The sequence below is a fragment of the Anaerobacillus alkalilacustris genome, from assembly GCF_001866005.1.
In the GTDB taxonomy this organism is placed as follows: domain Bacteria; phylum Bacillota; class Bacilli; order Bacillales; family Anaerobacillaceae; genus Anaerobacillus; species Anaerobacillus alkalilacustris.
Genome location: NZ_MLQR01000049.1, coordinates 1 through 57671, shown reverse-complemented (window position 1 = coordinate 57671; position 57671 = coordinate 1). Strand labels below are relative to the sequence as shown.

At 35.0% G+C, this 57671-nt stretch carries 63 protein-coding genes and 2 riboswitches (1 of these 65 running past the window's edge); of the genes, 52 read left to right on the top strand and 11 right to left on the bottom strand.

What is annotated here, in order from left to right:
* The 3 genes from BKP37_RS17565 to trpB form a co-directional block, all read left to right on the top strand.
* Positions 1-694, top strand: the 3' portion of a protein-coding gene (locus BKP37_RS17565; protein ID WP_071310931.1) for a PRD domain-containing protein. The gene continues 137 nt to the left of window position 1, outside the view; the window shows 694 of its 831 coding nt (coding positions 138-831); its start codon lies beyond the left edge, outside the window; it ends in the stop codon at positions 692-694.
* A gap of 453 nt (positions 695-1147) precedes the next feature.
* Positions 1148-2773: a citramalate synthase gene (gene cimA / locus BKP37_RS17560; protein ID WP_071310930.1), complete on the top strand. Its 1626-nt coding sequence runs from the start codon at positions 1148-1150 to the stop codon at positions 2771-2773.
* Positions 2774-2845: 72 nt separating this feature from the next.
* A complete protein-coding gene (trpB, locus tag BKP37_RS17555) occupies positions 2846-4030 on the top strand; it encodes a tryptophan synthase subunit beta (RefSeq protein WP_071310929.1) in 1185 nt (394 codons plus the stop codon).
* Between the two features lie 333 nt (positions 4031-4363).
* On the opposite strand, the gene BKP37_RS17550 is transcribed toward trpB, so the two are convergent.
* Together BKP37_RS17550 and BKP37_RS17545 are read right to left on the bottom strand one after the other, a co-directional pair.
* Positions 4364-5326, bottom strand: a complete 963-nt coding sequence (locus BKP37_RS17550; RefSeq protein ID WP_071310928.1) for a TIGR03943 family putative permease subunit — start codon at positions 5324-5326, stop codon at positions 4364-4366.
* A 28-nt stretch (positions 5327-5354) separates the two neighbouring features.
* A complete protein-coding gene (locus tag BKP37_RS17545) occupies positions 5355-6377 on the bottom strand; it encodes a permease (RefSeq protein WP_071310927.1) in 1023 nt (340 codons plus the stop codon).
* Positions 6378-6601: 224 nt separating this feature from the next.
* Between BKP37_RS17545 and BKP37_RS17540 the strand changes: the two genes are divergently transcribed.
* On the top strand, positions 6602-7603 hold the full coding sequence (locus BKP37_RS17540) for a CobW family GTP-binding protein (RefSeq protein ID WP_071310926.1): 1002 nt from the start codon (positions 6602-6604) through the stop codon (positions 7601-7603).
* A 48-nt stretch (positions 7604-7651) separates the two neighbouring features.
* Here the strand turns inward: BKP37_RS17540 and uppP are convergent, their stop codons facing one another.
* The gene (gene uppP / locus BKP37_RS17535; protein ID WP_071310925.1) at positions 7652-8482 is read right to left on the bottom strand and encodes an undecaprenyl-diphosphatase UppP; all 831 of its coding nucleotides are present in this window, start codon (positions 8480-8482) and stop codon (positions 7652-7654) included.
* Between the two features lie 181 nt (positions 8483-8663).
* On the opposite strand from uppP, the gene BKP37_RS17530 reads away from it, so the two are divergent.
* Genes BKP37_RS17530 through BKP37_RS17520 form a run of 3 tightly spaced genes read left to right on the top strand, consistent with a single transcriptional unit; the run spans position 8664 to position 10143 of the window.
* Complete coding sequence (locus BKP37_RS17530) at positions 8664-9083, top strand: fluoride efflux transporter FluC (RefSeq protein ID WP_071310924.1); 420 nt, start codon at positions 8664-8666, stop codon at positions 9081-9083.
* On the top strand, positions 9080-9469 hold the full coding sequence (gene crcB, locus BKP37_RS17525) for a fluoride efflux transporter CrcB (protein ID WP_071310923.1): 390 nt from the start codon (positions 9080-9082) through the stop codon (positions 9467-9469). The genes BKP37_RS17530 and crcB overlap by 4 nt, the downstream gene beginning before the upstream one ends.
* Positions 9470-9513: 44 nt before the next feature.
* Positions 9514-10143: a TlpA disulfide reductase family protein gene (locus BKP37_RS17520; RefSeq protein ID WP_071310922.1), complete on the top strand. Its 630-nt coding sequence runs from the start codon at positions 9514-9516 to the stop codon at positions 10141-10143.
* 408 nt (positions 10144-10551) lie between these two features.
* Here BKP37_RS17520 and BKP37_RS17515 read toward each other — a convergent pair whose 3' ends face one another.
* On the bottom strand, positions 10552-11466 hold the full coding sequence (locus BKP37_RS17515) for an aldo/keto reductase (protein ID WP_071310921.1): 915 nt from the start codon (positions 11464-11466) through the stop codon (positions 10552-10554).
* A gap of 149 nt (positions 11467-11615) precedes the next feature.
* On the opposite strand from BKP37_RS17515, the gene BKP37_RS17510 reads away from it, so the two are divergent.
* Positions 11616-12680, top strand: a complete 1065-nt coding sequence (locus BKP37_RS17510; RefSeq protein ID WP_071310920.1) for a DUF3866 family protein — start codon at positions 11616-11618, stop codon at positions 12678-12680.
* 3 nt (positions 12681-12683) lie between these two features.
* Here BKP37_RS17510 and mciZ read toward each other — a convergent pair whose 3' ends face one another.
* On the bottom strand, positions 12684-12818 hold the full coding sequence (gene mciZ, locus BKP37_RS17505; protein WP_071310919.1) for a Z-ring formation inhibitor MciZ: 135 nt from the start codon (positions 12816-12818) through the stop codon (positions 12684-12686).
* 162 nt (positions 12819-12980) lie between these two features.
* On the opposite strand from mciZ, the gene BKP37_RS17500 reads away from it, so the two are divergent.
* From BKP37_RS17500 to BKP37_RS17360, 29 genes are all read left to right on the top strand, one after another.
* Complete coding sequence (locus tag BKP37_RS17500) at positions 12981-13520, top strand: NUDIX hydrolase (protein ID WP_071310918.1); 540 nt, start codon at positions 12981-12983, stop codon at positions 13518-13520.
* A 5-nt stretch (positions 13521-13525) separates the two neighbouring features.
* The gene (locus BKP37_RS17495) at positions 13526-14713 is read left to right on the top strand and encodes an endonuclease Q family protein (RefSeq protein ID WP_071310917.1); all 1188 of its coding nucleotides are present in this window, start codon (positions 13526-13528) and stop codon (positions 14711-14713) included.
* Between the two features lie 131 nt (positions 14714-14844).
* The gene (gene spoIIM, locus BKP37_RS17490) at positions 14845-15489 is read left to right on the top strand and encodes a stage II sporulation protein M (protein ID WP_071310916.1); all 645 of its coding nucleotides are present in this window, start codon (positions 14845-14847) and stop codon (positions 15487-15489) included.
* A 125-nt stretch (positions 15490-15614) separates the two neighbouring features.
* Positions 15615-16064, top strand: coding sequence for a ferric iron uptake transcriptional regulator (fur, locus tag BKP37_RS17485; RefSeq protein ID WP_071310915.1), 450 nt, complete (start codon positions 15615-15617; stop codon positions 16062-16064).
* A 330-nt stretch (positions 16065-16394) separates the two neighbouring features.
* The gene (locus BKP37_RS17480) at positions 16395-16628 is read left to right on the top strand and encodes a YqzK family protein (RefSeq protein ID WP_071310914.1); all 234 of its coding nucleotides are present in this window, start codon (positions 16395-16397) and stop codon (positions 16626-16628) included.
* A gap of 24 nt (positions 16629-16652) precedes the next feature.
* The gene (gene xerD / locus BKP37_RS17475) at positions 16653-17543 is read left to right on the top strand and encodes a site-specific tyrosine recombinase XerD (protein ID WP_071310913.1); all 891 of its coding nucleotides are present in this window, start codon (positions 16653-16655) and stop codon (positions 17541-17543) included.
* 205 nt (positions 17544-17748) lie between these two features.
* The gene (gene deoB, locus BKP37_RS17470) at positions 17749-18954 is read left to right on the top strand and encodes a phosphopentomutase (protein WP_071310912.1); all 1206 of its coding nucleotides are present in this window, start codon (positions 17749-17751) and stop codon (positions 18952-18954) included.
* Positions 18947-19750 (top strand): purine-nucleoside phosphorylase, encoded by an 804-nt coding sequence (locus tag BKP37_RS17465; RefSeq protein ID WP_425425004.1) that lies wholly within the window; start codon positions 18947-18949, stop codon positions 19748-19750. Before deoB ends, BKP37_RS17465 begins: the two co-directional genes overlap by 8 nt.
* 18 nt (positions 19751-19768) lie before the next feature.
* Complete coding sequence (locus BKP37_RS17460) at positions 19769-20590, top strand: purine-nucleoside phosphorylase (protein WP_071310910.1); 822 nt, start codon at positions 19769-19771, stop codon at positions 20588-20590.
* Between the two features lie 252 nt (positions 20591-20842).
* Entirely contained in the window at positions 20843-21151 is a 309-nt protein-coding gene (locus tag BKP37_RS17455) for a hypothetical protein (RefSeq protein WP_071310909.1), read from the top strand.
* A gap of 110 nt (positions 21152-21261) precedes the next feature.
* The gene (locus tag BKP37_RS17450; protein ID WP_071310908.1) at positions 21262-22563 is read left to right on the top strand and encodes a pyrimidine-nucleoside phosphorylase; all 1302 of its coding nucleotides are present in this window, start codon (positions 21262-21264) and stop codon (positions 22561-22563) included.
* 503 nt (positions 22564-23066) lie between these two features.
* The gene (locus tag BKP37_RS17445) at positions 23067-24230 is read left to right on the top strand and encodes a D-alanyl-D-alanine carboxypeptidase family protein (protein WP_071310907.1); all 1164 of its coding nucleotides are present in this window, start codon (positions 23067-23069) and stop codon (positions 24228-24230) included.
* 251 nt (positions 24231-24481) lie between these two features.
* Complete coding sequence (gene spoIIAA, locus BKP37_RS17440) at positions 24482-24832, top strand: anti-sigma F factor antagonist (protein ID WP_071310906.1); 351 nt, start codon at positions 24482-24484, stop codon at positions 24830-24832.
* Positions 24833-25273, top strand: coding sequence for an anti-sigma F factor (spoIIAB, locus tag BKP37_RS17435; RefSeq protein WP_071310905.1), 441 nt, complete (start codon positions 24833-24835; stop codon positions 25271-25273). It begins immediately after the preceding gene.
* Positions 25274-25285: 12 nt separating this feature from the next.
* Positions 25286-26044, top strand: coding sequence for an RNA polymerase sporulation sigma factor SigF (gene sigF, locus BKP37_RS17430; protein WP_071310904.1), 759 nt, complete (start codon positions 25286-25288; stop codon positions 26042-26044).
* Between the two features lie 115 nt (positions 26045-26159).
* On the top strand, positions 26160-26783 hold the full coding sequence (locus BKP37_RS17425) for a stage V sporulation protein AA (protein WP_071310903.1): 624 nt from the start codon (positions 26160-26162) through the stop codon (positions 26781-26783).
* On the top strand, positions 26773-27195 hold the full coding sequence (locus BKP37_RS17420; RefSeq protein ID WP_071310902.1) for a stage V sporulation protein AB: 423 nt from the start codon (positions 26773-26775) through the stop codon (positions 27193-27195). The genes BKP37_RS17425 and BKP37_RS17420 overlap by 11 nt, the downstream gene beginning before the upstream one ends.
* Positions 27196-27310: 115 nt before the next feature.
* Positions 27311-27778 (top strand): stage V sporulation protein AC, encoded by a 468-nt coding sequence (spoVAC, locus tag BKP37_RS17415; protein ID WP_071310901.1) that lies wholly within the window; start codon positions 27311-27313, stop codon positions 27776-27778.
* A gap of 13 nt (positions 27779-27791) precedes the next feature.
* A complete protein-coding gene (spoVAD, locus tag BKP37_RS17410; RefSeq protein WP_211271464.1) occupies positions 27792-28793 on the top strand; it encodes a stage V sporulation protein AD in 1002 nt (333 codons plus the stop codon).
* 55 nt (positions 28794-28848) lie between these two features.
* The gene (gene spoVAE / locus BKP37_RS17405) at positions 28849-29199 is read left to right on the top strand and encodes a stage V sporulation protein AE (RefSeq protein WP_071310899.1); all 351 of its coding nucleotides are present in this window, start codon (positions 28849-28851) and stop codon (positions 29197-29199) included.
* 4 nt (positions 29200-29203) lie between these two features.
* Complete coding sequence (gene spoVAEA / locus BKP37_RS17400; protein ID WP_071310898.1) at positions 29204-29773, top strand: stage V sporulation protein SpoVABEA; 570 nt, start codon at positions 29204-29206, stop codon at positions 29771-29773.
* A 55-nt stretch (positions 29774-29828) separates the two neighbouring features.
* Positions 29829-31265: a spore germination protein gene (locus BKP37_RS17395; protein WP_425425005.1), complete on the top strand. Its 1437-nt coding sequence runs from the start codon at positions 29829-29831 to the stop codon at positions 31263-31265.
* A 484-nt stretch (positions 31266-31749) separates the two neighbouring features.
* A riboswitch (Lysine riboswitch) is annotated at positions 31750-31925 on the top strand.
* Between the two features lie 154 nt (positions 31926-32079).
* Positions 32080-33399: a diaminopimelate decarboxylase gene (gene lysA / locus BKP37_RS17390; RefSeq protein ID WP_071310897.1), complete on the top strand. Its 1320-nt coding sequence runs from the start codon at positions 32080-32082 to the stop codon at positions 33397-33399.
* A 227-nt stretch (positions 33400-33626) separates the two neighbouring features.
* Entirely contained in the window at positions 33627-34061 is a 435-nt protein-coding gene (locus BKP37_RS17385; RefSeq protein ID WP_071310896.1) for a peptidylprolyl isomerase, read from the top strand.
* A gap of 235 nt (positions 34062-34296) precedes the next feature.
* Positions 34297-34442: riboswitch (FMN riboswitch) on the top strand.
* 136 nt (positions 34443-34578) lie between these two features.
* Positions 34579-35667: a bifunctional diaminohydroxyphosphoribosylaminopyrimidine deaminase/5-amino-6-(5-phosphoribosylamino)uracil reductase RibD gene (gene ribD / locus BKP37_RS17380; protein WP_071310895.1), complete on the top strand. Its 1089-nt coding sequence runs from the start codon at positions 34579-34581 to the stop codon at positions 35665-35667.
* Between the two features lie 2 nt (positions 35668-35669).
* Positions 35670-36323, top strand: a complete 654-nt coding sequence (gene ribE / locus BKP37_RS17375) for a riboflavin synthase (protein WP_071310894.1) — start codon at positions 35670-35672, stop codon at positions 36321-36323.
* Positions 36324-36363: 40 nt separating this feature from the next.
* Entirely contained in the window at positions 36364-37557 is a 1194-nt protein-coding gene (locus BKP37_RS17370; RefSeq protein WP_071310893.1) for a bifunctional 3,4-dihydroxy-2-butanone-4-phosphate synthase/GTP cyclohydrolase II, read from the top strand.
* A 196-nt stretch (positions 37558-37753) separates the two neighbouring features.
* A complete protein-coding gene (ribH, locus tag BKP37_RS17365; RefSeq protein WP_071310892.1) occupies positions 37754-38221 on the top strand; it encodes a 6,7-dimethyl-8-ribityllumazine synthase in 468 nt (155 codons plus the stop codon).
* Between the two features lie 312 nt (positions 38222-38533).
* Entirely contained in the window at positions 38534-38893 is a 360-nt protein-coding gene (locus BKP37_RS17360; protein ID WP_071310891.1) for a GNAT family N-acetyltransferase, read from the top strand.
* Position 38894: 1 nt separating this feature from the next.
* Here the strand turns inward: BKP37_RS17360 and BKP37_RS17355 are convergent, their stop codons facing one another.
* On the bottom strand, positions 38895-39404 hold the full coding sequence (locus tag BKP37_RS17355) for a DUF309 domain-containing protein (RefSeq protein ID WP_084034857.1): 510 nt from the start codon (positions 39402-39404) through the stop codon (positions 38895-38897).
* Positions 39405-39653: 249 nt separating this feature from the next.
* Between BKP37_RS17355 and BKP37_RS17350 the strand changes: the two genes are divergently transcribed.
* From BKP37_RS17350 to BKP37_RS17335, 4 genes are all read left to right on the top strand, one after another.
* Positions 39654-40418, top strand: coding sequence for a segregation/condensation protein A (locus BKP37_RS17350; protein WP_071310889.1), 765 nt, complete (start codon positions 39654-39656; stop codon positions 40416-40418).
* The gene (scpB, locus tag BKP37_RS17345; protein WP_071310888.1) at positions 40411-41004 is read left to right on the top strand and encodes an SMC-Scp complex subunit ScpB; all 594 of its coding nucleotides are present in this window, start codon (positions 40411-40413) and stop codon (positions 41002-41004) included. Before BKP37_RS17350 ends, scpB begins: the two co-directional genes overlap by 8 nt.
* A 203-nt stretch (positions 41005-41207) precedes the next feature.
* The gene (locus BKP37_RS17340) at positions 41208-41699 is read left to right on the top strand and encodes a DUF3907 family protein (RefSeq protein ID WP_071310887.1); all 492 of its coding nucleotides are present in this window, start codon (positions 41208-41210) and stop codon (positions 41697-41699) included.
* Between the two features lie 313 nt (positions 41700-42012).
* Positions 42013-42912, top strand: a complete 900-nt coding sequence (locus tag BKP37_RS17335) for a superoxide dismutase (RefSeq protein WP_071310886.1) — start codon at positions 42013-42015, stop codon at positions 42910-42912.
* A 73-nt stretch (positions 42913-42985) separates the two neighbouring features.
* Here the strand turns inward: BKP37_RS17335 and BKP37_RS17330 are convergent, their stop codons facing one another.
* Entirely contained in the window at positions 42986-44554 is a 1569-nt protein-coding gene (locus BKP37_RS17330; protein WP_071310885.1) for an alkaline phosphatase family protein, read from the bottom strand.
* 757 nt (positions 44555-45311) lie between these two features.
* Between BKP37_RS17330 and ltrA the strand changes: the two genes are divergently transcribed.
* Entirely contained in the window at positions 45312-46637 is a 1326-nt protein-coding gene (ltrA, locus tag BKP37_RS17320) for a group II intron reverse transcriptase/maturase (RefSeq protein ID WP_084034855.1), read from the top strand.
* A 176-nt stretch (positions 46638-46813) separates the two neighbouring features.
* On the opposite strand, the gene BKP37_RS17315 is transcribed toward ltrA, so the two are convergent.
* The 4 genes from BKP37_RS17315 to BKP37_RS17300 form a co-directional block, all read right to left on the bottom strand.
* Entirely contained in the window at positions 46814-47857 is a 1044-nt protein-coding gene (locus BKP37_RS17315) for a tyrosine-type recombinase/integrase (RefSeq protein ID WP_071310883.1), read from the bottom strand.
* Positions 47851-48657 carry a tyrosine-type recombinase/integrase gene (locus BKP37_RS17310; protein ID WP_169823180.1) on the bottom strand — a complete coding sequence of 269 codons (807 nt, stop codon included), beginning with the start codon at positions 48655-48657 and terminating at the stop codon, positions 47851-47853. Before BKP37_RS17310 ends, BKP37_RS17315 begins: the two co-directional genes overlap by 7 nt.
* A 152-nt stretch (positions 48658-48809) precedes the next feature.
* The gene (locus BKP37_RS17305) at positions 48810-50036 is read right to left on the bottom strand and encodes a site-specific integrase (protein ID WP_071310881.1); all 1227 of its coding nucleotides are present in this window, start codon (positions 50034-50036) and stop codon (positions 48810-48812) included.
* Positions 50037-50276: 240 nt separating this feature from the next.
* Positions 50277-50798 (bottom strand): hypothetical protein, encoded by a 522-nt coding sequence (locus BKP37_RS17300; protein ID WP_071310880.1) that lies wholly within the window; start codon positions 50796-50798, stop codon positions 50277-50279.
* Between the two features lie 284 nt (positions 50799-51082).
* Between BKP37_RS17300 and BKP37_RS20810 the strand changes: the two genes are divergently transcribed.
* From BKP37_RS20810 to BKP37_RS17250, 10 genes are all read left to right on the top strand, one after another.
* Positions 51083-51214: a hypothetical protein gene (locus BKP37_RS20810; RefSeq protein ID WP_281243092.1), complete on the top strand. Its 132-nt coding sequence runs from the start codon at positions 51083-51085 to the stop codon at positions 51212-51214.
* A gap of 295 nt (positions 51215-51509) precedes the next feature.
* Complete coding sequence (locus BKP37_RS17290) at positions 51510-51947, top strand: YhcN/YlaJ family sporulation lipoprotein (protein ID WP_071310879.1); 438 nt, start codon at positions 51510-51512, stop codon at positions 51945-51947.
* Between the two features lie 25 nt (positions 51948-51972).
* Positions 51973-52452 carry a stage V sporulation protein AC gene (spoVAC, locus tag BKP37_RS17285; RefSeq protein ID WP_071310878.1) on the top strand — a complete coding sequence of 160 codons (480 nt, stop codon included), beginning with the start codon at positions 51973-51975 and terminating at the stop codon, positions 52450-52452.
* On the top strand, positions 52452-53468 hold the full coding sequence (gene spoVAD, locus BKP37_RS17280) for a stage V sporulation protein AD (RefSeq protein WP_071310877.1): 1017 nt from the start codon (positions 52452-52454) through the stop codon (positions 53466-53468). The genes spoVAC (BKP37_RS17285) and spoVAD (BKP37_RS17280) overlap by 1 nt, the downstream gene beginning before the upstream one ends.
* Positions 53465-53815 (top strand): stage V sporulation protein AE, encoded by a 351-nt coding sequence (gene spoVAE / locus BKP37_RS17275; protein WP_071310876.1) that lies wholly within the window; start codon positions 53465-53467, stop codon positions 53813-53815. The genes spoVAD (BKP37_RS17280) and spoVAE (BKP37_RS17275) overlap by 4 nt, the downstream gene beginning before the upstream one ends.
* Before the next feature lie 12 nt (positions 53816-53827).
* Positions 53828-54034, top strand: a complete 207-nt coding sequence (locus tag BKP37_RS17270) for a DUF1657 domain-containing protein (RefSeq protein ID WP_071310875.1) — start codon at positions 53828-53830, stop codon at positions 54032-54034.
* A 38-nt stretch (positions 54035-54072) separates the two neighbouring features.
* Positions 54073-54933 (top strand): DUF421 domain-containing protein, encoded by an 861-nt coding sequence (locus tag BKP37_RS17265; protein WP_342707805.1) that lies wholly within the window; start codon positions 54073-54075, stop codon positions 54931-54933.
* Positions 54934-55073: 140 nt separating this feature from the next.
* Positions 55074-56237, top strand: a complete 1164-nt coding sequence (locus tag BKP37_RS17260) for a D-alanyl-D-alanine carboxypeptidase family protein (RefSeq protein ID WP_071310874.1) — start codon at positions 55074-55076, stop codon at positions 56235-56237.
* The gene (locus BKP37_RS17255; RefSeq protein ID WP_071310873.1) at positions 56230-56826 is read left to right on the top strand and encodes a nucleoside recognition domain-containing protein; all 597 of its coding nucleotides are present in this window, start codon (positions 56230-56232) and stop codon (positions 56824-56826) included. The genes BKP37_RS17260 and BKP37_RS17255 overlap by 8 nt, the downstream gene beginning before the upstream one ends.
* Entirely contained in the window at positions 56826-57362 is a 537-nt protein-coding gene (locus BKP37_RS17250) for a spore maturation protein (protein ID WP_071310872.1), read from the top strand. The genes BKP37_RS17255 and BKP37_RS17250 overlap by 1 nt, the downstream gene beginning before the upstream one ends.
* Positions 57363-57671: the final 309 nt, after the last annotated feature.

Below are 57671 nucleotides of genomic sequence, written 5' to 3'. Positions count from 1 at the left end.
GTTTGTAATGGAAGATAATGATGATTATGAAAAATTTCAAGAAATATTAAGTACACTTCCAATAGAACATATTAAAATTGCTGAAGAAATTATTAGTTATGCAGAGGGGGCTTTAATGACCCCTTTAAATGATCACGTTCATGTTGCTTTAACAGATCATCTTTCTTTTGCGTTTGAAAGGCTCAAACAAGGATATGAAATTAATAATAAATTACTTCAAGAAATAAAAATATTATATCCAGAAGAGTATGAAGTTGGACTTTGGGCACAAAAAAGAATAAAGGAACGTTTAAGTATTGAAATACCTAACGATGAAGTTGGTTATATTGCGCTACACATACATACAGCTAAAATGAATCGTAAAAGTCTTAAACCTTCTTTAGATGTATCTAGCTTTGTTAATGACGTTATTGGCTTAATTGAAAAGGAATTTAATACTTCGATTCATGCTAAATCATTATCCTACCAACGCCTGTTAACCCATTTACGTTTTGCTTTTCAAAGGATTCAGCAAAAAGAGCCATTTCATGATATGGATGAAGAGATGCTTGAAGTGATTAAGAAAAAACATAAAAAAGCTTTTGATACAGCTGAAAAAATAGGCAATTTAATCAAGGAAGTATATCAGTTTGATTTACCGATATCTGAACAAGCGTACATTGCATTGCACATACAGCGACTTTCAGAAAAATAATGATCAGGAGAGGGCAAACCCTCTTCTTTTTCTATATATTCATTATTTTTGCGTCTGAGACACTATAACTACTGTTACGTTAAAACATATGTGACTAGATATAGCTTTTTGTGGCTCTTTCTAAATAATTATTAATTCACTCATTTACATCGGAGACTTTAATATATTTTTATGAATAGTTATATTCTTTCTTATAATAACTAAAGTTTTCTATATTTTTTATTTTTTCAGAAAATATATAGAATTAATAAATAAGCTATGATATACTTTTATGCATTATTAGGAAGAAATCTAACAATGAAAATCATTAAAGTTACGGAAATATGACTTTTAAAATTTAAGATAAACTAAAACTTCAACAAAATAAAGTGAGTAATAATTATTGTTATTAAGGAAAGTAGTTGTTTTTTGGCAAAGTCTTATTTTTAATTATTTTGAATTGGAGGAATTAGCTTGAGAGAACAAGTTTTTCTCTATGATACGACTTTACGTGATGGAACACAGGGTGAGGGCATAAGCTTATCTGTAGATGACAAATTAAAGATTGTAGAAAAGTTGGATGAAATTGGAGTTCATTATATAGAAGGCGGTTGGCCGGGAAGTAACCCAAAAGATATGGAATTTTTTCAAAAAGTCCAAGACCTTCAACTTAGTCATTCTAAAATAACAGCTTTTGGAAGCACACGAAGGATTGGTGTTAAAGCAAACGAAGATGAAAACCTTCAGAAGTTAATTGAAAGTGGTGTTAAAGTAGTTGCGATTTTTGGTAAAACGTGGGATTTCCAAGTGATTGAGGCTCTAAAAACAACATTAGAAGAAAACCTTGATATGATTAGAGACTCTGTAGCTTATTTAAAAGACAATGGTCTTGAAGTTATTTTTGATGCTGAGCACTTTTTTGACGGCTATAAACAAAATAAAGAGTACGCTCTAAAAGCTATTAAGGTAGCTGAAGAAGCAGGAGCTGACTGTATAGCACTTTGTGATACAAACGGTGGAACTCTTCCCCATGAAATATATGAAATTGTTAAAACTGTATGTGATAAAATAAATATACAGATAGGGATTCATTGTCATAATGATGGTGAAGTAGCCGTTGCAAATTCTCTATCTGCAGTTCAAGCGGGTGCTAGACATATTCAAGGAACGATCAATGGTTATGGAGAACGATGCGGGAATGCAAATTTAATTTCTGTTATCCCAAATTTACAGGTAAAACTTAATTACCAGTGTGTAAAGAAAGAAAACTTAAGTAATTTAACTTCTATATCAAAATTTGTTCATGAAGTTGCTAACCAGGCTGCACCAAGTAATCAGCCATTTGTTGGAAAAAGTGCTTTTGCACATAAAGGTGGAATGCATGTTAGCGCTGTTTTAAAGCATCCTGAAACGTATGAACATATTAAGCCTGAACTAATAGGGAATAGTAGGCGTGTTCTCATTTCTGAACTTTCAGGGCAAAGTAACTTAATGTTTAAAGCTAAAGAGTGGAACTATTCAATTGATAAAAAAGATCCAAACTCTAAATTGCTTCTTGAGAAAATTAAAGAAAAAGAACATGAAGGCTATCAATACGAAGCGGCTGAGGCTTCATTTGAACTTTTAGTGAAAAAGAGTTTTAGTGAATGGAAAGAATACTTTTTATTAGATTATTATAAGATCTTTGTTGAAAAAAATGGAGAAGATATCTTTTCTACAGAAGCTGTAGTCAAGCTTTGTGTGCATGATGAAATGGTATTAACAGCTGCAGAGGGGAACGGCCCTGTCAATGCGCTTGATCATGCTCTTCGTAAGGGGCTAGAACAATTTTATCCAATTATTAAAAATATGTATTTATCTGACTATAAAGTTCGAGTTCTTGATGAAACAGAAGCAACAGCCTCAAAGGTTCGTGTTTTAATTGAATCTTCTGATGGAACAGAGAAATGGAGTACTATAGGTGTATCTGGAAATATAATAAAAGCTAGTTGGTTAGCTTTAGTAGACAGTGTTCAATATTATCTAATGAAAAATGATAATTTAATAAAGGTAGTATCCAATAAGAAAGAAGAACAATTTATTGGGTTAAACAATCATTAATATAATCAACAATGAATTTTTCAAAATTGATTGATAATATGAAATTAGTTATTTATGAAGGGATGAGAAGAGATGAGTAAAGTTGAGACGGTAAAAGTTGAGAAGAGTGAAAAGGGATATTTTGGTGAATTTGGTGGAAGCTTTGTTCCACCACAACTTCAGCCAGTACTAGATCGTTTAGAAGAAGCCTTTGAAACATACAAAGATGAACCAGAATTTAATAAAGAATATCTCTATTATTTGAAAGAATATGTTGGTAGAGAAAATCCGCTAACTTTTGCTCAGCGTTTAACTCAAAAGTTAGGTGGAGCAAAGATTTATTTAAAACGTGAGGATTTAAATCATACTGGTGCTCATAAGATAAATAATGTCATTGGGCAGATTCTTCTTGCCAAGAGGATGGGAGCACATCGCATTATTGCCGAAACTGGAGCGGGGCAACATGGTGTAGCAACAGCAACTGCATGTGCAATGCTTGGTATGGAATGTATCATTTATATGGGGGCAGAAGACACGAGAAGGCAAGCTCTAAACGTCTTTCGTATGGAACTTTTAGGAGCAAAAGTCATTGCAGTTCGTAAAGGTCAAGGTCGACTAAAAGATGCCGTTGATGAGGCATTAAATGATTTGATTGAAAATTATGAGAATACGTTTTATTTATTAGGTTCGGCTGTTGGCCCACATCCTTACCCATCTATTGTTCGACATTTCCAAGCTATAATTAGTAAAGAGTCAAAACGTCAAATTTTAGAAAAAGAAGGTAGACTACCAGATATGGTTGTAGCATGTGCTGGTGGTGGTAGCAATGCCATTGGTGCATTCAGTGAATATATTCCGGAAAAATCAGTTCGGTTAGTTGGTGTAGAACCTAAGGAAGCAGCGAGTTTAACGAAGGGTACACCTGGTGTTTTACACGGTTTCAAATGTTTAGTTCTGCAAGATGAAAAAGGTAATCCATTACCTACACATTCTATTTCTGCAGGCCTTGATTACCCAGGTATTGGTCCTGAACATAGTCACTTAAAAGTAAGTGGTCGTGCCGAATATTATGCGGTATCAAAAGAGGAAGTGCTAGAAGCGTTTCAGGAGTTAGCGCGTACTGAGGGAATTATCCCAGCTTTAGAAAGTGCTCACGCTATTGCATATGTAATTAAGACTGCCCCAAAGCTTAAGGAAGACCAAATTATTATCGTTAATATTTCAGGTCGTGGTGATAAAGACGTAAATGAAGTTGCGTTACTGTTACAAGACCAATAGAGTAGTAAGAAAAGTGCAAGCGCCTTGGTCACGAGCAGCTGCTCCTGTGCCACTCCGTTTGCTCGTCGCAAAGCAGCTTCGAAGTAATCTCAGCAGTAGCTTCACTGGGGCGGCCTTTGGCTTCCGAAAAGGTCTGAAGTGATCGAGCCGATGGCGCCTGGAGCTAGACAGTTTCTAAGTTAGAAATTTATAAATTCTGATTAAATAAAAAAGGATGACTGTGGTCATCCTTTTTTATTACGCAAGAGAAGTATAAAAATTTGAGTTTATAATACGCCAGCTCTGGATTCAGCGGATCAGCCACCTTGTGTAATTACATTTATCAATAGGTTTTCATCGGAAACTTGGGTAAACATAAGGTGAATCTGGTTCATCTATGATAGTTATTTCCCTTAACATAATGACAGGTAGTTCATATCCATGATACTTAGTTTTATTAATAGTTCCTCTTACTCTTACCCATGTATCATTTGGATAAAGGTAAGCTTCTTCGGTTTCGACTAACGTACCATACACCCCAGCATCAGCAGTACAACATGTCATAGAAAATCTAGCTACTACAAGTTGATTATCTTCAAAATCTTGTTCTCTGAACACAAACCCCATAATTTCCAATTCTTTTCCAACGAAGCTCTCTAAATGCAAATCAAGTAAAGTCATAACATCTAAATAATTTTTATCAGTAACTTTTATGACTGTCTCACCATGTAAATCAGTTAATATGTTATCATAGTACTCATTGAACCATTCTTCGTCGTAAAAATCCTCAATTTGGTAATGCTCAATTTCATCAATTGTTTCATAACCTTCTATACTTGCTAGATAACCTTCAGGATCATTTAGAAATTGGTCAGTTCTAGGTGTACTAGATTGACCGTCTTCAATGTTTGTTGTTGGATTGGCTAAGTTAATACCTGATCCATAAATAATGCCCCGATTTGCTGCGACAGAGCTGTTTAATGCTTGGTCAGGAATCGTAAACCCCATTAAAAGTGGTAAAATAAAAATAGAATAAACAAGTAATCTTACCCAACGAGGTCCGGATATTTGATGGTCTAAACCACAATCACAATCAATTTCTTCTTCTGATTTTCCTCTATTTGTACTTCTAAAAATTTGAATAATTCCTAAAAGGAAAAACACAACAAGAGAAAAATAAATAAAAGGCATCATTTTAGGTGCAATATAGTACTTCATATTGTCAGTGATAATGTATCCTAAAATTAATAGGGCAAAACCGAAGAGGATAATTCCTCGAATATACGCATGAAACCCCAAATCACCTTTGTCATTCATTGGCTTTTAGCCCCTCTCTATAAGAAGATTATAAAATAAAAAAGTGTAATAATAATACTGATCCGAAAACAAATACAGTTACAGTAGTTATAAATGCCAAAACAAATTTAGTTTTGAAGAATGCTAGAAGCATAATCGTATTTTTTAAATCTAGCATAGGTCCATAAACTAGGAAGGCAATAATGGAACTAGTCGTAAAGTTATTGGAAAAGGATGCTGCAACGAAGGCATCTGCTTCAGAGCATAAAGATAATACGTATGCAAAAGCCATCATAACAAATGTTGACGAATATTCATTTGAACCTAGTGCTTGTAAAATACTTCTATCTAAAAATGTTTGAAATAGAGCTGCGATAAAGGCTCCAGCAATTAAATATTTTCCCATCATAAAAAATTCATCGGCAGCGTGATACATTGTTTGTTTAATGCGATTAGGTTTTTTCGTTGGTGTATTAACATTTGAAACTTGTTTACCTAGTAATTCTTCTTTACTCCATTTTAATTGGTCATTATTTTTTCTGAATAAAAAGTAAATAACTGCTCCAATAATGATAGCGAGAATGAAAGCTAATCCCATCCTGGAATATAATACACTTGGATTATTTCTAAATGCATAATAAGTCGAAGCAAATACTACAGGATTTAGGATAGGAGCCCCTACTAGGAATACGACACCAACATGTAGTGGCATTCCTTTTTTTATTAACCTTCTTACAACAGGAACAATTGCACACTCGCATATTGGAAAAATTGCACCGAGAACAGCTGCCGGAAAAAGTGCAGCTATTGCATTTTTAGGTAGATATTTTTGGATAGTATCCTCAGAGACATATATTTGAATTAATGCAGAAACAAATACCCCTAACAAAATAAACGGAAAAGCTTCAATTATAATACTAATAAAAATAGTATTTACATTTACTAGACTATCTGGCAAGGTAGTCGTATCTTTAATTCTCTCAATGTTAAAAAATAGAAGTAAAAACACTAGTAATAAAGCTACACCGAGTAAATCTTTTACTAGGGATGTCATAGACTCTTTAACGTTCATAATGATGTACTCCTTAGTTAATAAATTATGTAAGTGAGCTATATCAATAAAACTCAAACATTTTACATTCGTTTTAATAGTTTACCATAAAACAATAAGTATATGACAAACCTTTTTATTCCTATACTTAAATAGAAGATGGCAGTTAAATAGTAATCATTCCTATTTGAGTTTTTTGACTTCTTATGCTAAGTTAAAGTTAACTTTTATTTACGGAGGAGACTATGAAAAAAAGAGTTCCTACTTATATTATCACAGGGTTTCTTGGTAGTGGTAAAACAACAGTTTTACAGCATTTACTTAATTATTGTAGAGAAAATAAATTAAAACCTGCTATTGTTATTAATGAAATAGGGGAAACAAATGTTGAAGAACATTTGTTTAAGGATGATCACGTATTAGAAATGCTTAACGGTTGTATTTGTTGTTCGATACAAAGTGACTTTACTAAAGAATTACACACTTTTATTACTAGTTTGAGTGATAATGCTGTACCTGATATTATTTTAATAGAGGGGACAGGTATAGCTAATCCTATAGAAATAGTAGATGCCCTTACAGAACCTTTGTTAATGGATAAGATTGATTTGTTTTCGGTAATTAATGTAATAGATGGAAGTAAGTATTTGGAGTACCAAAGTATTTTTTCTAGCACGAGGGAAGTGCGTAATATATTAAAATCACAAATTTCTATAAGTTCATTTATTCTTCTAAATAAAATGGATTTAATAAATCATAAGTATACTGATAAGATTAGAAGAAAAGTAGAAGATCTTAAAAAAGGGAACACACCAGTTATAGAAACTAGCTATGGAGAAGTGAATATACAAGAAATGTTGGAAAAACGGGTTCGAATTCATCGATCCCATGAAAAAATTAATCTTTTAAGTTCAAGCAAATGCGGTTGTAATCATAATCACACTTGTGATCAACATGCAAAAGTTCACCATAACCATTCTTTTCAAGCTGTTAAAATTGATATAAACCGCCCGATTGATCGGATCGATTTTGAAAAGTGGCTAAAAAAACTACCGAAAACAATGGTTCGAGGAAAAGGTATTGTAAATTTAACAGAAACTGCGGGGCTATTTCAGTTCCAATATTCATCTAATCAGTTGAATATGATGAGAGTAAAAGAAAATTTAAATACAGAACCTTGTTTGATATTAATTGGAGTAGATCTTGATAGCAAGGCTATTGAAAAATCCTTTTATGAAAAATTTTAAAAAGAGAGGCTGACGCAAAAGTTAGCCTCTCTTTCTTTAGGTTAAATATTAAATATCGATAATTGTTGTAACATCAAGGAAAAAGTAGACAAAAATTGCTGCAGCAAAACAGTAGATAGCAAAATAAATTAGTTTACTTCTTTTTAAGAAATCAATCAGCCAAATAATTCCTAACCAAGAAAAGATAAAAGTGGTAATAAATGAGATGATAAGAGCCGGAGTACCGATAGCGGAGAATACCTCTTTACTAACATCACCCACTGCTAGAACTGTAGAACCTAAAATGACAGGGATAACAAGTAGAAATGAATAACGTACAGCAGTATCACGTTCTAGACCTACTAATAGGGCAGTGATTAATGTGGCACCTGAACGAGAAATTCCGGGTAATACAGCTAAAGTTTGTCCTAATCCTACGACAATGGCATCAAAAAAGTTCATGTCTTTCTCAGTACGTGCGCCGTACTGATGAACTCTTTCAATAAAAATTAAACCTAATCCAGTAACGATTAAAGCACTTGCTATAAAAGGTGGAGTTTTCATTGAGTCTCCTACAAAGTCTTTTAGAAGCATACCTAAAACCCCAGTGATTACTGTTGCTATAAGAATATAAATTCCAAAGAGAAAATGAACTCGATTTTTCTTTGATCTTGTCTTAAAATAGCTAAAGAAGCCGATGATAACCTCGATTAAATCCTTTCTGAAGTAAATCATAACTGCCAAAACCGATGCGATGTGTAAATAAATTTCAAATGTCAAACCAGGAAATGGTGTTCCTAAAATGAGTTGAGTAATAACAATATGAGCTGTACTAGATATCGGTAAAAATTCTGTTAAGCCTTGTACAATTCCAAAAATGATAGCTTCAATGATAGACATAAGTGTCTCCTTCCAATTAATTAGTAACAAAATAACTGTTACTAATTCTAGCAAATGTAATAGATTTTATAAAGAGAAAATTAAATAGTAAAGTATAAAGATAATATTATTACATATCATTGAAACTTATTAAAACGTTCATTATACTTTCGTATATAAGAACTTAGAAATGAGTGGTGTCATGAAAAAAATACATATACTTACCTTTCTTGCTATTGGATGTGGGGGAGCAATAGGGACCTTATTTCGCTATACGATCAACATTCAAACTTTATCATTACTTTTTCCATTAGGCACATTATTAGAGAATTTAGTTGGTAGCTTGTTATTAGGATTTTTAACTGGATGGATTGTAAATATGAAATTAAATGAAATTATAAAAACAGGTTTGGGTGTAGGATTTTGTGGTGGATTTACAACAATGTCTACTTTAGCTGCTGACGTATATAGCTTATTTATTCGTCCTTCACCATTTTTAGTGACCTTATATATTGGTACTTCAATTTTTGGTGGCATAGCACTTGCATTTTTAGGATTTATTCTTGGAAAACATATAAGTCTGTATTATAGAAACACTAAAAAAGAAGGTGAGATGGAATGAACTCATTATTAGTAATGCTAGGTGGTGCTGTTGGAGCTATGCTCCGTTATGCGCTAGGGTTAATTTTAATGAAAAGGTTTCCTCATCCACCTATACCGATTGCAATGTTATTTGTAAACATTATTGGTTCAGTTGGCCTTGGATTATTTTTAGGAGTTCTTTTTTCAAAAGGTGTTAACCTTGATATTTATGAAGAACCGCTGTTTTTATTAGTAGGCCTCGGGTTTTTTGGTGCTTTTACTACTTTTTCTACATTTAGTGTGGAAAGTATGCAATTGTTAAAAGATGGAAAAACAAAAAAAGCATGTATTTATGTATTATTTTCGATATCGTTTTCTATAGCGTTTTTTGCTATTGGATTTTGGTTTACTTCAAGTTTTCTTTAACTTTTGGGAGGAATTGATTAGACTATTATAAAGGAGGGACGTTCGTGTCAAAAAATCGTATTGTTAGTTTTACTATAGCTTTAGTTGCTTTTGCATTTATTGTATATGTATTTGTTGAAAATATATCAGACGATGGGTTTCAGTTCACAAGTGGTGGGAGAGAGAAAGTTAATGATATAAATCAAATGAAGACGTCATCTATCCCGAATGGCGAAATTGGTTTGCAACAAGGAATGTATGCACCGGATTTCACATTACCTTTATGGGGAACAGATGAAGAAAAGTCATTATCATCATTTAAAGGGCAAATCGTTGTCCTAAACCTATGGGCTTCTTGGTGTCCGCCTTGTCGAGATGAGATGCCTGACTTGATTAAGTTGTCTAAAGAGTATAAAGATCAAGGTGTTCAAGTGTTAGGGATGAATATGGCGACATTCGAGAGTAGTGAAGAGGTCATTAAACAATTTATTGAAGAATACAATATCTCATTTCCTAACTTTTTAGATCAACCAATTGATACGACCAATCAAAGAGGTGTAATAGAAAGCTTATATCAAGTAAGATCTATTCCTGTCACTTACATTTTAGACGAAGAGGGCCGTATAGTTATTCCGATAAGAGGAAAGGTGAATTATGAGATGCTAGAGTCAGAATTGAAAAAGATTCTTGATTAATGTAGAAGAAGGTATTTTATAACCTTCTTCCTTTCTATGTTTAAAAAATATAAGTTTAAGCTACTCGTGACCAAGGCGCTTGCGCTTTCCTTGCAGTATCAGAATTTATAAATCTCTAACTTGGAAACTGTCTAGCTCCAGGCGCCATCGGCTCGATCACTTCAGACCTTCTCTTTCGGTCAAAAACCCGACCGCTACGAGCAGGTCTTCCAGTGTTTGTCGCCGATAGGCGGGCGCCTTGCGCTTTTCTTGCAGTATCAGAATTTATAAGTTTCTAACTTGGAAACTGTCTAGCTTCAGCGCCTACGAGCTCGGTCACTTCAGTCCTTTTCGGAAGCCAAAGAGCGGCTTCTGTCAAAGGCCTTCCAGTGCCTTTCGCTCGTGACCAAGGCGCTTGCGCTTTTCTTGTTACCTATGTGAATGATATTTGCTTTCTTTTAACATACTTTTTAATTCGTAAACCATATCTTTAGTAAGTGCTAATTTTTGAGATGTGGTTACGTTTGCTTTTAATTGTTCAATTGTACTCGCACCTGGAATGACAGTAGCTGTATTAGGAGTACTTAAACAATATTGTAGAGCTAGCTCATGTAACTTATAATCATGATTTTTGGCCCATTGTTGTAGTTTAATTAGTGTATTCTTTAATTCGTGTTCATTGTAGTCGAGATAGCCTTCTGACTTTATTTTATTTAAAAAATTTTCAGTAAGAAGTCCTTTTGCTAAAGGTCCTCGTGGAATAACACTAATATTATTTTGATTTAGATGTTCAATGATAGCTTCTTCAGCTCTACGGTCCAATAAACTATACTGCATCATAACACTAATAATATTAGATTTTTCAACATATTGCTTTATTACTTTAGGACGAATGGAAGAAATCCCATAGTAACGAATCCACCCTTCATTAATCAGTTCTTCAAAAGCTTCGATCGTCTCCTCGATTGGATCGTCGATTGTCCCACCGTGGAGCTGATATAAATCGATGTAGTCCGTATTAAGTCTTTTTAAACTATGTTTAACTGCTTCTTTTATGTATGTTTTTCTTGGATTCCAGTTCCAACCTTCCTTTCCCTTTTTCCATTGATTCCCAACTTTTGTAGCAACAATAACATCTTGTCGCTTACCTTTTAGTGCACGGCCCAGCAATTCCTCATTTTGTCCAAAATCGTACAAATCGGCAGTATCAAAGTAATTTATACCTTTTTCAATAGCTTGATGAATGATTGTTTCACTTAATTGTTTCTTAGGTTGTAATGACATACATCCTAAGCCAATTGTTGACGCAAATAACTCGGAATTTCCTATTCGGCTTTTTTTCATGTACTTCACCTCTTGATAATATTTTAGTATTTTTACCCATACAATATCAATATTGGAATTTCAGAGCAAACAATTAGATTAATTCCCATTTTAAAGGAAATACTGGTGATATTGTGATAATATGGAATAAATAATTGAGGAGTTTCATTATGTATATAGAGAAAAAAGTGCTGGTTGAAGATATTATTTATGAGGATGAAGAAATACAGATATTAAAAACTTCTGATGGTGCTAAAAAAGCATTGTCATACCTAACTATTACTCCTAGAGCAAGTAAAAATGAAGAAATTATCGTCAATGTTACTTCTACTACGCTTAAGTTAGGTACTGGAGGAATGGATATAGTTACTTCTGTTATTCGTTCTATGCCAGTAACCAAAGTTATTCCAGAAGGACATATTATGAAGTCGCGATATTTGCCAAGTCAGCACAGCGTATTGGCGGTGGAAGCTCAAGAAAGTTTATATCATGACTTGTTCAAAGAACCATTTTCTTTAGAAGGAAAGAAAGTACTAATTGGGGAACTACATAGTATGATCCCTATTTGTTTTTGGGCTATGGATTTTCTTAATAAAGGAGGTAGGATGGTAGTAATAGTTAGTGATGAGGCTAGTATTCCGTTAAGCTTAAGTAGTCATATCCGAGCATTAAAGGATGATGAGCGCTTTTCAACGATAACTATTGGTCAAGCCTTTGGAGGGACATATGAAGCTGTAAACCTTCCAACTGCTTTGCAGTTTGCAACAAAGGTTCTAAAAGCAGACCTTATATTTGTTACTTTAGGACCTGGTGTAGTAGGAACCAACACTCGGTATGGGTATAGCGGCATCGTTCAAGCTTCATGGGCTAATATTATTAGTAGCTTAGAGGGTTTGCCAGTTTGGGTGCCGAGGCTTTCTGAGTCCGATAAACGTGAGCGGCACCTGGGGATTAGTCATCATACAATTACACCTATGATGGAATTTACTTATGCAAAATGTATTTTGCCACTCCCCATTATTATTGGCAGTATTGGAAATAAGATCAATAAGCAAATTGAGGAGCTCCAATTGAAACATACTATTCGTTGGTTACAAAGAGAGCCCCTAGAAGAGTTAGTATTACATGGACTTAAAAATAGTGCCGTTCCAATTCAAACAATGGGTAGAAAATATGAAGATGATCCCATCTTTTTTTTAGGGGTTGCTGGAGCAATCAAATGGGTTATCGATTAAAATCTAACATTTTGACTTTTGTTCATCGATCCATTCTTGTACAGTTGTATATTTTTTCATATATTTTTTTAACATATAGTTTATTTGCCAGGCTTTTCCTACTAACGTTACACGTTGTTCTTGAACGTAAATTTTCACTTTACATCGTCTCCCTTCAAGTGCCTGTCAATTAAAAGAGACAAGCTATGATAAACTGTATGAAGGGGTTTTGGGTAATAGTACTCTTTGTTTCAAAATCCTAAAATTTTTTTCTTGAAGAGAAAAGGTGTTGTAGTTAAATTAATGTGAGGAGTGTTTGAAATGACATATAAATTTTATGAAAAAACGATATCTACACAATCAATTTTTAAAGGAAGAATAATTGATTTAGAGGTTCAAGATGTAGAGCTTCCTAACGGAGAACATAGTAAGCGTGAAATTATAAAACACCCTGGTGCAGTAGCAGTTATTGCTGTAACTAAGGATAAAAAAATATTGCTAATTAACCAATTTCGAAAGCCATTAGAAAAGGAACTTGTTGAGATACCTGCTGGAAAATTGGAACCAGGTGAAGACCCGTTAGAGTGTGCTAAGCGAGAACTTGAAGAAGAAACGGGCTATAGACCGAAAGATTTAAAATTAGTTACATCTTTTTATACTTCGCCTGGCTTTGCAAATGAATTAGTCTATATTTATTTTACGAATGAAATGGAACTAGGTGAAGTAAATTGTGATGAGGACGAATTCTTAGAAGTTATAGAAGTCACGTTGGATGAAGCGGAAGAATTGATTGAAAAGCAAGTTATTCATGATGCAAAAACAGTGTTTGCAATTCAGTATTTAAAACTTAATGGTGGTTGATCATATTGAGTCATTTAAAGTCCTTTTTTGTAGATTTACATATTCATTTAGGAGCAACCGCTTCTGGTAAACCAGTAAAAATTACAGCATCGAAATCATTAACATTGGAAAGAGTTTTAAATGAAGCTGTTGATATTAAAGGATTAGATTTAATTGGTATAATTGATTGTCATGTACCAGAAGTATTAGCACAAATTGATTGTTTATTAGAAAAAGAAATCCTTAAAGAAAATAAACAAGGTGGTCTTTGTTATAAAGGAAAGATTTCCTTTGTTTTAGGTTCTGAAATAGAAGTGTATGACAAAAAGAGTAAGGGACCTATTCATGTCCTTGTTTATTTTCCTTATTTAAAAACAATGAAACAATTCTCAGAATGGTTTTCCATTAGGGTTACAAATATTACTTTAAGTTCTCAACGGATATATGAGGAAGGCGTTCTATTACAAGAAAAAGTAAAAGAACTAGGTGGTCTTTTTATCCCTGCTCATGTTTTTACCCCTTTTAAGAGTCTCTATGGTAGAGGTGTAGAAAGAAGTTTAACTGAGGTTTTTAATCCGGAATGGATAGATGCAATTGAACTAGGTCTAAGCTCTGATACTACCATGGCAAATCAGATAGAAGAGTTATACAAATTTACGTTTTTAACAAATTCTGATGCTCATTCTTTAGCAAATATAGCACGTGAATATCAAAAAATAATAATGCAACAACCTAGTTTTTATGAATTAGAAATGGCAATAAAAAACTTGAATGGGAGGAAGGTTGAGTGTAATTTTGGTTTAGATCCACAACTCGGAAAATACTATCAAACAACTTGTGAACGTTGTATGGAACCTGTTACTAATGAAATGCTACAAACGTGTCCAGGTTGTGGGCATCGCCATTTTGTGAAAGGGGTTTCGGCAAGGATAAAAGAAATAGTAGAAGTAAATCAAAGTGTTAAAAAACTTAAAAAATTACGTCCTCCTTATATACATCAAGTTCCTTTGCAATTTATTCCAGGTGTTGGTCCAAAAACATTACAAAAATTACGACAACGATTTAAAACAGATATGAACATTATCCACGATGTGTCCCAAGAAGATTTACAGCAAGTGGTACCAATGAATATTGTAGACCTTATTATTAAAGCAAGAATGGGAGAGCTATCATTAAAGCAGGGGGGCGGAGGAAAGTATGGGAAAATTAAATAATAATTCACCGTCTTTCCTAAATGGAAAATTTAAAATCGTATGAATATGAAAAATCGATTTCTATTAATTGTCATAGAAGTCGATTTTTTTTCATAGAGTAGAGTAACGAAGAATAGTTGAGGAGGAGAACGATGAGAAGAAAGCCTGTTGGAATTGGTCAAGCTATTGCTTATCACATTGAAGAAAATCGTTCTATTTATATATTTACGATTGTATTATTCTTAATTGGGATAATATTTGGTGCCATTATTGTTAATAGTTTAAGTTTAAATCAAAGGCATGACCTTCATATATATTTAAATCAGTTTTTTGGACAGGTTTCAGAAGGACAATTAGCAGATTCAGGAGCAATGTTTTCACAAAGTTTTGCTCATTACCTGAAAAATATTGGCTTGATGTGGGTATTAGGGCTTTCTATTATAGGACTTCCAATCATATTAATTTTATTATTTATTAAGGGGGTCGTTGTGGGATTCACTGTTGGTTTTTTAGTGAATCAGTTAGGCATGAATGGTTTCATGCTTTCCTTTACATCAGTAATGCCACAAAATTTTATTTTAGTTCCAGCATATATCATTGTGGCAACAGCTTCGGTAGCATTTTCATTAAAAATGGTTCGACAACAATTTATTAAACGAAGTCATGAGCCCATTTTTCAACACTTTTTACGCTATTCAGCATTAGTATTATGTATTGGTGCATTATTAGCCGTTGCTTCAGCGTTTGAGGCATATGTATCTCCGAATTTAATGAGAATGGTAGTAAATTTAATGTAGATTATAAATATTTTAAATTAATGTTTATTCTAATCTAATTATTGTAATGATTTTAATTTGACCCCTTTTCTTTTATTGAGTATAATTAAGCTACTTAATCGGCTTTCGGGAGGGGCAATAAAGGTATGGAAAAAAGAATTGAACGAATTAAGAAACAGTTGCATTCTCAAAGCTACAAGCTTACTCCACAACGAGAGGCGACAGTTCGTGTATTATTAGAACATGAAGATGATCATTTAAGTGCAGAAGACGTATATCTGTTAGTGAAAGAAAAAGCACCTGAAATAGGATTAGCTACGGTTTACCGAACTCTAGAACTACTTAGTGAATTAAAAGTTGTAGATAAAATTAATTTCGGTGATGGTGTTTCACGTTATGATTTACGTCAAGAAGGAGCTGCACATTTTCATCATCACTTAGTATGTATTGAATGTGGTGCAGTAGATGAAATTCAAGAAGATTTATTAGGTGATGTAGAAAAAGTGGTGGAAGAGAATTGGAACTTTAAAATAAAAGATCACAGATTAACATTTCATGGGGTTTGTAGTCGTTGCCAAGAAAATTCCCCTACTTAACCTTCCTTATTATTAGGGAAGGTTTTCTCATTATCAGAAATTATAAACTTCCTTTTATAAATTTACTAACTTTAGGAATAAGTAAGTTCTGAATATAACAGATTCAGCATTGAAATTTATATAATACGAGACAATTACCTAAAACAAGCCAAAATTCTATATCTAGTTATGGGTGATCTAGTGTAACTAGATATAGTTTCTTAGTGGCGAAAATAATGGATTATGAAATTCATTGAATAAAAAATTCCAATTTAAAGGTATAGAGCCTCTTGTTTTTGGCATATCTTGTACTAAGTATGTATTTAGGTATTGTTTTAGGAGGTATTATTTATGTTTAAAAACTTTTTTTCTATAGCTTGGGATACTATTCGGGTATTTCTACTTTTTATGGGGTGCACGTTATTGTTTTATTATGGTATTCTATGGGTGAGTCAGGAATATCAAAGCTATCACCGTTATGATGAACCAAAAGGGCGCGCCATAAAGGTTGTTCAAATGAATGAACATCAACAACAAGATGGATTTTTAAATCGTCTGATGTTTTTTTATCAATTTGGGGAGTAGTTTAACTATATTTAGGAGTTAGATATGAATAATAAAATAGAAGATTTCCTCCACTTCATTATTGTTGAAAAAGGCCTTGCAGAAAATACGATTGTTTCTTATAGGAGAGACTTACAAAACTATACTCGCTATCTAATCAATGTAGAGCAAATAATTTCTTTAAATAATGTAACGCGGATCTTAATCATGAATTACTTGTATTATTTAAAAGAAAATGGGAAATCCAGAGCGACGATTGCTAGAACAATAGCATCAATACGTTCATTTCATCAATTTTTGTTAAGAGAACGAATAACGAATAATGATCCCTCTGTACATATTGAAACACCAAAACTAGAGAGAAAGTTACCTAAAGTATTGTCTTTTGATGAAGTTGAAGCACTATTAAATGCACCATGTACTAGCTCAGAATTTGATAGAAGAAATAAAGCGATGCTAGAGTTGTTGTATGCAACTGGGATGCGTGTTTCAGAGCTTTGTGCGTTAAAACAACAAGATATTCATTTAACAATGGGGTTTATTCGTTGTATTGGGAAAGGAAATAAAGAAAGAATTATCCCCATTGGCAAACTAGCTACAAAAGCACTAGCTACCTATATTGAATTTGCTAGACCGGTATTAACCAAAAAGAAGAAACATGACTTTCTATTTGTTAATCACCATGGTGAAAGTCTATCAAGGCAAGGTTTTTGGAAGATATTAAAGAAAGTAGGTAATGAAGCGAGAATAGAAAAAGAGCTTACACCTCACACATTGCGGCACTCTTTTGCCACCCATTTGTTGGAAAACGGTGCTGACCTGCGAGCGGTACAAGAAATGTTAGGACATGCTGATATTTCTACCACACAAATTTATACACATGTTACAAAATTGAGATTAAAAGATGTATATTCTCATTTTCACCCAAGGGCATAAAATTATTTTGTGAATTACGAAATGTTGATAACGGTTATCTAATAACTAAGCTTTCGCCAACATTTCTAATCAATATAGTTGTCTGACTTCCGACTTCTTCATTCGTATAACCCGTAAACAATTATTTTAGCAGTACATGGGTATAGTAACGGTGTAAAACGATAGAAGTTTATAAATTTCTTATGATAATAGGGAGGAGTATATGATGAAAAATATTTGTTATAAAAGAATTTTTCTTCTAGTTATGGATTCAGTTGGTATAGGTGAGGCACCTGATGCCGATAAGTTTGGCGATTTCGGAGCCAATACACTTGGACATATAGCTGAAAAAATGAATGGATTACATATGCCCAATATGGAAAAATTAGGACTAGGCAATATAGAGAAAATTAAGGGAATTGAAAAAGTAAGCTCTCCACTTGCATATTACGGTAAAATGCAAGAAGCTTCAAATGGTAAAGATACAATGACAGGACATTGGGAAATTATGGGGTTAAAAATTGATACTCCATTTCGTACATTTCCAGAAGGGTTTCCTAGTGTACTTATTGAAGAATTAGAAAAACGTTCAAATAGAAAAATTATTGGTAATAAACCTGCATCTGGAACAGAAATTTTAGACGAATTGGCTGAGGAACACATGAAAAGTGGTGCTTTAATTGTTTATACGTCTGCGGACTCAGTTTTACAAATCGCGGCGCATGAGGAAGTCGTTCCTTTAGAGGAATTATACCGTATTTGTAAAATTGCTAGAGAGTTAACGTTAGACGAAAAATATATGGTTGGTAGGATCATCGCTAGACCATTTGTAGGAAAGCCAGGGGCTTGGAAAAGGACACCTAATCGTCATGACTATGCCCTAAAACCTTTTGAACGTACGGTGATGAACGAACTTCAAGATAATGGGTATGATTCGATAGCGATTGGAAAGATTTCTGATATTTATGACGGTGAAGGAATTACAAAGGCTTTAAGAACTATTTCAAACATGGATGGAATGGATAAATTAGTTGAGTCAATAGATATGGAGTTCACAGGTTTAAGCTTTTTAAATTTAGTTGATTTTGACGCAATATTTGGTCATCGAAGAGATCCAATTGGTTACGGTAAAGCGCTGGAGGAATATGATGTAAGGTTACCTGAAGTAATAGAAAAACTACAGGAAGATGATTTATTAATCATAACTGCTGACCATGGTAATGACCCAGTCCATCCAGGTACAGATCATACACGAGAATATGTTCCCTTAATTGTATATGATAAAAGTCAAACAGTTGGTATTGATCTAGGGGTTAGAAGTACATTTGCTGATATTGGTGCAACAATTGCTGAGAACTTTAACGTGAAAATGCCTCAGTATGGTAAAAGTTTTTTGAACGAAATTAGAAATGGACGTGAAAAAGATGAATGAAACAATCGCATTTTTAAAAGAAAAAGTTTCTATTCAACCTGAAATTGGTCTGATTTTGGGTTCCGGACTTGGTGTATTAGCAGACGAAATTGAAAATTCAATTAAAATCCCTTATAACGAAATTCCTGGATTTCCGATTTCTACAGTGGAAGGGCATGCTGGTCAATTAGTTATTGGTCAGCTTCAAAATAAACAAGTGATAGCCATGCAAGGAAGATTTCACTACTACGAAGGATATTCTTTGGAAAAGGTGACCTTCCCGGTTCGTGTGATGAAGGAACTAGGTGTGAAAAATCTAATTGTTACAAATGCTGCTGGCGGAATAAACGAAAATTTTAGCCCTGGTGATTTAATGTTAATAACAGATCATATCAATAATATGGGGAATAACCCTTTAATAGGGCCAAATAATCGAGAACATGGGGTTCGTTTTCCTGATTTGTCAAACGCCTATTGTAAAGAATTGATCGAATTAGCTAAAGTTCAATCACAAAAATTAAATATAGATATTAAAGAAGGCGTTTATGTTGGAAATACAGGCCCTTCATATGAAACTCCTGCTGAAATTCGGATGTTGCGAACGCTTGGTGGTGATGCAGTAGGAATGTCTACTGTTCCAGAGGTTATTGTTGCTAGGCATTCAAATATTAGAGTTCTCGGTATTTCTTGTATATCAAATATGGCTGCAGGAATTTTAGATCAGCCACTAACTCATGATGAAGTCATTGAAACGACTGAAAAAGTAAAAACAAACTTTTTAACATTTGTAAAAGAAATAGTAAAAGAAATGAATTAGGTGGGAGTTGTTAGAAATATGAATCACGTTTTAAATAAGGCTACTGAAACGGCAAGTTTTATTCGGAAAAAAATAACGATAACACCTTCAATAGGTTTGATACTTGGTTCTGGATTAGGTGAATTAGCTGATGAAATTGAAAATCGAGTAGAAATTCCTTATGAAGAAATACCTAACTTTCCAGTTTCTACAGTTGAAGGTCATAAAGGTCAGTTAGTAATCGGTGATTTAAATGGAAAAAGTGTCATAGCTATGCAAGGGCGATTTCACTTTTATGAAGGTTACTCTATGCAAGAAGTTACATTTCCGGTTCGGGTTATGAAACTATTAGGGGTTTCCTCTATGATTATTACTAATGCTTGTGGTGGAATGAATGCAGACTTTTCACCTGGTGATTTAATGATTATTTCTGATCATATTAATATGACAGGTACAAACCCATTAATTGGACCAAATGAAACAGAGTTTGGTCCGCGCTTTCCAGACATGAGTGCCGCTTATACAAAAGAATATATTCCTGTTGTTGAAGAAATTGCAATTAGCTTAAACCTCAAACTTCAAAAAGGAGTTTACGCAGGTATTTCCGGACCTACCTATATGACAGCTGCAGAGTTAATTATGCTCCGTAAGCTAGGTGGAGATGTTGTAGGAATGTCGACAGTTCCAGAGGTGATCGTTGCTAGTCATATGGGGATGAAAGTACTTGGGATTAGTTGTATTACCGATATGGCAATAGGTGAAGAACTAGAGGGTGTAACTCATGAACAAGTTATGGAAATCGCTAATCGTACAAAACCAAAATTTATTCAGTTAGTCAGAGAAGTATTGCCAAAACTTTAAAAGGTTAAAAGTAAGAAATGGCTAGTGTGTGTTAATTGTTAATTTAAAGCGTAAACGCCTTCGTTAAGACGGAAGGTGCAGTGTCGACAGTTCCCTAACCTTAATAATTACATTTTTCTTGCAAGGTAAGAAAGTTTAAAATTCCTTGTTTGGAAACTGTCTAGCGGAAGCGCCTACGAGCTCGGTCACTTCAGTCAAGCTACTGACTTCAATAACTACATGAATAACGTCTCTGAATAGCTTCATGCAGCTTTGCTCCTGCGGGTTACTCGTCGCACGGAAACAATTGCTCCTGCGGTTACTCGTCGCACGGAAACAATTGCTCCTGCGGTTACTCGTCGCACGGAAACAATTGCTCCTGCGGTTACTCGTCGCACGGAAACAATTGCTCCTGCGGTTACTCGTCGCACGGAAACAATTGCTCCTGCGGTTACTCGTCGCACGGAAACAATTGCTCCTGCGGTTACTCGTCGCACGGAAACAATTGCTCCTGCGGTTACTCGTCGCACGGAAACAATTGCTCCTGCGGTTACTCGTCGCACCGAAAACAATTGCTCTTGAGCAAACGGAGTGGCACAGGAGCAGCTGCTCGTGACCAAGGCGCTTGCGCTTTTCTTGCCTTGCTAAATATAATTCTTAATTCAATATTTAAGAAAACGTGGGTGGAATAAATGAGAATGGTTGATTTGATTGAGAAAAAAAGGGATGGTTTAGAACTAACGAAAGAGGAAATAGGTTTTGTTATAAAAGGATATACGGAAGGTTCAATCCCAGATTATCAGATGAGTGCTTTTGCAATGGCCGTTTATTTTAAAAACATGACTGATGAAGAACGGGCAGCACTTACACTTGCAATGGTTGAGTCTGGTGATCAAATTAACTTAAGTGGTATTAAGGGAATAAAGGTAGATAAACATAGTACTGGTGGCGTTGGAGATACGACGACTCTAGTACTTGCACCTTTAGTGGCTAGTGTAGGTGTTCCAGTTGCAAAAATGAGTGGAAGGGGGCTAGGCCATACTGGTGGAACGATTGATAAGCTTGAATCAGTGAGAGGCTTTTCTGTAGAAATGAGTAGTAATAAATTTATTGAGTTAGTAAATAATAATAAAGTTGCTGTAGTCGGTCAAAGTGGTAATCTGACACCTGCTGATAAAAAATTATATGCCCTTAGAGATGTAACTGCGACTGTTAACTCAATTCCGTTAATTGCGAGCTCTATCATGAGTAAAAAAATTGCTTCTGGCGCAGATGCAATCGTTTTAGATGTAAAAACGGGGGCAGGTGCTTTTATGAAAGAATTACGTCAAGCGGAGGAACTTGCAAAGGCTATGGTGGATATAGGAAATAATTTAGGGAGGAATACAATTGCAATTATTTCAGATATGAGTCAACCGCTTGGATTTGCCATAGGTAATGCTTTGGAAGTAAAAGAAGCTATCGAAACCTTAAAAGGGAACGGACCTCAAGATTTATTGGAGCTTTGTATCGCTCTTGGTAGTCATATGGTTGTGCTTGCTGGTCAGTCGAACACACTTGATGAAGCGAAACAATTATTAGAAAATGCAATTAAATCAGGGAAGGCATTGGAAACGTTTAAAACATTTTTAAGTGCTCAAGGAGGCGATTCCTCTGTTGTTGATGATGTTAGTAAGCTACCAACCGCCAAATATAAAATTGATGTTTTGGCAAAGCAATCAGGTTATATTTCAAATATAATAGCAGATAAAATAGGTGTAGCTGCAATGATTTTAGGTGCCGGTCGTGCTACTAAAGATTCAAACATAGATTTAGCGGTTGGAATTGAGCTTCGAAAAAAAATAGGAGATTACGTTGAAGAAGGAGAAGCATTAGTAACCCTTCATTCTAATAAAGAAAACATAGGCGATTGCATAAATAGAGTTTATGAGTCGTATACAACTTCAACTGAAAAAATAAATAACCCTACCCTTATCTATAAAGAAATTAGGTAGTTTTAGTCTTACAAGAAAAGCGCAAGCGCCTTGGTCACGAGCAGCTGCTCCTGTGCCACTCCGTTTGCTCGTCGCAAAGCAGCTTCGAAGTAATCCAAGTAGTAGCTTCACTGGGGCGGCCTTTGACAGAAGCCGGCTCTTTGGCTTCTTACGTTTACGTGCTTCTGCGTCTTCTAGTATAGCTTCGTAGCAAGCTTCCTCGAAGCAGTGTTTTGTGCGACGAGTAACCGCAGGAGCAAAGCTGCATGAAGCTAATCTACGAACGATCTCAAGCAGTAATTGAAGTCCGTTGCTTGACTGAAGTGACCGAGCTCGTAGGCTGCTTGCGTTAGACAGTTTCCAAGTTAGAAATTTATAAATTCTGATACTGTAAAAAAGATGTCAAAGCAAATGCTTTTTGACATCTTCTTTTTATTTTCCTATAAACTTTATTTTACCAAAACCTGTATAAAAAAGTTGTAAGTGGAAAAAATGCTATAGAAAAGAATGGAGGGATAGTGATTATGAGGGGATTTTTTATCCGTTTTCTAGCTATAACAATATTATTATCAACATTTCAGGTATCTGCACTTGCTGAAGAAGGAAACATTAACTTAGCAAAACAATCATCATCAGCTATTTTAATGGAGCGGGATACCGGAACAATCCTATTCGAAAAAAATAGTAATGAAAAACTTGCACCTGCTAGTATGACGAAGATTATGACTATGCTTTTAATCATGGAAGCACTAGATCAAGGTAAGATTACGCTTGATGAAAAAGTTCGAACTAGTGAGCGCGCTGCGTCAATGGGGGGATCTCAAATCTTCCTAGAAGTTGGCGAAGAAATGACAGTCGAAGAAATGTTGAAAGGGATTGCCATTGCTTCTGGAAATGATGCTTCAGTTGCTATGGCGGAGCATTTAGCAGGTTCTGAAGAGAATTTTATTTCAATGATGAATGATAAAGCTAAAGAGCTAGGATTAACAAATACAAATTTTATGAATTCTAATGGACTCCCTGCTGAAAATCATTATACTACTGCCTATGATTTAGCGGTGATTTCTAAAGAACTTTTAAAGTATGAAAATGTATTGACTTACACAAGTCTTTATGAAGACTATTTAAGACAAGATACTGATAAAAAATTCTGGCTAGTTAATACGAATAAATTGGTTAAATTTTATCCAGGAGTAGATGGTTTAAAAACAGGTTATACCCGTGAAGCAAAGTACTGCCTAACTGTTACAGCTAAGAAAAATGATATGCGTGTAATAGCTGTTATTATGGGAGCACAGACACCAAAAGAAAGAAATCGGCAAATCACAGAAATGTTAGATTATGCTTTCAGTCAATATATGACTCATAAATTATATGATCGTGGTCATAAGATAACAGAATCAAAAGTAAGTAAAGGGCAAGAGCCTTTTGTAGAGGTAGTAACTTCTGAGAGTGTTTCTGTGTTAACCAAAAAAGGTGAAAATATCGATGATGTCGAGGAAAAAATTGATTTAGATAATGATTTAAAAGCCCCTATAAAAAAAGGTGATCAGGTCGGATTACTTCGTCTTGAAAAGGGGGGAACTGTTTTAGTTGAAGTACCACTAATTGCAAATAATGATGTTGGTGTAGCTTCTTGGTGGCAGTTATTTAAACGTACAACAACGAAATTTGGTGGCCGTTCTTAAGTAAGCAATAGAGGATGACTTATATTTTTGGATGTTAAATGGTACCTATAAAATGAATGCCTAAGTCTAATTATATTAAAGTTATCCCCTTAAATTATTTCTATTCTTGCCGAATGAACACTAGTTTTGTCATGAAGAAGGATTGAAGATGATCTATATCGAAACACTCTCTAACACAACATTACTTTCTAAACTGTTTGAGAAATGTTGTTGTTTTTGTAAATGTCTATATAGATAGGGAGTGAAGTAAATTGAGTTTGACCATTAACATGGAGGAAAAAGATTCAATACTATGTGTTAGGCTTGATGGTGAACTTGATCATCATACGAGTGAAATGTTACGCAAAGAAGTTGACGAATTATTACAAAAGGGAACATATAAGCATTTAATTTTAAACTTAGAGAATTTATCGTTTATGGATAGTTCAGGTCTAGGAGTTATTTTAGGTCGTTATAAGCAGATAACAAATATTGGTGGAGAAATGGTAGTATGTTCAATAACGCCACCGATTCGACGTCTTCTAGAAATGTCAGGTCTATTTAAGATTATTAGATTAGCCGATAATGAACAATTTGCCCTAGAAACATTGGGGGTGGCCTAAATGAGGAATTTTATGGAAATTCAATTCTCTGCACAAAGTCAAAATGAATCTTTCGCTCGGGTTACTGTAGGTGCTTTTGTTGCCCAGCTTGATCCTACAATGGATGAATTAACAGAAATAAAAACAGTAGTATCAGAAGCGGTTACAAATTCTATCATTCACGGTTATGATAATAACCCTGAGGGAGTCGTAACTATATCAGTCACATTAGAAAATGATGTTGTACAAATTGTGATTAAAGACGACGGTATTGGTATAGACAACATCGAAGAAGCTAGACAACCATTGTATACAACCAAACCAGAGTTAGAAAGATCTGGCATGGGCTTTACGATTATGGAAAACTTTATGGATGAGATTAAAGTTGTTTCAGATCCTCTATTGGGAACAACTGTTCATTTAACGAAGATATTGTCCAAAAGTAAAGCATTATGCAATTAAGGGGTTCTGCTTATGGATGTGGAGGTTAAAAACGTTAAAAAGGACGCATATTTGACTGATTCAGAAGTTAAGGAGTTAATTGCGAAAAGTCAGAATGGAGACCAGGATGCTCGTGATATTATTGTTAACCGTAATACAAGATTAGTTTGGTCTGTTGTACAACGTTTTTTGAATAGGGGTTATGAACCAGAAGATTTATATCAAATTGGCTGTATTGGCTTAATTAAATCAGTGGATAAATTTGATTTATCTTACGATGTTAAATTTTCTACTTATGCGGTTCCGATGATTATTGGAGAAATCCAAAGGTTTTTAAGGGACGATGGTACGGTTAAAGTAAGTCGATCATTAAAAGAAACCGCTAATAAAATTAGAAAGATGAAAGATGAGCTTTCAAAGACGTTAGGAAGAGTCCCTACAGTTGCTGAAATTGCTGAAAAGCTTGAAATCACTCCTGAAGAAGTTGTGTTTGCTCAAGAAGCTAGTCGTAGTCTTTCCTCAATTCACGAAACTGTATACGAAAATGATGGCGATCCTATAACGCTACTTGACCAAATTGCAGATCAGTCAGAAAATAAATGGTTCGATAAAATTGCTTTAAAAGAGGCGGTTCGTCATTTGAATGAACGAGAGAGATTAATTGTATACCTCCGTTATTATAAGGATCAAACACAATCAGAGGTAGCTAATCGACTTGGAATTTCACAGGTCCAAGTATCTAGGCTAGAAAAGAAAATATTGCAGCAAATAAAAGACCAGATGGTAGAATAACCGTTTGGTCTTTTTTTGCGTATGTTCTCGCATGATTACGTCCAATTCCATCCATACTAATACAAATAAAAGTGAACGATCCAATTTCTTACTCATTTTTAGGGGGGGATATAAATTGAGAGATGAGATTGTTTACATACGATTGAGGCATCGTTATCAAGCTACAAGGTCTCAAATTATTAAAATAGGTGATATTGCGCAAATTGTTTGTAGTAAAGATCTTAGGGGATCTATAGGGGAAATTACTATCCATCAAGTAAAACCAGAAGATAAAAAGCTTATCGTAATCGATATTATGAAAGTGATCAGAGCAATTAATATAAAATTTCCTTTAGTTGAAGTACAGGCATTCGGCGATGCAGAGGCTATTGTAGAAGTATATTTAGAAAAAAAATCATTTAAACCGATTTTTTTTATTGGTGTTTGGCTTTTGCTTTTTACTGGGGCGGGACTCGCAATTATGAATTTCCATGAAGATGTAAATATGTTGGAAGTACATCAAAAACTTTATGAAATTATTACAGGCCAAGAAAACCCAAGACCATTAATATTACAAATTCCATATTCTATTGGACTTGGTTTTGGAATGATCTTGTTCTTCAATCATTTATTTAAGAAAAGAATAAATGAAGAGCCAAGTCCTTTAGAAGTTGAAATGTTTAATTATCAACAAGCGCTTGACCACTATATTTCTATTCATGAAAACAGTGAGAGTGAAAAAAAGAATAATGATACTTAATTATTTCATTGTTGTCATTATCGGTCTAAGTGGAGGTTTGGCGGTCGGAAGTGGTCTTGTTGCTTTCTTGACGGTCTTAGGAATAGTACCACGTCTTACTCAATTAACGAAAACAAAAAATTATATAAAGTTTTATGAGTGGGGGGTGGTAACAGGGGCGGTTACTGGTTCTTGGTTTAGCTTAAGGGAACCGCATTTTCAATTCCCTAGTTTTTTACTAATCATTATCGGTGGTTTTGCGGGTGCCTTTGTTGGAATGTTAGCAGCAGCATTAACTGAAGTGTTGAATGTTTTTCCGATTCTTGCAAAGCGTGTTGGAGTTGAAGGTAAGATTATTTATTTGCTAGTAGCAATTGTCTTTGGAAAAGTAATTGGCTCCTTATTTCATTGGATGTATTTTTTAGACAGGTAAGTGAATGTCATAATTGCCTTAAGTGAGAGTCATTAAACTATTCTAGTTGAACACACCAATTCAAATAGAAGTATCTTAGTCGGTATGAAACTGATTAAGTTAAGAAGGGATAAAAATGGACCAAATTCAACTTGAAAAAAATAAAAAAAAATACAAAAAAAAGATTGAACCTTACTGCCCAAAAACACATTACTTTAAGAATTGTATTAAAGCATTTTTAGTTGGTGGAGTTATTTGCACAATCGGGCAAGGGATTGCCAATTTTTATATTTATCATTTTGATTTAACTGAAAAAACAGTAGCGAGTGCAATGATTGGTACTCTAATTTTTATTGCGGCCATTCTCACTGGTTTTGGTGTTTATGATCGAATAGGGCAATTTTCTGGAGCGGGTTCGATTGCTACAGTTTCAGGTTTTTCTAATGCAATAACTAGTAGCGCATTAGAGCATAAAAGTGAAGGCATAGTATTAGGTATTGCTGGTAATATGTTTAAAATTGCTGGAGCAGTCATTGTCTTTGGAGTGGTCTCTGCTTATATCGTTAGTATGATTCGTCTTCTTGTACAAACGTTAATTTCTTAAAGGTGGTTTGAATATGAGTAATCAGACACTTCAATTTAAAAATGATATTTTTGTGCAAAGTACTGGAACTGTGGTTGGTCCTAAAGAGGCTGAAGGACCACTAAAAACTACTTTCGATAAGTTTTATGATGAACTATATTGTGGTGAAGATACGTGGGAATTGGCCGAGAGAAAGTTAATGTCAGAAGCAATAGATATTTGCTTAGAAAAAGCGAACAAAAAAAGTGAGGAAATGGATTTTTTTCTTGGTGGTGATTTATTAAACCAAAACATTACCGCTAGTTATGTTGCTAGAGAAAAGGAAATTCCTTATTTTGGATTGTTTAATGCTTGCTCTACATCTATGGAGGCCGTTATCTTAGCGGCAGTTTTAATTGATGGTGCATTTGCTAATCATGTTATGACAGCTGTTAGTAGTCATTTTTCTACTGCTGAACGACAATTTCGCTTTCCTACTGAGTTCGGTGGACAAAAACCATCAACTGCGATGTGGACAGTGACTGGTTCGGGAGCTGCATATGTCAGTAAGAAAAAATCCAATATAAGGATAGAGACGGCAACAGTCGGTAAAGTCATTGATTTAGGAGTTACAAGTCCCTTTAATATGGGAGCTGCTATGGCCCCAGCTGCAGCTAACACGATTAAAACTCATCTAGATGATTTGAATCGGGACCCTGAATACTACGATTTAATCGTAACTGGAGATTTGTCTAGAGTTGGTTCTCCTATTTTGAAAAGCTTACTCTTAGAAAATAACCTCGATATTTCTAAGATCCATCAAGATTGTGGTATTCAAATTTTTAGTGGAGATCAAAGTGTATTCTCAGGTGGAAGTGGTTGTGCTTGTTCAGCAGTTGTAACGTATAGTCATATTTTTAATCAAATGAAAAGGGGTACATTAAAAAAAGTATTGGTAGTTGCAACAGGTGCACTATTTAATACTTTAATGATACAGCAAAAGGAATCAATTCCATGTATTGCACATGGTGTATCTTTTGAATATGTAGAAAGTTAGGGTTTAATGCCAGATTTTTGGTTAGCATAAACTATAGACTAAAGGAGTGGACGAGGTGGAATACATAGCAGCTTTTACTGTTGGTGGTTTCATTTGTGTGATAGGTCAGTTAATGTTAGATTTTTTTAAACTTTCCCCCGCTCATGTCATGAGTTCTTTAGTCGTACTCGGAGCTCTATTGGATGGGTTTCATTTATATGATCGGCTAATTGATTTTGCAGGTGCAGGAGCAATCGTTCCTATCACAAGTTTCGGTCATTCACTTGTCCATGGAGCTATGTTAGAAGCGCAAAAATCAGGTTTTTTGGGGATAGGTATGGGTATTTTTGAAGTAACATCAGCAGGAATTTCTTCAGCAATATTATTTGGTTTTATTGTGGCGATATTTTTTAAACCGAAAGGATGAAACCATGGAAAAGAAAAAAAGGGTTATCCTAATTACTGATGGAGATGAAGCGGCGAGAAAAGCAGTTGAACTCGTAGCAAAAGAAATTGGTGGAAGGTGTATAAGTCAATCGTGGGGAAATCCAAGTACGTTATCTGGTAAAAATTTAGTTAAACTAATAAAAAAAGCTCCATACGACCCTGTACTTGTTATGTTTGATGATTGTGGTTTTACCGACGAAGGACCAGGAGAAGAAGCGATGCGTTACGTAGCAGAACATGAGGATATTGAAGTTATTGGAGCCATCGCCGTTGCTGCTAAAACCCATGCAAGTGAATGGACAAAAGTTGATGTGAGCATTGATAAAAATGGTCGACTAACTGAATATGGTGTAGATAAATACGGTCTCCCTGACATTGAATTAGGAAGGATAAATGGAGATACTGTATACAATTTAGATGAAATAGGAGTCCCATTTATTGTGGGGGTTGGGGATATAGGAAAAATGTCTGGTAATGATGAGGTGAAAAAGGGGGCTCCAATAACAAAAAAAGCAGTAGAACTTATTTTAGAAAGGAGCGAGTGTAGTGACTAATGAAATTATAGAAAAAAATAACTCGTCAAAACAAAAACAGCTTGTATCTAGAAAAATCATTGAAAATGAAAATTACCTTAAAGAAAAGTTAGGTATTGGGACAACTTTTGATGTAGGAGTAAGGAAACTTTCTATTTTAAACAAAGAGTTACAAATTTATTTTGTAAATGGGCTATGTGATATACAATATATTATAGAATTGTTAAAAGAACTTATGTTTTTAGACGCAACAGAGAAACAAAATTTGCGTGTAAGAGAACAAATAGAAAATAGGTTAACTCATGTACAAGTTGAACGGGTAAATAATTTAGATGAAGCCACTGATCAGATGTTATCTGGGCTTATATTTATCTTAATTGAAGGTGAGACAGAAGCGCTTGTTATTGATGTCCGCAGTTACCCAGGGAGAGGGCCAGAGGAGCCAGATACTGAAAGAGTTGTTCGTGGCGCAAGAGATGGTTACACTGAAAATATTATATTAAATACTGCACTAACTAGAAGGCGAATTAGAGATGAACGGCTAAGACATGAAATTCTCCAAGTAGGTGTACGGTCAAAAACGGATGTTTGCATCGGGTACATTGATGGAATAGCAGATTCAAATATAGTGGAAAAGGTCAAAAAAGAGTTAGAGAACATTAACATTGATGGAATAACGATGGCAGATAAGGTTGTTGAAGAATTTATTGTTAAACAAGGTCTCAACCCGTTTCCACTTGTTCGCTACTCGGAACGGCCAGATGTTACTGCAACACATTTACTGGAAGGTCATGTGGTTATCTATGTGGATACCTCACCTAGTGTGATCATTTTGCCAACAACTTTTTTCCATCATGTTCAGCATGCTGAGGAATTTAGGCAAGCTCCGCTAGTTGGTACATTTTTACGGTGGGTTCGTTTTTCGGGAATGTTATTTGCATTGTTAATTTTGCCATTATGGTTATTGCTGGTTATGCAACCCGATCTCTTACCAGAGGTATTAGATTTTATAGGACCTGATGAAACGACTAATGTTCCCGTTTTTGCTCAAATTTTTATAGCGGAAGTTGGGATTGAACTGTTGCGGATGGCGGCTATCCATACTCCATCTCCATTAGCAACGGCTTTAGGTTTAGTTGCAGCATTGTTAATCGGTGAAATAGCAATACAGGTTGGGTTATTTATTCCAGAGGTAATTCTTTATGTTGCTTTAGGTGCTATTGGAACGTTCGCAACACCGAGTTATGAATTAGGAATTGCGTTGAAAATTGCTAGATTGGTACTATTACTTATAGTCTTTATTTTTAAAGCTCCAGGCTTAATTATCGGCTGTACATTATTGTTATTATTCATTGCAAATATGAAACCTTTAGACACGCCTTATTTATGGCCGTTTCTCCCGTTTTATCCAAAAGCATTTCTTGATATTGTTTTACGACTGTCAGTACCAATAAAAAAGAAGCGACCAACAATCGTTAATCCGCAAAACCCAAATAAGCAACCAGTTAATTAACCTATTGCGAATATAATAAATCTATGATAAATTTTACGTAATTGTTTTTTATCAGAAAAGCGTAAGCACCTTGGTTACGAACGATAGGCACTGGAAGGCCTTTGACAGAAGCTGTTTTGGGGCTTCCGGAAAAGGACAGAAGTGACTGAGTTCGTAGGTGCTGTAGCTAGCCAAAGAAAAGCGTAAGCACCTTGGTTACGAACGATAGGCACTGGAAGGCCTTTGACAGAAGCTGTTTTGGGGCTTCTTACGTGCTTCTGCGTCTTCTAGTATTGCTTCGTAGTAAGCTTCCTCGAAGCAAAGCTGCATGAAGCTATTCAGAGACGATATTCATGTAGTTATTGAAGTCAGTAGCTTGACAGAAGTGACTGAGTTCGTAGGTGCTGTAGCTAGCCAAAGAAAAGCGTAAGCACCTTGGTTACGAACGATAGGTGTTAGAGCTGGACGTCTTCTGAAAATTTAATAATCGATTCCTCATTTGTTTCAATGAGGTAGAGGCGCAGAAAGAATGAGTACGCTGTGGAGCTAAGGGAGCTTTGAAGCAGTCGGAAAGGTCAATTTGCCGAAGCAAAGAATTGTGCCCTTATAATTCTTTGCTGGGTCGTTATTGAATAAATAACGGACTGTCACTGCTTCTAGCGGTGGAGGACTACTTACTACTTGAGGTTACGAATAGCTTATTTCTGGCGGCTTATGTAACTTACATTAGCCGTCTTTTTATTTACGTAATACAAATGAATAATGAATTTATTATTGAATGTTGAATCGAGGTAAATAAATCAACATTCACATTTTATGGAGAGGGGTACCGTGAATGTACAGACATGGAACAAGTAGAATTAATGACCAAGGTCATTTAGAAATAGGTGGTGTTGATGTCCTAGATTTAAAAAAACAATTCGGCACACCATTATACGTTTATGACATAGCATTAATAACAGAAAGGGCAAACGAGTTTGTTCAAGCTTTTAAAAAACGCAATATAAAGGCTCAAGTAGCTTACGCTAGTAAAGCATTTAGCTGTGTTGCAATGGTTCAACTCGCAAAGGAGTTAGATTTAAGTTTAGATGTTGTTTCAGGCGGAGAACTTCATACCGCTTTAGTAGCAGGTTTCCCTGTGGAAAGAATACACTTTCATGGAAATAACAAAAGTTATTCAGAAATAGATATGGCTGTGAAAGCTGAGATTGGTTGCTTTGTAGTAGATAATTTCTATGAGATTCAATTATTGAAGGAAATTACTCAAAAACATAATAAAAAAGTATCGGTTCTTTTAAGGATAACACCAGGAGTTGAAGCGCATACCCACGACTATATTTCTACTGGGCAAGAGGATTCTAAGTTTGGTTTTGACCTATTAAGTGGGCAAGCACTAGAAGCGGTACAGCAAGTGGAAGATCATGAGTTTCTTCAATTATTAGGTGTTCATTGTCATATCGGTTCGCAAATATTTGAAACAACAGGCTTTGTTATGGCTGTTGAGAAAGTATTTTCATATTTAGCTGAATGGAAGGAACAGCTAAATTATACACCACAAGTTGTAAACCTAGGAGGTGGCTTCGGAATACGTTATACAAAAGAGGATACGCCGCTCCCGGTATCGCAATATGTTGATGCGACAATCAATGCTGTAATTGAACAATCAGAAAAATTAGGGATAGAAATTCCTGAAATTTGGATTGAACCAGGTCGTTCTCTTGTAGGCGATGCAGGAACAACGCTCTATACTATAGGAGCCAAAAAAGAAATTCCAGAGGTGCGTCATTATCTGTCAGTGGATGGTGGGATGACCGATAACCTTCGTCCTGCCCTTTATCAAGCAAAATATGAGGCAATACTTGCTAATCGAGCAAATGAAGTAAGCCAAGAAACTTATTCAATTGCAGGGAAATGCTGTGAAAGTGGTGATATGTTAATATGGGACATTTCATTACCTTTTGGAAAGCCGGGAGATACTTTAGCAGTATTTTGTACAGGTGCATATGGTTATTCAATGTCTAATAATTACAATCGAATCCCAAGACCAGCGATAGTATTTGTTGAAAACGGAAAAGCGACGTTAGTCGTTAAACGGGAAACATACGAAGATCTAATTCAATATGATCTCACTATAAAAGGAAATAATATAATCTAAGGTAAAAAAACTTAACGAAAGTAACGAAGAAAAACGCGAAGAACTAAAATAGTTCTTTGCGTTTTTTATATACATCTTTTTACATCACGAGCAATAATAAGTTAATTTTTATTTAGGACAAAAAGGTATAACTAAGAATTTATTTTCAAATAATTTGTCATTTATTTAGGTAATATAGTAAAATGATTTGAGTACGACATAGTTTTTAATTTGAGGAGGATACATACGTGAAAAAAGGTAGTATTTCTTTTGAAAATGGTGAGAAAATTGTACTTGAGTTCTTCCAAGAAGATGCTCCTGTTACAGTAAAGAATTTTGAAAAATTAGCCAATGAAGGGTTTTACAATGGCTTAACTTTCCACCGAGTAATTCCAGGATTTGTAGCTCAAGGAGGGTGCCCGATTGGAAACGGAACTGGAGGACCTGGCTACACAATTAATTGTGAAACAGAAGGTAATCCGCATAAGCACTTAAGAGGGTATCTTTCTATGGCTCATGCTGGTCGTAATACGGGCGGTAGTCAATTCTTTATCCTTTTTGAACAACAGCCTCACTTAGATGGAGTTCATACAGTTTTTGGTCGTGTAATTGAAGGGTTGGACGTAGTTGACCGCATCCGTCAAGGCGATATTATGAGCGAAGTAAAAGTTTGGGAAGAGTAAATTTCTATGAAAGGACTTAAATGAGTAATATTGTTTAAGTCCTTTTTGTATATTTATCCCACTCTTAAGAGGCAGTAGGACCTCGACTGTTCAAGTTCAGTTTATAGAAATAAATGTTTAGGTTAATTAATAAAAATTTTATTATTAATGAAATATTCATAATTAAAAGTTGACGTAACTTGTCACAAAGAGATAGAATAGGGTTAAGAAAGCCAAATTTAATAATACCAATTAATTGGTCCTTCGGGGTAGGGTGAAATTCCCAACCGGCGGTGATGAAGTTCATACTTCTAAGCCCGTGACCCGTTTTACAAATCGTAAAACGGTGGATTTGGTGAAAATCCAAAGCCGACAGTAAAGTCTGGATGGGAGAAGGAATTAGGTTCAAATAATAGGTGTAGTCTGTATTTATCTGATAATATATGCTACCTCCTGTTTATTTAATTATGTATCTTTTTACCCCTAAGGACTCGTTTCTTAGGGGTATTATTTTATCATTTATAAGGGATGAAACGAAATGAATGATGTATCGTATATGCATTTAGCTCTCCAACTGGCGGAGAGAACAAAAGGACAAACTTCACCTAATCCAATGGTAGGATCTGTTGTTGTGAAGAACGGTGAAATTGTAGGTATGGGGGCACATTTAAAGGCAGGTACTGAACATGCTGAAGTTCATGCGATTAAGATGGCAGGCGAAAAAGCAAAAGAGGCAACGATATACGTAACTCTTGAGCCGTGTAGTCATCATGGGAAAACCCCCCCATGTACAGATTTAATTATTAAAAACGGGATAAAAAGAGTAGTTATAGCTACCCTTGATCCTAATCCGTTAGTTGCAGGAAGTGGAATTGAAAAACTAAGGGAAGCTAACATTGAAGTGGAAGTTGGGGTATTAGAGCAAGAGGCACGTGAATTAAATAAAGTGTTTTTTCATTTTATTTCTAATTGCACTCCATTTGTTACGTTAAAAACTGCGACTAGTTTGGATGGAAAGATAGCCACCTCAACTGGTCAAAGTAAATGGATTACCGGAGATGCAGCACGTACAGATGTGCATCAACTACGCCACGAACATGATGCGATTTTAGTCGGGATAGGTACAGTTTTGGCAGATAATCCAACATTAACTACTAGAATTGAAACAGGCGGTAAAAATCCAATTCGGATAATTTTGGACCGGACTTTACGTACTCCATTAGATTCTAACATTGTTATAAATAAAGAGGCTGAGACTTGGGTTGTTACTTCTGTTCAGGCTCCAAAAACAAAACAAGATGAGCTTGAAAAATTAGGAGTAAAAGTGGTAAAGGTAGCTCACGATAAAATTAAGATAAAAGATCTCCTACAAATCTTAGGGAAAAAAGGTATAACTTCATTGTTTGTTGAAGGAGGCAGTGCAGTTAATGACAGTTTTTTACGAGCGCACGCCATTAATGAACTTATTACTTATATTGCTCCGAAACTTATTGGTGGTAAAGAAGCACCGACATCTTTTTCTGGTATAGGCTTTTCTAAAATAGAAAATGCACTCCCTCTTACAATTAAAGAGGTAAAGCAAATAGGTGATGATATTAAAATTGTGTCTGTACCGAAAGGAGGTTAACAATGTTTACAGGAATTATAGAAGAGGTTGGTACGATTGAACAGATTAAACAGTCTGGCGAAGCGATTGTGATGACTATACAATCAAAAAAATTGCTCACTGATGTTAATCTCGGAGATAGTATTGCTGTCAACGGTGTTTGTTTAACAGTTACATCATTTGATAGTCAAAGGTTTACTGTTGATTTGATGCCAGAAACAGTTAGGAATACAAGCCTTAGACAGCTTAAGAGAGGTTCGAAGGTAAATCTTGAACGAGCAATGGCAGCCGGTGGGCGTTTTGGAGGGCACTTTGTTTCCGGTCATGTTGATGGAATAGGTGAAATAGTTAAAAAGCAAAGGCAAGATAATGCGGTTTATTATGAAATAAAAGTTTCTGAGGAGATTAGGAAATATATTATATTAAAAGGTTCTGTAGCAATTGATGGAACAAGCTTAACAGTTTTTAAAGTGACTGAAGACACATTTATGATTTCCATCATCCCTCATACTCTTTTAGAAACCATTATTGGTATAAAAGAACCAGGTGACATCGTAAATATCGAATGTGATATGGTCGGAAAATATATTGAACAATTTATTCAGCAAAGATTTACTAATCAAAAGAGTAACACAACACTTACAGCAAGCTTTTTAGAAGATCATGGATTTAAATAAAAAAAATTGAGGGGAATATAAAACGAGGAGGGAATTTGTTATGTTTGATCCGATTGAAGAAGCGATTTATGAATTAATGCAAGGAAGAGTCGTAATTGTTTGTGATGATGAAGATCGTGAAAATGAAGGAGATTTTGTTTCGTTAGCTGAAAAAACTACTCCCGAAGTTATTAATTTTATGATTACTCATGGAAGAGGGTTAGTTTGTACTCCTATCACTGAAAAGAGGGCTAGACAATTAGAACTATTACCAATGGTAGATAGAAATACTGATCCACATGGTACTGCGTTTACGGTTAGTGTTGATTATAAAACGACAACGACAGGTATCTCAGCACATGAGCGTTCTGATACTATTCTTGCCTTAATTAACGAGGATATAAAAGGGAGCGACTTCAAAAAGCCGGGGCATATTTTCCCACTTGTAGCTAAGGACGGCGGAGTACTTAGGCGTGCTGGGCATACAGAAGCTGCTATTGATTTAGCGAGACTATCAGGAGCTAAACCAGCTGGAGTAATATGTGAAATTATTAATGAAGATGGTACAATGGCAAGGGTCCCTGATTTAAGAAAAATTGCTGACGAGCATGATTTAAAAATGATTACTATTAAAGATCTAATTCAGTATCGAAATCGGAAAGATAAGTTAGTAAATCGAGAAGTGGAAATTAGCTTACCAACTGAGTATGGTACATTTAAAGCAATTGGATATTCAAACGTAATAGATGGGCAAGAAAACATTGCTTTAGTGAAAGGGGATATATCACCAGATGAAGCTGTTTTAGTTCGAGTTCATTCAGAATGTTTAACTGGTGATGTCTTTGCATCATTTCGTTGTGATTGTGGTCCGCAGCTTCATGCGGCTCTTGAGCAAATTGAAAAAGAAGGTAAAGGTATTCTTTTATATATGCGCCAAGAAGGCAGAGGAATTGGTCTTTTAAATAAAATGAAGGCGTATAAACTACAAGAAGAAGGATTTGATACTGTAGAAGCTAATGAAAAGTTAGGTTTTGCGCCTGATTTACGAGACTATGGCATTGGTGCCCAAATTTTACGAGACCTTGGTGTTCGTAAAATGAAACTCCTTACGAATAATCCTAGAAAAATTAAGGGACTGAAGGGGTATGAATTAGAGGTGGTTGATCGTGTTGCACTTCAATTGCCACACAACATTGATAATGAAAAATATTTACGAACAAAAAAAGAAAAGCTTGGACATTTGCTTCACTTTTAAGATTAAATATTAAATTATTGTAATTTTATTTTGTAATCAGAATTTATAAATTTCTAACTTAGAAATTGTCTAGCTTCAGCGCCTACGAGCTCGGTCACTTCAGTCCTTTTCGGAAGCCAAAGAGCAGCTGCTCGTGACCAAGGCGCTTGCGCTTTTCTTGTGTAGATGAAATTTAAGAAACTTGGAGGAGAGAAAGATGGCAAATATTTTTGAAGGCAATTTAGTTGGTACTGGTTTAAAGTTTGGAATTGTAGTTGGTCGTTTCAACGAATTTATTACAAGTAAGCTTTTAGGTGGAGCCGAAGACGCTCTTAAACGTCATGGAGTTAATGAGGCTGACGTAGATATCGCTTGGGTACCGGGGGCATATGAAATTCCGTTAATTGCAAAGAAAATGGCAAATTCTAAGAAGTATGATGCAGTGATTACTTTAGGAACTGTAATAAGAGGTTCAACTCCACATTTTGATTATGTATGTAGTGAAGTTTCAAAAGGTGTAGCATCAATTACGCTTCAAACAGAAATCCCTGTTATCTTTGGTGTTCTTACAACGGATACAATTGAACAAGCAATTGAAAGAGCTGGAACCAAAGCAGGTAATAAAGGATGGGAAGCAGCAGCTGCAGCAATAGAAATGGCAAATCTTAATCGTTCATTCAAATAATAATTAACTTTATAATTGAATTTAAGGATAGATAAGTAAAACTTTTTTATACTAGTTGAGCTTGTTTATCCTTTTATTGTAAAAAAGAGTTTACAATAGTATGCACAACCTATAAAATTATTTCGTAGTATAGTTTATAAAAGTGGATTAATTACCATAAAAAATTATACTTAAATCTTATTATTGCAACCAGTAGGAAGAAGTATTCTTAGCCATTTAAAAGTTAATGAATAGTTTAGACGAAGATTATTTGAATTTTTAGTTTTTTATTAATTAAGTTTTGATCTACGTCTAGGGGGTGTAAGATGTACGATGCTTATTAAATTTAAAAGTAGCTATGAAAAAATTGCTATGGGTCTTCTAGCATACATGCCAGATGAAAAAAATGTAAAAAAGCTGCAACAAACAATCAAGAAATATGAGGATGATGATCGGTGGCAGCTTTATTTATGGAAAGAAGCAGAAGATATTGTTGGTCTTGTAGGAGTTTCATTATTAGAGAATGAAACATACCAGCTAAATCATATTTCCGTAAATCCCTCATTTAGAGAAGAAGGTATTGGGAAAAAAATGATTACCTGTTTAAAAAAAATTTATAAAGGAAATGTTGTTCCTAGTGTTCAAACAACTCTTTTTTTTGTGAAATGTGAAAATGAAAAAGGAAGAGAATAAATTATTGTTTTCTCCTGCGGTTTAATTGTTTTTTCCGTTCTTCGATAATAAGAGATCGGTCTCTTAACTTATGCTTATGAATAATTTTATCCGTGAGTATAATTTCTTCTTTCCCCCAAAGAATCCCTTTTTCTTTGGATTTTTTTATGCATTCTTCCATTAATGATTTGTTTATGGGGAGTGCTATGGGAGTATAGGGAAGATTGTTTTTTATAGCCACTTTTTGGTTATTAATTAATTTAAAAAAAGTTTCAGGATCTATTCCTAGGGTATTAAGTTGATTTTTTTCATGTTCAAAAATTTTAATTGATTTTTCAATTTGTTTTTTCGCTCCCGTAAAGTTACCTCTTCTATAATGGTACATACTTACAGCGAGCTGTATAAAACCCACCCAGACTTTATTATTTTTTTCGTTTTCTTTCCAATACTCTTCTAATACTTCATGACATTCAAAATAATCACGTTGACAATGAAAGTAAATTAAATACTCAAGATATGGTTGTGGATACAATTTTATATCACCACTTTCATTAAGGTTGGTCTCAATTAAGTTTAACATAGATAATTATTATTAATGTAGTAAAAACATTGTCAGTAATATGAGTAACTTCTTATTCGGAAAATGTGATATAATCATAAATTGGTGACCTAATTGAGAGGTATTATTATGCATGGACAAGTATAGTTTTTCCATCATGAAAGCTGACAAGTTTTAGAGCTTTTCTTAATTAACGAATAAAAGTTTGGAAATGGTGAATTAATGAATCAATATAATGTTAAGTTAGATGCTTTTGAAGGACCTTTAGATTTACTTTTACATTTGATTAATAAAGCAGAAGTAGATATTTATGATATACCAGTGGCGAAAATCACAGACCAATATATGAATTACCTTCATACAATGCAAAGATTGGAGCTCGATGTTGCAAGTGAGTATTTGGTTATGGCTGCAACCTTACTAGCAATCAAAAGCAAAATGCTATTACCTAAGCATGAGGATGAATTGTTCAATCAAGAATATGAGCTTGTTGAAGAAGAGGACCCTCGTGAAGAGCTAATCAATAGGCTAATTGAGTATAGACGTTATAAGGAAGTAGCTGAAACATTAAAAGACCGTGAAAAAGAACGAGGCTTGCTATTTAGTAAATCCCCGAGTGATCTTACTCCTTTTATTGAGGAAGCAAAACTGGAGCCGCAAACAATAAATGCGACTTTATACGACATGCTTGATGCGTTTAGTCAACTTTTGAAAAGAAAAGAGTTGAAATTACCAAAGCAAACGAAAATAAACAGAGAAGATTTTCCTCTAGAAAAGAGGATGGAAGAGATCATTGATGAACTTAATGTTAGAAATGGGAAGATAACTTTTTTTCAATTGTTTGATTTCGATGATCGAGGGAGAATGATTGTTACATTTCTAGCAGTGTTAGAATTAATGAAGGCTAAAAAAATAATTTGTCAGCAAGAATCTAATTTTCATGATATCGATATTTTACGCTGGGAGGAAAGTCGGTTAGATGAATAGCACGGAAATTAAAGCAATAATTGAAGGACTTCTATTCATTTCTGGTGAAGAAGGTATTGATGAAACACAGATAGTGGATGTTTTACAAGTTAACCCTAATTCGGTTAATAAATTAATAAATGAATTAATAAATGAGTATAATAGTCAAGCTAGAGGTATGCAGATTGTAAAGTTAGCTGGTGTTTACCAATTTACAACGAAACAAGAGCACGCACAATATTTTAAAAGACTAATTAATGCCCCTAGTTCGGCTACACTTTCTCAGGCGGCTCTAGAGTCGTTAGCAATAATTGCTTATAGACAACCTATTATGAGAGCGGAAATAGAAGAAATTAGAGGTGTTAAGTCTGAACGCCCTTTGCAAACATTAGTAGCAAAACATTTAATTAAAGAAGTTGGCAGAGTAGAGGGAACTGGGAGAGCGATATTATATGGGACAACAAAAGAGTTTTTAGATCATTTTGGTTTGAAATCTTTAAATGAACTACCACCACTTCCACAAAAAGATTTAGATGCCTCTATTGAAGAAGCGGATCTGTTTTTTGAAAGGTTCCAACAGGAATTAATATCAAATGATGAAAACTAAGGTCACATACAAAAAAGGTTCACAGCTTGTCACTTTTTTATCGTATAATATAGTTATAAGAAAATAAAATATATGTGTGTATTAGTATTTAGTCTTTATTGGTTTTGTAATAAAAGTATATATCATGTACGATGCGCTTAAAGACTTGGTATTGCTAAGTCTTTCCAATATTTTCTTTATAAATTAAACGTAGGGGGATTATTATGGGTAATAGCCTAGTTAGAGGACAAATTACGTTAGCGTATGAAACGCTTAACAAAATTAGTAACACAGTAAGCGATTTTTTAAATGAAACGACTATTTCAACTTTAAAAGCTGAAAAAGAAGAAGAAAAAGAAGGATACTACGCTGACTTGCTTGTATCGCTTAGAAGAATAAATGTTTTTTGTGATGAAGGTAAGAATTCATGTGAAGTCATTTTAAACGGAAACACATTTAGAAAAGCTGCTGCTGAAAAGACATTATTTTGGATTTATCATAATTGTATTGAAGAGTTTTTTAACCCTAGAATTGAAAATTGGTACGAGGATAGTCGAGCGGCATATACTGGAAAAAATGCAATCAAATTTGCTTGTCAAGTCCCTGATTCTTTAAAGACTATGGTGGCAACTATTGAAGGCCCGTTCCAAAACATTCGTGAAGAGCTTGAATATTACGAAACAGATTATCAAACGAAAGTAACACAAACAAAATAAAAGGAAAAAAGAGGATGACTTAGTAAACAGTCATCCTCTTTTTTGAAATTATTATTTCGTGTGTACATTTTTTTGAATAAGCACAGAAAATAGTCTAATGCATATAGTAATTCCGTACATTAGTGAAAGTTAAAAACAATTAAATTAGTTGAATAGGTGAGTGAATTTCATAATTACCTAAATGGAGCTACTCTGATACTAAATGTTGTTGGAAACGATCTTCATCCAACAACATTTAGTATCAGAGTAGCGAAAATAAACAACTATGAAATTCATTAAGGTAAAGAATTAATTTAATACCAGGAGGGGAAATATGGAACAAAGACCATTGACTCAATTTGAAGATTTATTAGACTGGTGTAAAGAGTTCCGGTTTGCTTTAACTAACAATGAAACAAGAGGAAATGAACACCTAATCAATCGCGTAATTAGCCTTGAAAACGACTTAGTTAACTTAAATACTAGCTATCTATCCAATGAAGAATCAGTCCACTTATACGAAAAGGCAAATGAATTATATCGTGAATTTAACCCTAATGATTTGTATATTGAAGAAAATCCAGTGATTGAAAAAAGGAAAGAGCTAAACGCTAAACGAGTACCGATCGGCGAGCATAAACTTCCACCATTACCTTATGCTTATAATGCACTCGAACCATTTATTAATGAAGAAATTATGAGATTACATCATTCTGAACATCATAAAAGCTATGTAGATGGTTTAAACAAAGCAGAAAAAGAAATGGAGAAAGCGAGGCGTAAAAATAATTTTGATTTAATCAGGCATTGGGAAAGAGAAGCAGCATTTAATGGGGCGGGTCATTACTTGCATACAATCTTTTGGATGGTAATGAGCCCAAAAGGGGGTGGGACTGCTAGAGGTACCTTTGCTGAACAAATTAATTTAGATTTCGGAAGCTTCGAGCAGTTTAAAGAACACTTTTCTGAAGCTGCTAAAAACGTTGAAGCGGTTGGTTGGGCAATTTTGGTATGGTCACCAAGAGCAAATCGTTTAGAAATTTTACAAGCAGAAAAACATCAAAATTTAACTCAGTGGGATGTTATCCCAATTTTACCATTAGATGTTTGGGAACATGCGTATTATTTACAATATAAAAATAACCGTGATCTTTATGTTGATAATTGGTGGAACTTAGTAAACTGGGACCATGTTGCTGAACGGTTTATGAAAGCAAAGCAACTACATTGGTAATTTATTTTATAATTGAAGGTGGATATAATACCATATCCACCTGATAATAAAACTAAAGACCTTGTCATTTTTCTTACTCAAATAATTCTAAAATATAATCTTTTAAATCAACCATTCTTAAGTATTTAGGCTTTTTTTCAGTCCCTGCTATAATTAAAGCAGCAAGTGTATCATTGGCATGGATCCCCCCGTGCTCCCCACCACCTTCATGGACGGGCGCTCCTTCTGAAACAAATTGATAACTTGGTTCTGCTGTAAGTACTAGTACAGGACTATCTTGACTTCTTAATGCGGTATCTAACTGATTTAATACATCTGGATAATTTACATAATTAAGTTGTTTATTATTAATTTTTATTGAAACAATTCGTTCATCGCCTTCAATTTCCCATCTTTGGTTATAACGATCTTTGTAAGTATCTCCACGTTTGAAACGGAATGATGTGTTATAGTCAGGTGAAGTAACATATATCCATTCGTCATTAATCCAACTAGCAAGTGCTATTCGATCATCAATCATAGCTAAATTGGCTAGTTCAGGGAAAGCAGTAGGATTGTTGGGTGCATATACATATGACATTCGGTGATTGTTAGCAAACGCTAAGTCATAATTACTAACCATTTCTCCTAAAGGAGCGATCGAAAAGCCTTCATAAATCTCTTCTAAATCTATTGTCAATTCTACAGCGTTTTCTAGCAGCTTATCTTGACCATGATCACCTAAAATGATAAATATATTTTCTTCGAGTGCTTTTTCCCAGCTGTCGTAACTGTTTAATATTTCTTGAAAAAAGCTTTCAGCTTTCTCAAATCCACTCAAGTAATGTATGCTGTGTTTATGCGCTTCACGATCAAAATCTGGCAGATACACCGTTAAAAAATCTGGTTGTTCCCCCGACTTGATTAAAGATTTTACAGCCTCTACCGAATACTCATCGTTCAAACCAAATTTACGGAAAACAGAATCAGGAAGTTGTTTACCTTCCAGTGCATTTGGTTTAATTAATTGACCAAACGCTAGTAGATCAGGCCCTTTCGTATGCATTGCTTCTGGAAGTCCAATCACTTCCTGAAAGAAAGGTGGTATTGAAAGTGCGTGAGACTTAGGACCTCGATAAACAATAAAGTTAACAGAACCAGTTGTGAATCCTTTTTCATTTAAGTCTTCGAATATAGTGCTTACGTTTTTACTTAAGTGAGTATTATTTAAATGGTATAGAGAATCTTCAAAGGATTGCTTTGGACTTAGCTTTAGCACTTTTTCTATAGAAGCTCCATAATCAATATAGCGATCCTCCTCACTACTATACCAGTTTAATCCAGGGACCCTATGTTCATTTGCCATTTTTCCTGTTAATAAAGTACTTTCAATAACAACAGACATAGATGGGAAAGGTGTAACTAGTTCTTTATAATATTGTCCTTTGTCTATTAAAAATTGTAACGAAGGAATCGTTCCTTTTTCTTTTGTTCGGTCTATAACGGAACCAGTCATTGAATCGATCATGACTAATATTACTTTTTTTCTAGGATCTTTATCATTTTTCTCAAGCCCTTTAACAGAAGCGTCATTTTCAGGTGCCTGCTGACAAGCTGTGAGAAGCAGTGCCATAATTATAAAAAAAGAAATAAGCTTTCTCATACTAAAAACTCCTTTTCCTACTAAAATTTAGCTTTTTTAGTTTGCTCTGATACTAATTTTCTTAATCATTTAAATACAAAAGGAAGACAATATAAATTTGTCTTCCTTTTGTGCGCTTGGCAGCGCGTCGGACTAACGGGTGTAAGTCCCGAACATGCCGTAGTGGCGGAAATGTATAGTTGACAGATAGTGCATGTCTGCGAAGAAATGTGCGGAGGATCTGAAGACAAAACTTGGAACAGGCGACGATAACCATGCTGGCTGGCAAAGTCGGATAACCCTGCAAAAGAAGGGAGTGTCCAATACCACAGTAGACTTTGTTAGTTATGAGGACTGGATTCGAGGGAAAGCCCGATGACGTGACCCAAGGAGATCTCATCGTCTCCACTTAGTGGTAACCCTTAGACAAATCCGAGATGGATAAGTTGAGGCTATGGGTGGTGAGAAGTCAGAGCGAGGGATAGTAGTGAAAAAGCCCACTGGAAAAGTCGCAAAGGTGGGCGACTTTGTGCTAAGTCACAAAGACAATCATTTTCTCAAAAGGACTTTGATTGCTGCGAAGCCTTTTGCCCATGGAAGAAAAGTTGATCAATTTATAGAGTTATCATGTACCAAACAGAAACTGGTGAGGTCGGTAGCCGTAGAACCAGGGTTGAACAGAAGGGTAGACCGTTTGGGGTGGATACGAAGAACCCGATTAGTGCTGATGTTGAGCTAGTCATTCGGGAGAGTTTGTAAGAGAAAGGAAAACCGATACGTGAAAGAACTTATAAATAAGAGAAACTTTCGTGATGAAGTAGGTAAACGTAAAAAGAGAAAATGGTATAGTCTAATCGATAAAGTATGGGCTATGCCGAATATGGAAGAGGCTTTTAAAGAGGTAAAAAGAAATAGGGGAGTCCCGGGTGTGGATGGCATTACGATCAAAGCTTTTGAATTTAGTGTTGAGGACAATGTACAAGTCCTTCAACGTGAGTTGAAAGAGAAAACTTATAAGCCGAGACCAGTAAAGCGTGTCTATATTCCAAAACCAGATGGCTCAGAAAGACCTCTAGGAATTCCTACTGTAAGAGATCGTGTTGTACAGTCAGCTGTACGAAGAATTTTAGAACCGATATTCGAAGCCAAATTCATGGACTGTAGCTTTGGCTTTCGACCGAATCGAAGTGCACATATGGCTTTAGAAAAGATCCGGAATGATCTGTTAGATGGATATGTCTATGTAATAGATGCTGATTTGAAATCTTACTTTGACACAATCCCACAGGATAAACTTATGATGCTTGTGAGAGAAGAAGTTGTGGATGGGAGTATTATCCAACTACTTGAGAGTTTTCTCAAGGCGGGTATTATGGAAGGTGGTAGTTTCTACTTAAATGAAAAAGGAACGCCTCAGGGTGGAGTTATTAGTCCTTTACTTGCCAACATCTACCTACACCCACTTGACTCACTAATGACAGAACGAGGACACAGAATAACACGATATGCGGATGACTTTGTCATTTGTTGTAAGACACAAAAAGGTGCGGAACGTGTGCTTAAATCAGTTACTCGATTTCTAGAAAAAGAATTAGGTTTAATCGTTCATCCTGAAAAGACAAAGATTGTTAACAACCTAAAACAAACCTTTGTTTTCCTCGGACATGAATTTAAGCGTGGATACTGGGTAAAACCATCTGAGAAGTCGATAAAGAAATTCAAAAGTAAGGTAAAAGAAATAACAAAACGTAATCAAACAGTAAATATAGTATGTCTCATTAAACACAAACTTAATCCATATCTACGTGGATGGGGAAACTATTTTGGCCACTGGCATGTAAAGGCACTATTTGTGCAATTTGATAGGTGGATACGTCGAAGATTAAGATCAATACAACTAAGAAGTTGGCGGAAAATTAGAAAATTGCACAGGGAATTACGGAAAAGAAAATGGAAAGGTGAACTTCCCCAATTGCGTATGTGTTTCTGGAGAAGCTCTAAATGTACGCCTGTACATACTGCCTTACCAAACGAATGGTTCGAAGAAATAGGTCTTGTATCTCTTGTAAATATTTACAAGCAACATCATCCTCAAAGGGGATAATCATGGAGGAGCCGTATGCGATGACCCGCACGTACGGATCTGTTATCCGGAAGTCGGGATAACAGATCTTATCCCGACTTCTGCATTATTCCGACTTTTTATAAGTAGCCATCAAAAACACAGGACTTTTATATATTTTTGATGGCTAATAGCTTAAAAGATCGGAATAATTATGTCTATAATAAACCATAAAGACGTTTAATTAATTCTTCATCATTCTGCCATGATGTAAATTTCTGTTCTAGTTTCATTGGATTTAGACTGCTTGTTGCTTTTTCTATCGCTTCCCGTTTCATTTGTGTATCCGCATTTGCATAAATCTTAGTTGTTTCCAACTGTGCATGTCCTAACCATTCCGACAGAAGTGCCAGTGGCATGCCGCTGCGGTAAAGATGCATTGATCTAGAATGACGAAACATATGTGGATGAAGACCTTCAGGTACTTTATTACATTGATCTCTCGCTGTTTTCCCATATCGTTTCATGAACTTCTCAACATTATCAGTTGACATTGCCTGTCTTTTCCCTTTTTGTATAACATAGAATAGAAATTCATTTGTAACATTTCCGTCATGAAAAAGTCGAAGGTAATTATTAAAGTGATCAATGGTTCTCTGCATGAGTGGTACGATTCTTATTTTGTTTCCTTTTCCATTTAATACTGCGTGAGAATCCTTTGTAGATACACGAATGTCACTGACTTTTAAGTTAAGCATTTCCTGACTTCTGCCAGCAGTGTCATACATCAATATCATGAAAAATAAGTCTCGTAAACCTTTTCTGGTACATGTATCAGGTTGTGAAAGGATTGCCTTTAATGCATCCTCTTCAAAGAATTTAACTTGTTGTGTTTTCGCCGTCTTTTTGATGGGGATCTTTTCAAATTCAAGAGTATAGGCAATGACCGACAGGTCCCTATTTCCAGCATATTTATAGAAGGAACGTATACTAGAAAGCCTGTGATTTCTGGTCGGAATACCGCATTTGCGAGTTTCTTCTAGCCAATCAAGGTAGCCTTCCACGGTTTTCCTGGAAATTTTCTCAAAAGAAACATCCATCAATGAAAGGTTTTCCTCCTTCTTCAAGTATTCTAGGAGGAGATTCAATGACTCTCTGTAAGACTTAATAGTATTGGCACTGCTTGCTTTTTGTTTTGGCAAATAGACCGTTAGAAAGTCCCGTACCATTTGGTAAAACTTCAAGCTTTCCGATTTTACCATGGTGATACCTCCGGTATCAGTTCCAAAAATGAATCCCAATCAATTGCATTAGAACGAGTCAGATTTGTAGGAAGAAGATGAATATAATAGGCAGTATCAGAAAATTTAGCATGCCCCATATATGTACTTAGGTATGGAAGCTTTGCATATAAATCTGCGCCTTTGTTAAGCCAATTCATCATGACTGCCGATGCAAATCTGTGACGGAGATCGTATACACGTACTCTAGTAGTATATTGTACAGGTTGGGTACGTTCCCATATCGAAAGAAATTGCTGGGTGAGCCATTTAGCCGAATACGGGATGCCGTCTGGATTTGGAAAGAAGTATTCGCTGTTGGGTGAGAATATCTTTAGCTTTTCATTATAATCTATGCAGAAGTTTCTTAAGTCATCTGACATTGGTACAATACGTTCTCTATGTGTCTTATTCTTACGAATAAAGAGGATACCACTATCTAGATCCACATCTGTTTTCTTGATTTCACGTCCTTCATTAGGACGTAGACCGCAGAAATAAATCATCCTTAATAATGCAGGGACAATTAGATGACGATTAGGTGTGTTTTTGTTTCTATTTAGGCGATCGGCTTCAGTAAAAATAGCTATAAGTTCTTCATCTGTAAATATATACGGTATAAATGAGGACTTACCTCCTGTATAGTTGGAAGGTATAACATAGCTGTCAATACCTATCGCATTTAGATACTTTCCGAATTCTCTTAAAGGGGATAGCCTCCTGCGAAACCCTGACTGACTTTCTGTAGGTCGCATTGTTGCCCACGCATGGACAAGTTCCATGGTCAGTCTGTCTTCCTCCGGATAATTTCCCCTGCAGAACCTGCTGAAATCACGAAGAAACCCCTCATATGTGCGTCTTTGGTAGCCTAGACTTACCTTGAATTCAAGCATTTCCTCAATATATGGAGTAAAAAAGCTTTCGATTCCATTTTTCATACTCGGACCTCCCCGATGGTGCTGAAGCTTAATGCACATTGTTTCAGACCATTAGTATCTAGGGAGACGTACTGTTTAGCAGCTTCTGGCGAATGGTGCCCTAGCACCTGTGAAACTGTTGTAATCGGTATTCCCTGGACAACCATTTCAGTACCTAGTGTCCTGCGAAGTCCATGAAAGGTTTTTCCGTCACCTACAGTATGGATGATGCCGGCCCTCTTAAGATATCTTCGTAATACGCAGGCGACAGATACACCATCATAAAACTTCTGATATGGTGCAAGACTTCTCAAAAATATATATGGGGATTCTGACTTTGGTCTACCGTTAAGAATGTAGTCAATTATGGCATTACCAGCACGTACTTCCAACGGAAGTGATAACGGCTGTTTTGTTTTTCCCTGTATCACATGAATCTCACTGTTTTTCCAGTCAACATCTGTCAGCTTTAGGTTTACGATATCGCCTGCACGCAGTCCGGTACAGATGCCAAGCTGAATGATAGCAAAATCCCTTTTTCCAACAGGTGTTTTTGTATTAACCTGTTTCAAAATAAGGTTTATCTCTTCAGACGAAAAACAGGGGAGCACTTTCCTATCACGAGCTCTAGGTGCAAAAAGGACCGGTTCGAAACGGATATCAAGCAGTTCTTCCTCGCGAAGATACGTATGAAGTTTTCTTAGTACCGTTACTACATCATCCATGGTTTTTGGGCGACAGGTAGACATATCAACAATGAAACTTCGAATATCTACAGGTGAGACTCTTTCAATTGTACAGTGTCCATGTGTAGTCAAAAACAGGAGGTACCTTTCAACGATGGATCTGTAAATACCGATTCTGCATATGTTCCCAAGACTTGTCAGAAATTCTGTTAATATTTTTTTGAAATAACTGGAAAGTAGGGATTCTTTTTTAGTACTAAAGACTTTCCAAGCAAAACCACCGGTTTTGTACACCTCATTTAGAATACCGAGGCCTCTCAAACGCCAACATAAGGTCTTTTGTGAAATAGTACCTAAATAAAAAAGCTTCTGGTAATGACTTCTAAGTTCATCCATCAGTTCAGGACGATAAAATAGTTCTGATTTCTTATGGTAGAAAGTAGAGATTGGCTGAAAAGCACTGTGATGATAAAAATCAAGGTAATCATCACAAAGCTGTAGTCCTTTCAACTCTTCTTTAGCTAAAACAATTAAATCTTGGATTGTGACCTTATTCATACATATTGCCTCCATTAATAATAGATTTGGTTGATAACCAAATCTATTATCGGTTGGCTTATATGAAAAAAATACAACTGCTAATTTATTATTCCGACTTTTTCCATCTCTTTAGAGAAAAGAAATTGTTATCTCGAAGTATTTTAATTTAAACAGTTAAAAGGTCGGAATAATCTAGAAGTCGGGATAAGATCTGCGAGAGGCGCATGAAATTATTCATGCGCCTACTCTATTTTTCTGTTATTTTTTGTCTTCTTTCAGTATATCTTCAAGAATATTATCAAGCTTCTTCACCAATTGTTCCGATGCTATAATCATTTTTCCTACATCACCTGTTCTTTTAGCTACATCGCCTGAAAAAACAGTTTTTAATTGATTGTTTTTATTAAGCCAATAGTTGTTTATGTAGGAATTAAATAATTCCCAGTACAAATGGATTAAGGCTACTTTACTTTTAGAAAAGCAATTTGCTAAAAGTTTATCATCAATTTGTATTGATTTAGGTGCATGTTCTATAGCTTTAACATGAACATGATTTGTTTGTTTATGGACGGCGTTACGAATCGTAAACATTTTTAATAAGTTGGATGTAATTATTTCCTCTCTCAGATTTTTTTCATTTAATTTAGTTTGAGCTTGATCATGAAAGGTTTTAACAGTTTTTAGTTTTCGATTGATTTTAATTAAAATTACAAATTGTACTAACAAGACAGAAAGGAGTAAGAAAAAACTTATTATGACAATAACTTTAAAAATAGTCATGAAGACCTCCCTCTATAAAATTATTTATAGTTGTTATTACTGTTTTTCTTAAAAAGGTAAGAGTATAAAATTTCTAACTTAGAAACTGTCTAGCTCCACGGCTTCTGTCAAAGGCCTTACAGTGCCTTTCGCTCGTGACTTTGCGCTTTTCTTGCAATTATTACTACTATTATTTAAATCGAAACTGATATTGTGAATAATTGGAAGAATATAGTTTTTGAAATAAATCAAAATAATATTTGAACATTACGTTCAATTTATAAAATATTTTGGAGGTTGTTAAGATGACTGTTGCTTCTCAAGTAAAACAAACGTTAGCTGGATTAAAGAGTGCTCAACAAACACAAATGATTGTAGACACATTAGCACCAAGAGTACAGGAAATAGAGCAAGAAGAACCTCAATATAAAAATTAACTCATTTTAAAAAGGGGATGGCTCAGAATTTTGATTTTAATATTGACTTCTTCAAAATCTTACGATGGAGTCACCTCTTTAAAATACTATTATTTTATCTATTTGGCGTTTGTTTTGGCAACAGTTAAGAGAGTAAATCTTTTACACTTACTAATTCATTTAATTTACTAACATAAAAATTTTCTCACCCCTAAATCAACCTAAAAAACATAATTCGCTTTAAATAATACATAAAAAGAAGTATTTGAAAAAAAATAAAAAAAACAGACTGAAATTAAAGAATGGACTGATATTTATGAGGAAGAAGTTTATTTATATTCTAATTATCTTAACTATTACTATCACTGGGTGCAATATTGTCGGTCAAGGTGTTCAAGTTAAACCACTATACATAGGTACAAATCATTCGATCGATCAAACTCGAGCAGATGTTGCTAAGCAAATTGTTATCTCTATGGAAGAAGTAATTGAGGTGAAAGGAGTAGGAGTAGACGAGGATATATATATTGCAACTAAAGTTAAGCACTTTGATCGATTTTTTTTAGATCAAATACGGAAAAATGCTCATAATAAAGTTAAAAAACGTTTTCCTAATGCAAATGTTCATATATCAACAGATAAAAAAGTATTTCTTGAGTTAGAAAAGCTTGAAGGTAAGATGTATCAAAACACAATAAATAAAGAAGATATTGAGAAAGAAATAAAACGGATTGAGAGATTTATGAAAGGGTAAATAATATAAAGGAGGGGTGGCGGAAATGTCGGATCAAAAAAAGAAGAATTTAACACCAATTCAGCAAGAATATCAAACATTGGCCAAAAAACGAGAAATTGAAAGGCCTGTTTTTAAAAATTGTATAAAAGCTTTTCTTATGGGTGGGTTTATTTGTTTTATTGGTCAATTTGTTCAAACCTTTTATTTGCATTTCTTTGATTTTAATGAAAGAACAGCGGGTAATCCAACCGTAGCAACGATGATCTTTATTGCAGTTTTATTGACTGGGTTTGGTGTATATGACCGTATTGCTCAATTCGCTGGTGCTGGAACTGCTGTACCTGTTACAGGTTTTGCTAACTCAGTTGCTTCTGCTGCAATCGAACATCGTACTGAGGGCTATGTTTTAGGAGTAGGAGGTAATATGTTTAAACTAGCAGGCTCAGTTATCGTTTTTGGGACGTTTTCAGCATTTGTTATTGCCATTATCAAAACAATCCTTATCCGATGGGGGGGATTATAATGAGAATAGGTCATAGAAGTTGGATGTTTAATAACAAACCGAAAATTATTTCAACAGGAACCATTGGTGGACCGTATGAAGCAAAAGGAGCCATCCCGAATGATTTTGATACACTTCATGGTGATCTTTGGTTGGGGCAAGATTCATATGAAAAAGCACAAAAAGTAATGTTTGAGGAAGCTTGTATGAAAGCTATTGAAAAAGCTGGATTAAAAAAAGAAGATATAGAGTTCATATTAGCGGGAGATTTAATTAATCAGGTGACACCGTCAAGTTTTGCTTGTAGAACATTAAGTGCTCCATATATCGGTCTTTTTGGAGCTTGTTCTACTTCAATGGAAGGATTGGCTTTAGCTGCATTAATTGTTAATAGTGGATTTGGGAATAATGTATTAGCAGGTACGGCAAGTCATAACACTGCTACAGAAAAACAATTTCGTTACCCAACAGAATATGGTGGACAAAAACCACCTACTGCACAATGGACAGTAACTGCAGCTGGTGCAGCAATTGTAAGTAAGGATGGAAATGGCCCTGTTATTACAGCTGCTACACTAGGAAAGGTAATTGATATGGGATTGTCAGATCCGTTTAACATGGGTGGAGCTATGGCTCCTGCAGCTGTAGACACCATATGTGCCCATTTGAAGGATCTTAATATCGATCCATCCTATTATGACTATATTTATACTGGCGATTTAGGTATGATTGGGCACGATATCGCACTTGATTTATTTGAAAAACATAATATTCCAATAAATAAGGAGAAGTTTCAAGATTGTGGCTTGATAATATACAAGGAAGATCAACCTATTTTTGCAGGTGCTAGTGGTTGTGGGTGCTCTGCAGCTGTTACATATGGTCATTTATTAAACAAAATGAGAAAAGGCGAAATTAACAGAATGTTGGTAGTTGCAACAGGTGCGTTATTATCGCCGTTATCGTTTCAACAAAAAGAAACCATTCCTTGTATTGCTCATGCCGTTGCTATTGAAGCTGGAGGTGGGAGCCAATGATCTTTTTTTGGGCTTTTGTCGTAGGGGGGATTATTTGTGTAATTGGACAAATTATGATGGATGTTATGAGGTTAACCCCTGCACATACAATGAGTACATTAGTAGTAATGGGTGCAATATTAGACGGGATTGGTTTATATGAACCATTAATAGATTTTGCGGGAGCTGGTGCTACAATTCCAATAACTTCATTTGGGAATTCTCTTGTACATGGGGCAATGGCAGAAGCTGAACGGTACGGTCTTGTCGGTGTTATCACTGGAATTTTTGAGGTTACTAGTGCTGGTATCTCAGCTGCTATCATATTTGGGTTTATTGCGGCATTAGTTTTTAAACCAAAAGGATAAGGAGAAGTATATATGACAGTAGGTTCACAAGTAAAGCAATGTTTATCTAGTTTAAAGAGTATCGAAGCAACATTAAATAGCCTTGCTATAAAAACTGAAAATGAGGAAGCGCGACTTGCTTTTCATGAGACGTGTTTAAAAACCCGAAAAGTCATAGGGCAAATCGAAACTAGGGTTGGAGAGATTGAGTTTCAAGAGCCACAATATAAAGGGTTTTAGTTACTATTACTTCGGCTACAACGCCTAGGAGGGATGACATGATACCAGGTTGGGTAGAAGTAATTTTAAGGTCAATTGGTGCTGTAGTAATTTTAATAATTTCTACAAGACTCTTTTTAATGAAATCTATTGCCCAGTTTTCATTTTTTGAAGCTACTTTATTGTTAATTATTGGGGTGATATTAGCCATTGGTTCGTTTGTCATTAGTATACCGGTTGGATATTCAATTATAGCCCTCATTACATGGTTAGCTGTCATTGGAATTGTGAATTATCTATCGATGAAGAGTGTTTCATTTAGGAATTTTTTACATGGTAAAGGAATACCGGTGATTGAGGATGGAAAAGTTTTAGAAGATAATATGAAAAAACAGCGCTACACGACAGATGAATTACTAAAACAATTAAGAACAAAAAATGTCTTTAAAGTTGCTGATGTAGAATATGCAGTTTTAGAATCAAATGGAGCAATTAATGTATTATTAAAAAAAGAGAATCAACCCTTAACTCCAAAAGATATGCTTATACCTGTTGCACCTGAAAAAGAGCCTCAAACTGTTGTGATGGATGGAAAGGTAATGGATGAGGCGTTAGCAACTATCGGTTTTAATAGGCAATGGCTTGAACAAGAGTTAAATACTCTTGGAGTAGCTATAGAAAACGTTTTTTTAGGACAAGTTGATAGTTATGGGGAACTTACAGTTGATTTATTTGATGATAAGTTAAAAATTCCCGAACCTAAACAAAAACCTATGCTTTTAGCATCTATAAAAAAAACTCAGGCAGATTTAGAAATTTTTGCATTACAAACTGAAAATGAGCAAGTGAAAAATATATTTGCAAATTGCGCAAATGAAATGGATGAAGTTTTAAAAAAAATACAAAAGTATTTACATTAGTTTTAAGGTTAGAGTCTACCTGGCAAGGGCTCTAACCTTTTTTGATGAATCGTAATAGTGAATATTCTAAATAGCAATCATATCACCTTTTTTGTGTGCATACACTTGTACAAAACATGAAAAGGGACGGGGTATAGAAAATGCTGAAAAAAAATTTGGTGAAAATAAATGTTTTATTAATAGTATTCATATTACTATTTTCGATATCAACAACTAGTGTGTCGGCGACTGAATTTTCTGTTTCAGCACAGAGTGCAATTTTAATGGAGCAAGAAAGTGGACGAGTGCTTTTTGAAAAGGACGCCCACACGCAATTAAGAATAGCAAGTATTACAAAAATTATGACAGCTATAATAGCAATTGAATCGGGAATGATGGAAGAAAAGGTCACGGTAAGTAGTAATGCCTTTGGAACAGAAGGTTCATCTTTATATTTAAGGCTTGGAGAAAAGATAACCCTTGAAGATTTAGTGTATGGACTTATGTTAAGGTCAGGTAATGACGCTGCAGTTGCGATTGCTGAACATGTAGGTGGTAGTTTAGAAGGATTTGTTTATTTAATGAACGAAAAAGCGAAAGAAATAGGAATGCAGAAAACAGTTTTCAACAATCCGCACGGTTTAGACGATCATGAGGAACATTACTCTACTTCTTATGATATGGCATTATTATCTCGATACGCAATGAATAATGAAACATTTAGAAAGATTTCTGGAACTAAAAGCTATCGTGCTCCACAGGAAGGTGAAGATTGGGATCGTATTTGGCAAAATAAAAACCGTCTCTTAACACAACTTTATAAATACTCAACAGGGGGAAAGACCGGTTATACGAAACGTGCAAAACGTACACTTGTTTCAACAGCAATGAAGGACGATGTTAACTTAATAGCAGTCACTTTAAATGCACCGAGTGATTGGCAAGATCATATGAATATGTTTAATTGGGGTTTTGATACGTTTGAAGTACTTCCTGTTGTTGAGGAAGGAATTATTAATAATGTAAATGATGAATTCTATAAAAATAAGGTTAAAGCTAACTATACATTTGAATATCCATTAGCGCAGGATGAAAAAACATTAGTAAACAAAAAGATAACTCTCTATCATCCACCGAAAGGAAATGAATGGTTAACAAATGGAATTCCAAATCCTGTAGGAAAAATAACAGTTGAACTTAGCGGAAATAGTATCGGTGAAGTGCCACTTTCTTTCGTTGGTGAATTAGATGAAGAAAATGAAAGCTTTTGGTCTAAAGTTAAGGATATAGTTCTTTTTATACTAGGAGTGAATAAAGATGGTTAATATTATTTGGATGTCAATGTTAATCATCGGAATAATATTTGCAGCGATTAATGGTAATATGGATGCTGTAAATGAAGCTGTTTTTAAGGGTGCTCAAGATGCTGTAACGATTTGTATTGGTTTAATAAGTATTCTAGTTTTTTGGTTAGGGTTAATGAAAATAGCCCAAGCTTCTGGACTCTTAGTAGGCTTAGCGAAGATTATGAAACCAATAGCGACAAAGCTTTTTCCAGATGTTCCTAGCAATCACCCGGCTATGGGTTATATCTTATCTAACATGACAGCAAATATATTTGGGTTAGGTAACGCTGCGACGCCGATGGGAATTAAAGCTATGGAACAACTAAAAGTTTTAAATGACAATAAAGACTCTGCAAGCCGTTCAATGATCACATTACTTGCTATTAATACAGCGAGTATTACATTAATTCCAACTACCGTGATCTCAATTCGAATGAATTATGGATCAGTGAACCCAACAGAAATTGTGGGTACTACTCTTATCGCAACAACATGTTCAACAATTGCTGCAATTTTGATTGATCGTTTCTTCTATTATCGACGCGTAAGAAAGGGTAGGGAATTGTAATGGAATGGATTAGTATAATTTCAATTTGGCTTATTCCATTGATAATAGGTTTTATATTAATTTTTGGAACGATAAAACGTATTCCAACGTATGAAACATTTGTTGAGGGTGCAAAGGAAGGCTTTGGAATGGCAGTATCAATCATTCCTTACTTGGTAGGAATGTTAGTGGCTATTTCTGTGTTTCGCGCTTCAGGGGCTATGGAATTTTTTATTGAGTTAATGAAGCCGGTTTTACAAGCGGTAGGAGTACCAACTGAAGTCGTTCCTTTAGCTTTAATTCGCCCCATTTCTGGTACAGGAGCACTTGGGATGACATCAGATTTAATAGCAACATATGGACCAGATTCTTTTATTGGCAGGTTAGCATCGACAATGCAAGGGAGTACGGATACTACTTTCTACGTTTTAACCGTTTACTTTGGTGCAGTGGGAATTAAAAAAATGGGAGACGCACTTAAAGTAGGGCTATTAGCGGATTTAGTTGGAATTATCGTTTCTATTACAGTTGTAACCATTGTTTTTGGAACGTTGTAATAAAAAGCCAAGCAAATTGTTTGGCTTTTTATTTGGTTAAATAAAAGTTTTATCTTTGGGTCACTAGTGTTGCACTAATTTTGTTTTACTATTAAAAACATTCGAAATCTTCAATAAATTATTTTATGCAAAGAAAAAGTCCTTTATAATGGATAAGTCAGGTGGTAACCCGTCCAAATCCACTAATAAAGGACACATCTCATGGACAAGATTACACGAAAAACTTCATTTGGACAATGGTTTTCACCAATAAATCTTGAATTATTTGAAGAACAGGTGAAAACACTGAAATTAGATTTTTATACGAAA

Bases quoted from the DNA above. Each gene is read 5' to 3' on its own strand.
- BKP37_RS17260 (WP_071310874.1), top strand. From the start codon at position 55,074: ATGCTGAAAAAAAATTTGGTGAAAATAAATGTTTTATTAATAGTATTC.
- BKP37_RS17480 (WP_071310914.1), top strand. From the start codon at position 16,395: ATGTTTAAAAACTTTTTTTCTATAGCTTGGGATACTATTCGGGTATTT.
- spoVAE (WP_071310876.1), top strand. From the start codon at position 53,465: ATGATCTTTTTTTGGGCTTTTGTCGTAGGGGGGATTATTTGTGTAATT.
- BKP37_RS17370 (WP_071310893.1), top strand. From the start codon at position 36,364: ATGTTTGATCCGATTGAAGAAGCGATTTATGAATTAATGCAAGGAAGA.
- spoVAC (WP_071310901.1), top strand. From the start codon at position 27,311: ATGGACCAAATTCAACTTGAAAAAAATAAAAAAAAATACAAAAAAAAG.
- BKP37_RS17330 (WP_071310885.1), bottom strand. From the start codon at position 44,554: ATGAGAAAGCTTATTTCTTTTTTTATAATTATGGCACTGCTTCTCACA.
- BKP37_RS17300 (WP_071310880.1), bottom strand. From the start codon at position 50,798: ATGACTATTTTTAAAGTTATTGTCATAATAAGTTTTTTCTTACTCCTT.
- BKP37_RS17255 (WP_071310873.1), top strand. From the start codon at position 56,230: ATGGTTAATATTATTTGGATGTCAATGTTAATCATCGGAATAATATTT.
- spoVAD (WP_071310877.1), top strand. From the start codon at position 52,452: ATGAGAATAGGTCATAGAAGTTGGATGTTTAATAACAAACCGAAAATT.
- BKP37_RS17420 (WP_071310902.1), top strand. From the start codon at position 26,773: ATGATACTTAATTATTTCATTGTTGTCATTATCGGTCTAAGTGGAGGT.
- spoVAC (WP_071310878.1), top strand. From the start codon at position 51,973: ATGTCGGATCAAAAAAAGAAGAATTTAACACCAATTCAGCAAGAATAT.
- BKP37_RS17350 (WP_071310889.1), top strand. From the start codon at position 39,654: ATGAATCAATATAATGTTAAGTTAGATGCTTTTGAAGGACCTTTAGAT.
- crcB (WP_071310923.1), top strand. From the start codon at position 9,080: ATGAACTCATTATTAGTAATGCTAGGTGGTGCTGTTGGAGCTATGCTC.
- ribD (WP_071310895.1), top strand. From the start codon at position 34,579: ATGAATGATGTATCGTATATGCATTTAGCTCTCCAACTGGCGGAGAGA.
- BKP37_RS17270 (WP_071310875.1), top strand. From the start codon at position 53,828: ATGACAGTAGGTTCACAAGTAAAGCAATGTTTATCTAGTTTAAAGAGT.
- BKP37_RS17545 (WP_071310927.1), bottom strand. From the start codon at position 6,377: ATGAACGTTAAAGAGTCTATGACATCCCTAGTAAAAGATTTACTCGGT.
- BKP37_RS17315 (WP_071310883.1), bottom strand. From the start codon at position 47,857: ATGGTAAAATCGGAAAGCTTGAAGTTTTACCAAATGGTACGGGACTTT.
- ribH (WP_071310892.1), top strand. From the start codon at position 37,754: ATGGCAAATATTTTTGAAGGCAATTTAGTTGGTACTGGTTTAAAGTTT.
- BKP37_RS17340 (WP_071310887.1), top strand. From the start codon at position 41,208: ATGGGTAATAGCCTAGTTAGAGGACAAATTACGTTAGCGTATGAAACG.
- BKP37_RS17290 (WP_071310879.1), top strand. From the start codon at position 51,510: ATGAGGAAGAAGTTTATTTATATTCTAATTATCTTAACTATTACTATC.
- spoVAEA (WP_071310898.1), top strand. From the start codon at position 29,204: ATGGAAAAGAAAAAAAGGGTTATCCTAATTACTGATGGAGATGAAGCG.
- BKP37_RS17360 (WP_071310891.1), top strand. From the start codon at position 38,534: ATGCTTATTAAATTTAAAAGTAGCTATGAAAAAATTGCTATGGGTCTT.
- BKP37_RS17305 (WP_071310881.1), bottom strand. From the start codon at position 50,036: ATGAATAAGGTCACAATCCAAGATTTAATTGTTTTAGCTAAAGAAGAG.
- ribE (WP_071310894.1), top strand. From the start codon at position 35,670: ATGTTTACAGGAATTATAGAAGAGGTTGGTACGATTGAACAGATTAAA.
- BKP37_RS17465 (WP_425425004.1), top strand. From the start codon at position 18,947: ATGAATGAAACAATCGCATTTTTAAAAGAAAAAGTTTCTATTCAACCT.
- trpB (WP_071310929.1), top strand. From the start codon at position 2,846: ATGAGTAAAGTTGAGACGGTAAAAGTTGAGAAGAGTGAAAAGGGATAT.
- BKP37_RS17540 (WP_071310926.1), top strand. From the start codon at position 6,602: ATGAAAAAAAGAGTTCCTACTTATATTATCACAGGGTTTCTTGGTAGT.
- BKP37_RS17445 (WP_071310907.1), top strand. From the start codon at position 23,067: ATGAGGGGATTTTTTATCCGTTTTCTAGCTATAACAATATTATTATCA.
- BKP37_RS17460 (WP_071310910.1), top strand. From the start codon at position 19,769: ATGAATCACGTTTTAAATAAGGCTACTGAAACGGCAAGTTTTATTCGG.
- BKP37_RS17450 (WP_071310908.1), top strand. From the start codon at position 21,262: ATGAGAATGGTTGATTTGATTGAGAAAAAAAGGGATGGTTTAGAACTA.
- spoVAD (WP_211271464.1), top strand. From the start codon at position 27,792: ATGAGTAATCAGACACTTCAATTTAAAAATGATATTTTTGTGCAAAGT.
- deoB (WP_071310912.1), top strand. From the start codon at position 17,749: ATGAAAAATATTTGTTATAAAAGAATTTTTCTTCTAGTTATGGATTCA.
- BKP37_RS17250 (WP_071310872.1), top strand. From the start codon at position 56,826: ATGGAATGGATTAGTATAATTTCAATTTGGCTTATTCCATTGATAATA.
- sigF (WP_071310904.1), top strand. From the start codon at position 25,286: ATGGATGTGGAGGTTAAAAACGTTAAAAAGGACGCATATTTGACTGAT.
- BKP37_RS17310 (WP_169823180.1), bottom strand. From the start codon at position 48,657: ATGGAACTTGTCCATGCGTGGGCAACAATGCGACCTACAGAAAGTCAG.
- BKP37_RS17530 (WP_071310924.1), top strand. From the start codon at position 8,664: ATGAAAAAAATACATATACTTACCTTTCTTGCTATTGGATGTGGGGGA.
- BKP37_RS17515 (WP_071310921.1), bottom strand. From the start codon at position 11,466: ATGAAAAAAAGCCGAATAGGAAATTCCGAGTTATTTGCGTCAACAATT.
- BKP37_RS20810 (WP_281243092.1), top strand. From the start codon at position 51,083: ATGACTGTTGCTTCTCAAGTAAAACAAACGTTAGCTGGATTAAAGAGT.
- spoIIM (WP_071310916.1), top strand. From the start codon at position 14,845: ATGAGAAGAAAGCCTGTTGGAATTGGTCAAGCTATTGCTTATCACATT.
- BKP37_RS17265 (WP_342707805.1), top strand. From the start codon at position 54,073: ATGATACCAGGTTGGGTAGAAGTAATTTTAAGGTCAATTGGTGCTGTA.
- spoIIAB (WP_071310905.1), top strand. From the start codon at position 24,833: ATGAGGAATTTTATGGAAATTCAATTCTCTGCACAAAGTCAAAATGAA.
- BKP37_RS17510 (WP_071310920.1), top strand. From the start codon at position 11,616: ATGTATATAGAGAAAAAAGTGCTGGTTGAAGATATTATTTATGAGGAT.
- xerD (WP_071310913.1), top strand. From the start codon at position 16,653: ATGAATAATAAAATAGAAGATTTCCTCCACTTCATTATTGTTGAAAAA.
- BKP37_RS17335 (WP_071310886.1), top strand. From the start codon at position 42,013: ATGGAACAAAGACCATTGACTCAATTTGAAGATTTATTAGACTGGTGT.
- BKP37_RS17550 (WP_071310928.1), bottom strand. From the start codon at position 5,326: ATGAATGACAAAGGTGATTTGGGGTTTCATGCGTATATTCGAGGAATT.
- fur (WP_071310915.1), top strand. From the start codon at position 15,615: ATGGAAAAAAGAATTGAACGAATTAAGAAACAGTTGCATTCTCAAAGC.
- scpB (WP_071310888.1), top strand. From the start codon at position 40,411: ATGAATAGCACGGAAATTAAAGCAATAATTGAAGGACTTCTATTCATT.
- lysA (WP_071310897.1), top strand. From the start codon at position 32,080: ATGTACAGACATGGAACAAGTAGAATTAATGACCAAGGTCATTTAGAA.
- uppP (WP_071310925.1), bottom strand. From the start codon at position 8,482: ATGTCTATCATTGAAGCTATCATTTTTGGAATTGTACAAGGCTTAACA.
- BKP37_RS17500 (WP_071310918.1), top strand. From the start codon at position 12,981: ATGACATATAAATTTTATGAAAAAACGATATCTACACAATCAATTTTT.